This is a genomic window from Variovorax sp. Varisp53, assembly GCF_059491555.1.
The window spans coordinates 2,308,807-2,364,135 of record NZ_CP168512.1 but is presented as its reverse complement, the minus strand read 5'-3'; the positions used below and the strand labels follow the sequence as shown (position 1 = coordinate 2,364,135).

Sequence of the window (55,329 nt, the reverse complement as noted above, 5' to 3'; positions counted from 1 at the left end):
CGACATGGCGGCCATCGCGCCAGTGCTGTTCCCGGAAATGGTCAAGCGCGGCGCGAAGCCCGGCGACCTGGTGGCGCTGCTGTCGGCCACCGGCGCGCAGACCGAAACCATTCCGCCGTCGATCGTGCTGATCACCATCGGCTCGGTCACGGGCATCTCGATTGCCGCGCTGTTCACGGGCGGCCTGCTGCCGGCCGTGGTGCTGGGCGCCGCGCTGTGCGCTGTGGTGTGGTGGCGCTACCGGCGCGAAGACCTGAGCGGCGTGCAGCGCCACAGCAAGCGCGAAATCGGCAAGCTGCTGCTGGTCGCGCTGCCGGCCGTGCTGCTGCCCTTCGTGATCCGCGCCGCCGTGGTCGAGGGCGTGGCCACCGCCACGGAGGTGTCGACCATCGGCATCGTCTACTCGGCCATCGTCGGGCTGATGGTTTACCGGCAGTTCGACTGGAAGCGGCTCAAGCCGATGCTGATCGACACCGCGTCGCTCTCGGGCGCGATCATCTTCATCGTCGGCTGCGCCACGGCCATGGCCTGGGGCCTTACGCAGTCGGGCTTCTCGCAGGACCTGGCGCGCGTGATGGGCGCCCTGCCCGGCGGCGCCTACGGCTTCCTGGCCGTGTCGATCGTGGCCTTCATCGTGCTGGGCAGCGTGCTCGAAGGGATTCCGGCCATCGTGCTGTTCGGGCCGCTGCTGTTTCCCATTGCCAAGGCGGTGGGCCTGCACGAGGTGCACTACGCGATGGTCGTCATCTTCGCGATGGGCATCGGCCTGTTCGCGCCGCCTTTCGGCGTGGGCTACTACGGCGCCTGCGCGGTGAGCAAAGTCAATCCCGACGAGGGCATCAGGCACATCTGGGGCTACATCGGCGCGATGCTGGTCGGCCTGGTGATCGTCGCCGCGTTCCCGTGGTTCTCGACCGGGTTCCTGAAATTCTGAACGCAACAACACACACATCCACGGAGCCAACCGCAATGAGTCGATTCCTCGGCGAGATCCGCCAACTGGGCTATGTCGTGCACGACATCGAGGCCGCCATGGACTACTGGAGCACCACGCTGGGCGTGGGCCCCTGGTTCTACAACCCCAGGGTGCCTATCCGGAACTACCGCTACAACGGCGAGGCGCACGAGCCGCACAACTCGGTGGCGCTGGCCAATTCGGGCTACGTGCAGGTCGAACTGATCCAGACGCGCAACGACGTGCCCTCGATGTACCGCGACTTCCTCCAGGCTGGCCGCACCGGGCTGCAGCACGTGGCCTACTGGACCGCCGACTACGACGCCGACCTCGCGCGCCTCACCGCGCAGGGCTTCAGGCCCGTGATGAGCGGTGAGGTGGGCGAGCGCGGGCGCTTCATCTACTTCGACACCGAATACCATCCGGGCACCGTCATCGAGCTCTCCGAGGTGGCGGGGCCGAAGGGCAGGATGTTCGACCTGATCCGCAGCGCCTCCGAGGGCTGGGACGGCAGCGAACCGGTGCGGCCCTTTCCCGATCTGAGCAAGCTGTGAGCGCGATGACGCCCGAACGCATCCGCGCGCGCTATCTCATCGAGACGCCGCATGACCCGGCCGCCGTGGCCGAGGTGATGGCGGGCGAGCAATCGTGCGGCACCTTCACGCGCGTCGAGGGCGAGACCGATGCGCTGCGCGAACGCGCGCGCGCCACGGTCGAGGCGATCACCGAACTGGAACCGGCCGGCGTGCCTTCGCTGCCCAATGCCCTGCTCGAGCGCAAGGGCGCGAAAGGACCGTGGCGGCGCGCGCATGTCGACATCACGTTTCCGGTGGCGAACATCGGCGCCAACCTGCCGACGCTGGCTGCGACCGTGTCCGGCAACCTCTACGACCTGGGCGAGGTGACGGGCCTGCGGCTCCAATCGCTGCACGTGCCGGCCACGTACCGCGCGCAATTCGAGATGCCGCGCGTGGGCATCGCCGGCACACGCCGTGCGACCGGCGTGGCGAGCGGCGCTCTGGTCGGCACCATCATCAAGCCCAATGTGGGACTGTCCGCGAACGAGACCGCCGAGCTGGTCGCAAGGCTCTGCGCCGCGGGCGTCGACTTCATCAAGGACGACGAAGTCTGCGCCGACCCCGCGCACGCGCCGCTCGCCAAACGCGTGCCCGCCGTCATGGCCGTGGTGCGCGCGCACCAAGAGCGCACTGGCAAGCATGTGATGGTGGCCTTCAACATTACCGACGAAACCGATGCGATGAAGCGGCATGCCGACCTCGTCGAACGCGAAGGCGGCTCGTGCGTCATGGCCAGCCTGAACTGGTGCGGGCACTCGGGCATGCAGACGCTGCGCCGCCACACCGGCCTCGCGCTGCACGGCCACCGCAACGGCTACGGCGCGCTGTCGCGGCATCCCCTGCTGGGCATTTCATTCCAGGCCTACCAGACGCTCTGGCGACTGGCGGGCGTGGACCACATGCACGTGCACGGGTTGCAGGGCAAGTTCTCGCAGCCCGACGGCGAAGTCATCGAGTCGGCGCGCGACTGCTTCACGCCACTGGCCGATGCTGCGGACGACCGCGTGATGCCGGCGTTTTCCTCCGGCCAGTGGGCCGGCACCGTGCCCTCCACGTGGCAGGCCATCGGCAGCGACGACCTGCTCTTCATGGCCGGCGGCGGCATCCTTGCGCATCCCGGCGGCGCCGCCGCGGGCGTCATGAGCATCCGGGAAGCCTGGTCGGCCGCTCGCGCCGGCGTGCCGCTCGCGGATGCCGCCAGGGAGCAGCCCGAGCTGGCCGGCGCACTCGCCTTCTTCGGCAAGCCATGAGGCCGGCTCCGGCGGTCGTCTACTACGGCGACGATTTCACCGGCGCGACCGACACCCTCGGCACCGCGGCGCGCGCGGGGCTGCGCGCACTGCTGTTCCTGAAGACGCCGGATGAGGCCCGGCTCGCACGTGCGGGCGCCCTTGACGTGCTCGGCATCGCGGGCGCCGCACGCGCCATGACACCCGAGGAGATGCAGGCCGAGCTGCGACCGGTGGAGGCGCTGTTTCGCTCGCTCGGTGCGCGCGTGCTGCACTACAAGACCTGCTCGACCTTCGACAGCGCGCCGCACATCGGCTCCATCGGCGCGGCGGTGCGCTTGCTGCGCGCCGCCGTCGAGCAGCCGTGGACCGCGATTGTCGGCGGGCAGCCCAACCTCGGTCGCTACTGCCTCTTCGGCAACCTCTTCGCGGCAGCGGGCAACGGCGGCGAGGTCTTCCGCATCGACCGTCATCCGACGATGAGCCGGCACCCTGTGACGCCGATGGACGAGGCGGATCTGCGAATGCATCTTGCGAAGCAAGGGCTGGCGGATGTGCGCTGCATGCCGTTCACGGCGGCATCGCGCGGCAGCGACGCGCTCGACACGGCGCTGCGGCAGGCACTGCACTCGCCGCCCGCGGACGCCGTGCTCTTCGACGTGGTGGATGCGTCGCAACTTGGGGCCATCGGCGATGTGTTGTGGGCGCGTGCGCAAGAGTCGACCTTGCTCGCAGTGGGGCCGAGCAGCGTGGTGGACGCGCTGTCGACGGCCATGCCTCCTTCGCGCGAAGAACTGCAACGGCGACGCAACGGTGCACGGGTTGCGCAAATGAGCCTGACGCCGGCATCAAGCCCTGTGCTGGTGCTGGCGGGAAGCCTGTCGCCCGTGAGCGCGCGCCAGGTCGCGGCAGCCGTTTCGTTCGATACCGTATGGCTCGACGCCCCGATGCTGGCGCAGCGCGACGATGCCACCTTGACTGGTCACGCCGATGCGATCGCCGGAAGCCTCGCACGCGGGCGCAACGTGTTGGCCTGCACCCGCACGCCCGGCACCATGCCGTCAGGTGGCGGGCTGGACGCGCAAGCCCTCGCACGCGCCGGCGGGGACCTGCTGGCGAAGGTGCTTGCCGCAACGCCGCTGAAGCGCATCGGCATCGCGGGCGGCGACACCTCCAGCCACGCCGTGCAGGCGCTCGACGCGTGGGGCCTTTCCTACATCGCCGACATGGGCGCGGGCGCATCGCTGTGCAGAGTCCACAGCGACGACGCGAAGCTCGATGGAATGGAGATCATGCTGAAAGGCGGACAGATGGGGACGGACGATGTGCTCGAGCGGCTGGTGCACGGCGGCATTGCCTGAACCAGCCCCGGGACGCGCAAATTAACATTTAGGTGTTCATATTGGTTTGATCAAAGTTCTGCGAGCGTGGACGTCTGCGCCCACGCGTTGTCACCGGAGCCCTGCGCCGCAACAACCGTCGCCAACGACCTACAGACAAGTCCCCCCCGCCACGCCATGTTTCAAGCCATGACACACCCCATCGAACTCACCATCGTGGAGCCGCTGCCGGGCGCCTTTGTCTGGCAGTTGCTCGAAACCGACGACGCAGGTGCGCACCCGCGCGTGCTGCGCAAGGCTTACGACGCCGCGGAAAGTTATGAACTGGCGCTCTCGGCCGGCCAGCGCGCGCTGCAAAGCGAGATCCGGCACCGCGCGCCTGCCGGCCGCGGTTGAGTGGAACGCTACGCCTTCCAGCCTTGGGGCTCAGGCGTGCAATGCGAAGTCGTCGACCGTGAGCGTGATGGTGCCGTGCTGCCCCGCTTGGGCTTGGTAGCGGGCGATCGCCACGGGCTCGATGACATGGAAGTACCGCTTGCACGTTTCCAGCAGGCCATCGCCCATTTCGCGTGCGCCGAATTCGTCGTGCAGGGTTTCCTCTGAAATCTGCGCGACGACGCGCGGCCCGCCAGGGCCTTCGGGGTAGAAGGCAAATCGCACGCTCGCCGTGTCGAAGCAATAGATGCCTTCGAAGTTCATCTCTGGTGTCTCCTTGTGAAGCGGCGGCGATTGGACGCGTGCGCAGCGGCGATAAGGAGCGGAAATCAGCGCATCTCCGTGCAGGACATTTCCTACAAACAAGAGGGAGCGCGCTTGCATCCGGAAACGGTTCCGGCCTCTGTTGCGCAGCGTCGATGCAGCGAAGATCAGGCCTCCAATTTCCTCGCTCACGGAGCATCTGATTCGATGATGACCACCACGATCACGCGCCCTGCACTTCGATGCGCCGCTGCCTCCGCCCTCGCCGCCTCGCTCCTGCTGGGCGCCTGCACCGGCACCAGCGAGGCCCAGCGCCAGGCCACCGCCAGCACGCCGCCGCCCACCGATTGCACCGCTTGGGTCGGTGCCGACCGCAACGCCATGATGAGCGGCTACCTGCTGCCGCAAGGCCAGAAAAACAGCACAGGCACCAAGGTCTGTGTGCCGGTACTGGCGACGGCCAACCGCGCGCCCGCCGGCTATGCGGGCGGCGACTATCACATCGGCGAATTCACCGACGACAAGCTCAAGGCCCGCTGGCGCGCCTGCAAGGAAGACCCGGCCTGCTTCAAGCGCGTCGACGCGCAGATGCAGCGCTGGCTGCCGCCCAACAAGGAGCGCGCCACGCGCTCGACCGGCGTGGTCGACCCTTCCGGCAAGATCGATCCGGACGGCCAGGTCGACCTGAAGCAGATCCGCCGGCCCGCGTTCTTCGCCAAGGCGCCGTACCGCGAGGGCATCGCCGAGGCCGACGCCCGCACCTACGTCGTCGAATTCACCGCGCCGCGCGACACCTTCGAGCGCATCGACCTCAAGATGACCGGCGACATCAAGCTGCGCGGCTGGTACATCGAAGGCGCCGGCGTCGATGACGGCAAGGGCAGGAAGGTGCGCGCGCTGGCCATCATGGCGCCGGGCGGCGGCGGGCAGCTCACGGCCATCCAGCATCCGGACGAAGCTGCGTACCGCATCGACGAGAAGACCGGCAAGACCGTGCCCATCAGTTTTCCCAACGCGACCACCGAGACCATGGGCCAGCGCTGGTGGCGCGAGAACCTGTACGCGCTCAACCAGGCCGGGTTCGACGTGCTGGCCTACGACCGGCGCGGCGAAGGGCTGTCGGGCGGCTTCAGCGACACCAACACGCTGGAGCAAGGCGAGGACGTGTTCCGCGCGCTCGCCGCGCTGGACACCGGGCGCGGCCTGCGCATCCTCACGCCGAAGGGCGAGGTGCTCGAAGGCAACGCCACCCGGGGCCGGCTGCTGGCGGGCATGGCGTCGAGCGAGATTCCGCTGGTGCTCGGCGGCTATTCGCGCGGTTCGATGTCCACTGCGTGGGCCATGACCCGCAACTACGTGGCGCAGTGCAGCTTCGACATGCCCGAGCCCAACTGCACGCCGCCCAAGGGCCTGCGGAACATCCGCGGCGCGATATTGCTGTCGTCGTTCGCCAGCGGCGCGGGCTATGTGGGCGATTCGCCCGACCTGGCCGACCGCAACCTGTTCCTGGGCGGCATGGCGGCCGAGCACCACATCGTGTTCTATCCGAACTCGTCCACGCTCGCGGGCATGGACCGCTGGCCGGCCGCCTTCTTCGGCAAGGGCCTGTGGGACCGCGCGGAAACGCTCGAAGGCACGGTGGCCGCCTACAACCGCATCCGCGGCGTGAAGGAGATCGTGCTGGCGCGCGGGCCGCATTCGATCGAGACCTGGCCCGCCTCCGACCGGGCCTATCTGCGCGAGCGCATGGTGGTGTTCGCGAAGGCGGTGATCGTCGGCGGGCGCACTATCCCGGGCGCTCGGCCCTGGAAGGACTTCAAGTCGCTGGTCGCAACCACGCCCGATTCGTGGGAGCCGTCGTCGCGGCCCAAGGCGCCTTGAGCCGCCATCGCCCCCCGCTTGCCGGGGCGCCCGCCGCGGCCGGGTTGAAAACCTCCGGCACGCCGCCACCTCCTCTGGGATCCAGGCGACTGAAAGAGGTGCTCCATGGGCGCGCGCGACGAATTCATTCTTGACTCCTACTCGGCCACCGTCACACGGGTGGCGCACACCGCCAGCGCGGCGGTCGCGCACATCAAGGTCCGCAAGGCGGCTCAGCGCGGCAACGCAGCCTCCCACGGCAGCGGCTCGGGCTTCCTGTTCACGCCTGACGGCTTCTCGCTCACCAATGCCCACGTGGTCGAGGGCGCGAGCGAGTTGCGCGCGGCGTTCGCCGACGGCACCGAAAGCATCGCGCGCCTGGTCGGGCTGGACGCCTCGACCGACATCGCAGTGCTGCGCATCGAGTCGCACCCGGGGGCTTTCCTGCCGCTGGGCAGCTCGGCCACCCTGCAGCCCGGCCAACTGGCCGTGGCGGTCGGCAACCCGCTGGGCTTCGATTTCACCGTGACTGCCGGCATCGTGAGCGCGCTGGGGCGCAGCCAGCCGGCGCGCGGCGGCCGGATGATCGAGGACGTGATCCAGACCGACGTGGCCCTCAACCCCGGCAACTCGGGCGGCCCGCTGCTCGACAGCGCGGCGCAGGTGATCGGCGTGAACACGGCGGTGATCCCTTCGGCGCAAGGCCTGAGCTTCGCGGTGGCCATCGACACCGCGCGCTGGGTGGCCGGCGAGCTGATGCGCCATGGCGCGGTGCGCCGCGGCAAGCTGGGCGTGCAGTGCGCGGCTGTGGCGCTGCCCAGGCGCTGGGTGCGCGAGAACGAATGGCCCGTGGCCACCGGCGTGCGTGTGGTCGAGGTGGTGGCCGGCCTCGGCCGCGGCGCGCGATGGGCTGCGCAGCGGCGACATCCTCATCGGATGCGACGGAATACCGCTTGCCCAGCTGTCCGACCTGCTCAAGCGGCTGGCGGGCGAAGGGTACGGGCGGCCGCTGCTGCTCAAGCTGCTGCGGCCGGTGGCCGGCACGCTGACGCCGTTCTACATGACGGTATCGCCGGCAGGCTGAAATGAAGACCAGCCGACGCAACGACAATAGGCGCCTGCAGTGAAGCCCCCGTCCAGGAGAAAACCTTGTCCACCGTCACCATCACCCCTCAAGTCAAAGCCGGCAACGACGCCCCTTTCGTTCTCTTCGGCGGCGTCAACGTTCTCGAATCAAAGGACCTAGCCCTGCGCTCCGCCGAGGAGTACGTGCGCGTCACGCAGAAGCTGGGCATTCCCTACGTCTTCAAGGGCAGCTTCGACAAGGCCAACCGCTCCTCCATCCACTCCTATCGCGGCCCCGGCCTGGACGAGGGCCTGAAGATCCTGCAGGCCGTGAAAGACACCTTCGGCGTGCCCGTGCTGACCGACGTGCACGAGATCGCGCAGGCAGCGCCTGTCGCCGAAGTGGTCGACGTGCTGCAGCTGCCCGCCTTCCTCGCGCGCCAGACCGACCTCGTGGTGGCGCTGGCCAGGACCGGCCGCGTCATCAACATCAAGAAGCCGCAGTTCCTCAGCCCATCGCAGATGCTCAACATCGTCGAGAAATTCAAGGAGGCCGGCAACGACAAGCTCATCCTGTGCGACCGCGGCACCTGCTTCGGCTACGACAACCTCGTGGTAGACATGCTGGGCTTCGGCGTCATGAAGAAGGTCACGCAGAACCTGCCCGTCATCTTCGACGTGACCCATGCGCTGCAGCAGCGCGAAGCCGGCGCCGCCGCATCGGGCGGCCGCCGCGAACAGGTGGCCGACCTGGCGCGCGCCGGCATGGCGGTCGGCCTGGCCGGCCTTTTCCTCGAAGCCCACCCGGACCCGGCGCAGGCCAAGTGCGACGGCCCGAGCGCGCTGCCGCTGGACAAGCTCGAACCGTTCCTGGCGCAGATCAAGGCGCTGGACGATCTGGTCAAGTCGTTCGCGCCCCTGAATATCTGAAGAGCCCATCTTGTCATCCAAAGTCTCCCGCATTGCCCTGTCGGCTTCGGCCGCCGCCATCGGCGGCATCGCGGCGTACTGGACCCTCCTCGCGACGCGCCAGGGGCACATCCTGTTCAACGCCCGCAAGCTCCCCGTCGTCCACCTGTCGGACGACTTCTCCACCTACTCCCACACCGTGCCGGGCGGGATGGTCCGCGGGTATGTCTACCACCCCCAGGGTGAAGACTCGCTGCAGGACCTGTTCGTCTATTTCGCAGGCCGCGGCGAGGACGTGCGCGCCACCGCGCAGATGCTGCACTGGCTGCCCAAGGGCTTCGGCTTCGCCGCGATCAACTACCGCGGCGTAGCCGACTCGCAGGGCCATCCATCCGAGATTGCCTCGGTGGAGGACGCGGCCCAGTTCGCCAACCACCTGCGCCGCGCCTTTCCGCAGGCGCGCCTGCACGTCGTCGGCCGCAGCCTGGGAACTGGCGTTGCCATCCAGCTCGTGGCGCTGCAGGACTTCGAGAGCCTGCAGTTGGTGACGCCCTACGACTCGATGCTGGAGATTGCGAAGAAGCGGTTCCCGCTCGTGCCGCTGTCGCTGTTGCTGCGGCACCAGTTCAACTCGCTGGAGCACTCCAAGGAGGTCGCCGCGAAAACCCAGGTGCTGCTGGCGGAGCACGACGACGTTGTCGTGCCCGAGCGCTCGCAAAAGCTCATCGCCGCATGGCCCACGCCGATCAGCGTGCAGACGGTTCCGGGGTCGAACCATCACAGCATCATGGGGCTCGAAGCGACCTGGCTTCATCTCATCGACTTTGCGTTGACGGCGATTCTTCCGGAGCCGAAGGCGGCTTAGGGCCTGTAGGCCCGGCTTTCCTACACGTACTTCAAAAGAATCCTCGCGAGAGCTTCGGGGGCCAGCCGCGGAACATCGTGTGCGCAGTCGAGGCGATGCGTGGCCCATTCAGGGTCCAGCCGCAGGCGTTCGTACAGCTCGACGAACGGGCTTCCTTCCCATCCACACGCGGCGATGAAGGCTTTGCTTCGGACGTTGCGCCAGTTGCCGGTCAACTTGATCGCCTGCAGGAAGGTAGCGATCGGATGGGGACGGCATCGCCTGTCGAGATGGGCCGGCGGCGCGCAAGTCAATCCATCCGCAGCCGCGCCCGCTATGAAACGCTCCCGGTAGCTCGGCGTGGCGAGCGCCCAGACCGATGCACCGTTGTCCGGCACATAGGCATCGGCGTAAACGATGGCCTTGATGCGCGACGGCTCCTTGTCCGCCGCGCCGGTGATGACCATTCCCCCATACGAATGACCGACAAGAACGGCACTCGCATCGCGCCCGCGAACCGCTTGGACCACCTCGTCGATATGACTGTCGAGATTGGCGCCATCCGCGGGCTCGTCGCCCAGCCCCGAGAGAGTGAGCGCCTGGACTTCATGGCCTGCGCCTGACAGTGCATTGCCGACAGCTTCGAATGCCCAGGCTCCGTGCCAACCACCTGGCACCAAAACGAATCTTGTCATCCAGTTTGCCCTCTCGATTACGGCTGCCACGCAGGCATGGAGCCATCGGCCGCAGCATGTTCGCAGTGCACTCATTTTTGCTTGGGCGATCGCGTTCCCGCAAATTGGTGTCGATGGCCCTGGTCCGAACGGGACGAGAAGGAGCGCCACCGCCGTGCTGTCAGAATTGCCGCCCGCCCAGCTTCCGGACTTCTCGCCGCGACCTCCGCCCACCGGAGCGGCAACAAGGACAACCGCATGCACGTCGAATTGGTCCCCGAATCCCGGCACGAGTCATTGATAGATCTGCTCTGCGAGCTGCATGCCTTCTACAACGAAGGATCTGCAGTTTCCCGGGAGCTCGTGAGAGAACACCTCCTCGGAAACCTCCTGGCCACCGGGTCGTCCCAGCGCCTGGCCGTGGCTTCGAGCGAAGACGGCGCGGTGCTCGGCCTGGCAGCCATCGCACTGGTTTATTCGCTGGTCGATTTCACGCCCGACAAGCGCAAGCATTGCCAGATGAAAGAGCTCTATGTGCGGTCGTCGCATAGAAGCCGTGGAATCGGCAAGGCGCTCATGTCGTGGGTGGCCCGGTACGCGGTCGAGAACGGTTGCTGCCGCATCGACTGGCCCGTGAAGGCATCGAACGCCCGGGGAATCTCCTTCTACGAGAGCCTCGGTGCCGAGCTGGTTGCCGAAAGGCTCGCCTACAGGCTCTCCGAGCCCTCGTTGAGCCGGCTCGCCAATGCCGTCAAGTAGCACCGGCTTGCGCTGACACGTTCAATCCCGTACGCTGGCCTGGCGTCCACGCGCAGCACCCGAGCCCTTGCGGGCCGCCGGGCCGGCCTTGCGGACGTGAAGGAGTCCACGCCATGCCAAGCCGATCAAACGGCCCCACGGCCGAAATGGAAGCAGTGCGAACGCTGGCGCTCGTCGGTGCCGCGGCCGCCGGCAAGAGCTCCCTTGCCGAGGCCTTGCTGTACAAGGCTGGCGCCATCGCAGCGTGCGGCAGCATCGAGCGCGGCAGCACCGTCAGCGACTACGACCCGTTGGAGCGCCGCATGCTGCACTCGCTCAACGCATCGGTGATGCACCTCAAGCATGCCGGCACGCGCGTCCACTTCATCGACACGCCCGGCGGCCCCGACTTCCTTGGCCAGAGCCTGCCGGCGCTGGAGGCGGTCGAGACGGCGGCGGTGGTCATCAATGCCGCCACCGGCATCGAGCCGATGACGGTGCGCATGATGGAGTACGCGGCCTCGCGCCACCTCGCCCGCATGATCATCGTCAACAAGATCGACTCGCAGGGCGTCTCGCTGGCGCGCCTGCTGGCCGACATCCAGGCCACCTTCGGCCGCGAATGCCTGCCGCTGAACCTGCCCGACGGGGTCAGCAAGCAGGTGGTGGACTGCTTCTTCAACCGCTTCGGGCAGTCCGACTTCGGCCCCGTCGAAGCAGCGCACCGCGCGCTGGTGGAGCAGGTGGTCGAGGTCGATGCGGCCTTCGTCGAGCGCTACCTGGAAGAGGGCGACATGGATCCGGCCGAGCTGCATGCGCCGCTCGAACAGGCACTGCGCGAGGGCCACCTGATCCCGGTCTGCTTCGTCTCGGCCCGCAGCGGCGCGGGTGTGGCCGAATTGCTCGACGTGATCGTCAAGCTGCTTCCCGACCCGACCGAAGCCAACCCGCCGGACTTCCTGATCGGCGAAGGCGCGGATGCCAAGCCGATGCAGGCCCGCCCCGACCCGTCGCTGCATGTGCTGGCGCATGTGTTCAAGGTCATGGGCGACCCCTATGTCGGCAAGCTCGGCATCTTCCGCGTGCACCAGGGCACGGTCGCGAACGACAGCCTGCTCTACATCGGCGACGGCCGCAAGCCCTTCAAGGTGGGCCATCTGTTCATGCTGCAGGGCAAGGACCATGTGGAGGTGTCGCGCGCCCTGCCGGGCGACATCGTGGCGGTGGCGAAGATCGAGGAAATCCACTTCGACGCCGTGCTGCACGACGCGGCCGAGGACGACCACGTCCATCTCGCGCCGCTGGAGTTTCCGGTGCCGGTGCACGGACTCGCCGTGGAACCCGCGCGCCATGGCGACGAGCAGCGCACCTGGGAGATCCTCGGCAAGCTCGCGGCCGAAGACCCTTGCCTGCGCATCGAGCACGTGGCCGCCACCAACGAAACGATCCTCTACGGCCTCGGGGAGCTTCACCTGCGCACGGTGCTCGAGCGCCTGCGTGAGGTGTACCGCTTCGAGGTCCGGACACGGCCGCCGCGCATCGCCTATCGCGAGACGGTGGCCGCGCCGGCCATGGGCCATCACCGCCACAAGAAACAGACCGGCGGCTCCGGCCAGTTCGGCGAAGTCTTTCTGCGCATCGAGCCGCTGGCGCGCGGCGCCGGCTTCCAGTTCGATGACGAGGTCAGGGGCGGCGCGATACCGAGCCAGTTCATCCCCGCGGTCGAGAAAGGCGTGCGCGAGGTGCTGCAGGGCGGCGTGATCGCCGGCTACCCGGTGGTCGACGTGCGGGTGGTGGTGTACGACGGCAAGCACCACAGCGTCGACAGCAAGGACATCGCCTTCGCGACCGCGGGCCGCAAGGCCTTCATGGCGGCGGTCCGCGAGGCCAGGCCGGTCGTGCTGGAGCCGATCGTCCAGATCGAGATCGTCGTATCCGAGCACTCGGTGGGTGACATCACGAGCGACCTGTCGTCGCGGCGCGGCCTGGTCACGGGCACGTCGGCGATGGGAATCGGCAACGTGGTCGTTCGCGGGCAGGTGCCGATGGCGGAGCTGGCCAGCTACCAGTCGCGGCTCAATGCGATGACCAGCGGCCAGGGCCGCTACACCATCGCGCTGTCGCACTACGAAGCCGTGCCGCCGGCAACGCAACAGGCGCTGATGGGCCAGTTCCAGGTACGCGACGAGGCTTAGGCTTAGGCTTAGCCCAGAGCGTCGTTCACCTGCTCGCGGAACTCGCTCAGGCTGACTGCAGCGCCGATTTCCCGCGGCAGCGCATCGCGCACCGAGAACACGCCGAGCACCTTCGCTCCCGCCACCAGCGGCAGGTGGCGAAAGCCGCGCTCGAGCATGAGCACCACGGCATCGGACACCAGCGTTTCGGGCGGCACGCAGATCGGGTTGGGCGTCATGACTTCGCGCACCGCGGTGTGATCGGGATCGAGTCCTCGGGCCAGCACCCGGGTCATCAGGTCGCGCTCGGTCAGGATACCCAGCAGGGTGTCGGGCAGCTCCATGACGAGCACGCTGCCGCAATTGGCCCGGGTCATCACGCAGGCAGCGTCGCGCACGCTGGCTTGCGGGGCCAGGCTGACCACATGTGCGCGCGAGATGGATTGGAAAACGGTGCGCTCGGCCATGGTGCGCCCTCCGGAAGTAGCGTGAATGGTGCCGCCGGCTTTCGCTCAGCGCAAGGAGTCGTTGAGCCGCGCCAGCGCCTCGGCGCCGGGGCACAGCTGGGCCGGCCCGAGCGCGTTGAGCGGCCGGTCGCTGGTGTTGAGCGCCGTGTGCAGGTCGGTGGCCAGCGGATCGACATAAAGCAGTCCGGTGACCACTTCGCCCATCTCCTGGTGCCGTTGCATGTAGGCCATTGCGGCATAGCGGTCGCCGGGGTTGTAGTCGGAATGCAGGCTGCGCAGGCGCAGCAGCGTGCCGTCGTGCTGGCGCACGTCCACCACTTCGCCCGCCCCCATGTCGACGGTGATTTCCTCCCGCCCGCTGATGAAGTCGATGCGGCTCACCGCCTCGTTGTGCTCGCGCACGTAGTCGTAGCTCTTGGTGCTGCCGGGGTGGTTGTTGAAGGCCACGCAGGGGCTGATCACGTCGATGAAGGCAGACCCGCCGTGGCTGATCGCACCCTTGATCAGTGGCACAAGTTGCGCCTTGTTACCCGAAAAGCCCCGCCCCACGTAGCTGGCTCCCAGTTGCAGCGCCATGGCCACCAGGTCCACCGGGCTGTCGCTGTTGACGATGCCCTTCTTGCTCCTGGAACCCTGGTCGGCCGTGGCCGAAAACTGGCCCTTGGTCAGGCCGTAGACGCCGTTGTTCTCCACGATGTAGGCCATGCGCACGCCGCGCCGCATGGCGTGGGCGAACTGTCCCAGGCCGATGGACGCCGAATCCCCGTCGCCCGAGACGCCCAGGTACAGCAGGTCGCGGTTGGCCAGGTTGGCGCCGGTCAGCACGCTGGGCATGCGGCCATGGACGGTGTTGAAGCCGTGCGATGCACCGAGGAAATAGTCCGGCGTCTTGGAGCTGCAGCCGATACCCGAGAGCTTGGCCACGTGATGCGGTTCGATATCGAGCTCCCAGCAGGCCTCGATGATGGCGGCGGAAATCGAATCGTGGCCGCAGCCGGCGCACAGCGTGGAGATCTTGCCCTCGTAGTCGCGTCGCGTGTAGCCGACCTTGTTGGTGGTCAGCGTCGGATGGCGCAGCCGGGGCTTGGCGAGATAGGTCATGCAAGTTCCTTCGTGCCGGTGCTGCCGGATGCGTGCGTCTGCACGTGCGAGCTGATCGCCTGCACGATGAAGCGCGCGGTGATCGGCGTGCCGTCGAAATGCAGTACGCGCACGAGCCGGGCGGGGTCGACGTCCAGTTCGTTGACCAGCAGGCTGCGCATCTGCGCGTCGCGGTTCTGCTCGACCACGAACACCTTGTCGTGCTGCGCCAGGAACTGCACCACGCTGTCCGGAAAGGGAAAGGCGCGCAGCCGCAGTGCATCGAGGTGGATGCCGCGCTCTTCCAGCGCCTGCAGCGCCTCGTGCATCGACGGGCTGGTCGAGCCGAAATAGATCACGCCGAGCGCCGTCTTTTGGGCGGCAGGCCGCAGCACCGGCTGCGGCACCAGCGTGGCCGCGGTCGCGAACTTCTTCAGCAGCCGCTCCATGTTGTAGATGTAGTCGGGGCCGCGCTCCGAATACCGGGCATAGGCGTCGCGCGTCGTGCCGCGCGTGAAGTAGCTGCCCTTGGTCGGGTGCGTACCCGGCAGCGTGCGCCACGGGATGCCGTCGCCGTCCACGTCCTTGTAGCGGCCGAAGTCGCGGCCCGCCTCGAGTTCTTCCGCGCTCATGACCTTGCCGCGGTCGTAGGCCTTGCTGTCGTCCCAGGCGAAGGGCTCGCACAGGCGTTGGTTCATGCCGATGTCGAGGTCGGTCATCAGGAACACCGGCGTCTGCAGCCGATCGGCCAGGTCCAGCGCCGCCGCCGCTTGCTCGAAGCATTCGTGCGGGTCCTCGGGGAACAGCAGCACGTGCTTGGTGTCGCCGTGCGAGGCATAGGCGCAGGACAGGATGTCGGCCTGCTGCGTGCGCGTCGGCATGCCGGTGGAAGGGCCGCCGCGCTGCACGTTGATGAGCGTGATCGGGATCTCGGCGAAGTAGGCCAGCCCGATGAACTCGGCCATCAGCGAAATGCCCGGCCCCGAAGTCGCCGTGAAGGCCCGTGCGCCATTCCAGCCGGCGCCGACCACCATGCCGATCGAGGCCAGTTCGTCTTCCGCCTGCACGATGGCGAAGCGGTGCTGGCCGGTGGCCGGGTCCACGCGGAATTTCGTGCAGTACTTCTGGAAGGCCTCGGCCACCGAGGACGACGGCGTGATCGGATACCAGGCCGCGACCGTGGCGCCGCCATACACGCAGCCCAGCGCCGCGGCGCTGTTGCCGTCCACGAAGATCCGGTCGCCCACCCCGTCGGCGCGCCGCACCTGCAGCCCCACGGGCTCGCGCAGGTTCTCCCGCGCGAAGTCGCAGCCCAGGTGCAGTGCCTGCACGTTGGAGGCCAACAATTTTTCCTTGCCCTTGTACTGCTCGCCGAACAGCTTCTCGACCACTTCCGGCTCGATGCCGAGCAGGATCGCCAGCGCGCCCACATAGACGATGTTCTTGAACAGCTGGCGCTGGCGCGGGTCCTGGTAGACCGCGTTGCAGATCTCCGTCAGCGGCATGCCGATGACGCGGATGTCGTCGCGGAACTTCGACGGCGGCAGCGGCCGCGTGCTGTCGTAGAAAAGATAGCCGCCGGGCTCCAGTTCGGCCACGTCGGCGTCCCAGGTCTGCGGGTTCATCGCCACCATCATGTCGGTACCGCCACGCCGCCCAAGATGGCCCTGCTCGGTCACGCGCACCTCGTACCAGGTCGGCAGGCCCTGGATGTTGCTCGGGAAGATGTTGCGCGGGCTCACCGGCACGCCCATGCGCAGGATGGCCTTGGCGAACAGCTCGTTGGCCGAGGCCGAACCCGAACCATTGACGTTGGCGAACTTGATGACGAAGTCGTTGACCGCCTCTATCTGCTTCATGCTCATGCGGCCACCCCCTGCCCTGCCGGCGTCATCTTCAGCAGGAACTTCTGCATGTCCCACGCGCCGGTGGGACAGCGCTCGGCACACAGGCCGCAGTGCAGGCAGACATCTTCGTCCTTAACCATCACGCGGCCCGTCTTGAGCCCGCCGGAGACGTATAGGTCTTGCGCCAGGTTCAGTGCCGGCGCCTTGAGCCGGGGCCGCAGTTCGGCTTCATCGCCGTTGTCGATGAAGTTGATGCAGTCCATCGGGCAGATGTCCACGCAGGCATCGCATTCGATGCAGGCGGCCTCGGTGAACACGGTCTGCACATCGCAGTTCAGGCAGCGCTCGGCCTCCTTGAAGGCGGTGGCGGCGTCGAAGCCAAGCTCAACCTCCACGCGGATGCTCGCCAGCGCCATCTCGGCCTTGGCCCACGGCACCTTGTAGCGCAGGTCGTTGGAGGTGTCGTTGCCGTAGCTCCATTCGTGGATGCCCATCTTCTGCGACACCAGGTTGGTCATGGGCGCGGGCCGGACATACACCGGTTCGGCACGCAGCAGCTTGTCGATCGACACTGCCGCCTCATGCCCGTGGGCCACGGCCGTGATGATGTTCCTGGGCCCCAAGGCCGCATCGCCACCGAAGAACACGTTGGGTATCGTCGACTGGAAGCTGTTCTTCTCGAGCACCGGCAAGCCGGACTTGTCGAAGTCGATGCCGCTGTCGCGCTCGATCCACGGAAAGGCGTTTTCCTGGCCCACCGCGACCAGCACTTCGTCGCATTCGAAGTACGCGTCCGGCGCGCCCGTCGGCACCAGCGTACGGCGGCCCTGGGCGTCGTATTCGGCCCGGACGATTTCGAAACGCATGCCCAGCAGCTTGCCCTCCTCGTGCACGAAGGCCTTGGGCACATGGAAGTCGATGATCGGAATGCCTTCGTGCTGGGCGTCTTCCTTCTCCCAGGGCGAGGCCTTCATTTCGTCGAAGCCGCTGCGCACGATGACCTTCACGTCGGTGCCGCCCAGGCGGCGTGCCGACCGGCAGCAGTCCATCGCCGTGTTGCCGCCGCCCAGCACGATCACGCGCTTGCCGATGCTGCTGACGTGGCCGAAGGACACCGAGTTCAGCCAGTCGATGCCGATGTGGATGCTGGCCGCTGCCTCCCGGCGTCCGGGAACGTCCAGGTCGCGCCCGCGCGGTGCGCCGCAGCCGACGAAGATCGCGTCCCATCCCTGCGCCAGCAATGCCTTCATCGAATCGATGCGCTCGCCACTGCGGAATTCGACGCCCAGGTCGAGGATGTAACCCGTCTCTTCATCGATGACCGACTCCGGCAGGCGAAAGCGCGGTATCTGCGTGCGGATGAACCCGCCGGCCTTGGCCTCGCCGTCGAACACCGTCACTTCGTAGCCCAACGGCGCGAGGTCGCGCGCCACGGTGAGCGAGGCCGGCCCCGCAACGACGCAGGCGACCCGCTTGCCGTTCTTCGGTTCGGGCTTCGGCATGCGCGCGCGCACGTCTTCCTTCATGTCGGCCGCCACGCGCTTGAGGCGGCAGATCGCCACCGGCTCGGGTTCCTTCGTGTTGCCTTCTTCCACCCGCCCGCGCCGGCAAGCAGGTTCGCAGGGCCTGTCGCAGGTGCGCCCCAGGATGCCGGGAAAGACGTTGGACACCCAGTTGATCATGTAGGCGTCGCCGTAGCGGCGCTGCGCGACCATGCGGATGTATTCAGGGACGGGGGTGTGCGACGGACAGGCGTACTGGCAATCGACAACCTTGTGGAAGTAGGCCGGATCTGCAATGTTGGTGCGTTGCAATGCGTGTCTCCTGGCAAGCCTCCCTCGACCCCGGAGGGGCCGGCATGCGGCTTTGCCGCCAGTATGCGCCGCACTGGCGGGCGCACGGCCTTGGTGGAATCCCGCAGCGCTCCGGGCTATGCCTTGGTGGCCAATCCCCGCATCAATACCAGCAATGCGTGTTCGAGGTCTTGCTCGAAGTCGTAGCGCAGGCTCTCGAGGCCGGGTTGCTCGATCACCTGCGCCGAAACCTCCGCCGGGTTGCTCAGGGGCCATAGCCCGATGATCAGCGGCAGCGCGTGCCGGACCAGACCTTCGAAGGCCTGCACCGGCACGGTGGGCAGGCGAGCATGAAAATCCTGCGCCGTCTGTTGCCGCACTGCGAGCAGGTTGCGCTTGAATTCGACCATGCGTTCGAACGATACGTTGCGCTCGAGGATCGACGGCAGGATGCTGGTCAGCCGGCAGAGCAGCGGCCGAGCGGCAATGGATGAGGAGAAGGCGCGGGCGATGTGTTCGATGGTCGAACTCCTCTTGCCGCCACGAGCCAGTTCCACGCCGAGTTCGGCATGCCACCCCACGAATTCCTCGACGAGCACATCCATCAGCACCGCCTCGCTGCTTTCGAAGTACCGGTAGACGTTCGATTTGGTCATCTGCGCCTGGCGCGCGAGTTCGTTGATCCCCAGATCGAGGACGGTGGGGCTCTGGCGCAGCATCTCCCGGGCGGTGGCCAGCAGGTGACGGCGGCGCTCTTCCTTCTGCTCGGCAGAGCGGGCGCGCACGTAAGAGGTCGGTGAGTTCATGGGGTGATTCAACAATACCTTCATCAAAAGACCGCTGGTCTGCTATATTGCAGACCAATGGTCTCCAATCTTGCCAGAAAGCAACGATGCCGACCATCGCATCAGCTTCACTGTGATTTCAAAAGGCAAACATCATGGCTACCAACGACGACTCATGGGTTCTCATCACCGGCGCCTCCAGCGGTTTTGGCGAAGAGTTCGCAAGGCAATATGCGGCAAAGGGACACCCGCTGGTTCTGGTTGCACGCCGGCTCGACCGGCTCCAGGCATTGGCCGAGTCGCTGCACCGGAAATACGGCGTCAAAGTCGTGGTGGAGCAGGTCAACCTGTCGGACGTGGCCGCAGTCACCGGGTTGCACGCGCGCCTTCGCGACCGCGCAATCGCCGTCGATATCCTGATCAACAACGCCGGCCACGGCCTGCAGGGGCCGTTCCTCGATACGCAGATAGATGGCGCGCTGGACATGGTGCAGCTCGACATTGCGAGCCTTACCGCCATGACCAGGCTCTTCGGCCAGGACATGCGCGGGCGGGGCCGTGGAAAGATACTGCTCGTCGCCAGCTTGCTGGCGTACTACGGCGTTGAGAACATGGCGGTGTACGGCGCGGCCAAGGCCTACGTGCTGCGCCTTGGCGATGCGTTGCACCGCGAGTTCAAGCGTGACGGGGTGACCGTAACCTCGCTGTGCCCAGGCATGTCGGACACCGGATTCGCACAGGCCGCCAAGCAGAAGATCACGTTTGCGCTGAAGCTTCTGATGATGAAGCCGGAACCGGTCGTGCGGGCGGGGATTCGTGCGCTGCATGCGGGCCGTATGAGTGTTGTTCCAGGCTTCAACAACAAGGCTGCCGCAGCCATGGTGTGGACAACACCGAGATGGCTGCACCAGGCCATCTTTGCGCGCATCATGAACGGCTGACCGCTCGCGCTTGCAACAGCCTTGCGCCGGGACCTCTGCTATCCCTTCGCAACGATCACGTGCGCCTGTATCTTGCCGGCCACCGGGCCTTCGCCATGGCGGCTGGCGATCGCCTGCGTTGCGCGGTCCGTCGCGAGTTGAAGCAAGCTGGCGTCGCGCGCCTCGATTTCGTTGCGCAGCGGCGTTCCCTGGCAATAGGCGGTGGCGACCTCGCGTGCCGAGGGCGCGCGACTCACCTCCTCGCGCGTCTCGATCTCGATGTCGGTGAACCCTGCGCGGCTCACATCCTCGCGGATCAGTGCGACATCGTGATAGCCGTGCGGCGTGCGGGCAAGGAACCGTGGTGGGTCGTTCGGAAACATCGCGGCGACGGCGTTGGTGACGTCGTCGGCAAAGGCGTTCTCTTCGATGCGGTCCCAGACATTGAAGACGAAGCGCCCGCCAGGCCTCAGCACACGACGCGCCTCGGCGTAGCCGGCGACCCGGTTGGGGAAGAACATCGCGCCGAACTGGCAGCAAACGACATCGAACGAGGCATCTGCGAACGGCAGGCCGAGCGCATCCGCCTGCCGCCATTCGATGCGGTCGTCGGGCCCCTGGCGGGCGGCGGCATAGTCGAGCATGGGCTGGTTGAGGTCGGTCACCACATAGCGCGCGTCGGCGCGCAGTCTTGGCGCAAGCGCACGCGTGACCACGCCGCTGCCTGCGGCCGTTTCAAGCACCGAGCCGGGCGAGAAGGCAGCGACGCGCTGCGCCATGTCGGCGGCATAGGCCTCGAAGATCAGGGGGACCATCAGCGTGTCGTAGAACTTCGGGATCGAGCCCGCGAACACCTTGTCGCTCTCAGCCATGGGATCTCCTTGAAAGCTCCGAACGGCACCTTGATCTTCCGTTCCTGAGCGGGCCAGCCCTCCCCGACGATTCCGCCGCCTGGTGGGGCACCCGCGACGGTCCGCCATGGTGGCCGCGCCTGCCGGCCCCGTCAACGTCGTCGTCCTGCGGTCTCCCCCTCAAGGTAACCTGTCGTCATGGATTCCCTCATCGCCGCCTCCGCCCGCGCCCTTGCCGCCGGCGATGCACTCGGCGCCCTCAAGCGGATCGCCCTGCGCGACGATCCGCCGGCGCTGGCCCTGCGCGGCATCGCCATGGCGCAGCTCGGAGAACACCCCCGCGCGCGCGAGTTGCTGCGGCGCGCCGCGCGAGACTTCGGCGCCCATGAAGAGCTGTCGCGCGCCCGCTGCATCGTCGCCGAGGCCGAGGTCGCGCTGGCCATGCGCGACCTCGGCGGCTCCCCGCGCCCGCTGACGGCGGCGGCGGCCACGCTGGAGGCGCACGACGATCACGCCAACGCATTGCAGGCGCGGCTGATCGCGGCGCGCCGGCTCCTGCTGCTCGGCCGCCTCGACGAAGCCGCCGCCGCACTGGTGCACCTCGATGCGCGCGGCCTGCCGCCAGCGCTGGGGGCGGTGGCCGAACTGACCTCGGCCGAACTGGCGCTGCGCTCGCTGCGCATCGACCGGGCCCAGGCCGCACTCGCCCGCGCACACGAAGCGGCCGGCCGCGCGCGCGTGCCTGCGCTGCTGGCCGAGGTGGCGGAAGCGCGTGCGGCCTTCGAGCGACCCGCCGCGCGGCGCCTCTTCGCGGATGGCGAGCAGGCACTGCGCCTCGACGAAGTGGCCGCCCTCCTCGCCTCGAACGCGCTGGTGGTCGACGCCTGCCGCCGGGGCCTGGGCGCTGGCGACGCATGGCTGCCGCTGGCTCGCCGGCCGATCCTGTTCACGCTGGCACGCACGCTGGCAGAAGCGTGGCCTGCGGACGTCGACCGCGAAGCCTTGATCGCATCCGCCTTCCGCACCCACCGCCCCGACGAAACGCATCGCGCGCGGCTGCGGGTCGAGATCGGCCGCCTGCGCGCGCTCGCCACCACGCTGGCGGGCATCGAGGCCACGCCGCGCGGCTTCGTGCTCAGGCCGCATGGCGAGCGCACCGTCGCGCTGCTGGCGCCGCCCATCGACGGCGACCAGGCCTCGCTGGTGGCGCTGCTGTCCGACGGTGCAGCGTGGTCGACCTCGGCACTGGCCCTGGCGCTCGGGGCCAGCCAGCGCACGGTGCAGCGCGCCCTCGCCGAGCTGGAGGCCGAAGGACGGGTGCGCTCCATCGGCCAGACGCGGGCGCGCCGCTGGCTGTCGCCGCCGCTGGCGGGATTCACGACGATCTTGTTACTCCCCGCTGCGCTGCCGTTTGAATAAAGTTGTCTCCAGGCACCGATCCACGGCGCTACAGGAGCCAACAATGACCAGCAGGAAGAGCAAGGACACAACCCAACCCACGGTGCGGCCGGCCGAGATCGTGCGCGAGTATGGCCCCTTCGCCGGTGCCAGCAGCATCGCCGGCGTGACCCATGACGGCCAGCGCGTCTGGGCCGCCACCGGCACCAAGCTGGTGGCCTTCGACCCCGCCAGCGGCGAGACCACGCGCACGCTCGACACCGCCTGCGACGCCGGCACCGCCTTCGACGGCACGCACCTCTACCAGATCGCCGAGTCGCGCATCGACAAGATCGACCCCGCCACCGGCAAGGTACTGGCGTCGATCCCCACGCCCGGCCACGGCTACGACTCGGGGCTCACCTGGGCCGAGGGCAGCCTGTGGGTGGGGCAATACCGCGACCGCAAGATCCACCAGATCAACCCCGAGACCGGCGCCATCGTGCGCACCATCGAGTCGAACCGCTTCGTCACCGGCGTGACCTGGGTCGACGGCGAACTGTGGCACGCCACCTGGGAAGCCGAGGAAAGCGACATCCGCCGCATCGACCCGCAAAGCGGCGCCGTGCTCGAGCGGCTCGAGATGCCGCGCGGCGTCGGCGTGAGCGGGCTCGAATCCGACGGGGCCGACCTCTTCTATGCCGGCGGCGGCGAGAGCGGAAAGGTCCGCGCCGTTCGCCGTCCCCACAACCCTACGGAGCACTGACATGACCGGCCTCGCCACCACCACCAGGAACCCCGCCATCGAACCGGGCCTCGCGAACCATCCCGTCGTGTCCGGCGAACGATGGCTCGCCGAGCGCAAGGCATTGCTGGCGCGCGAAAAGGAGCTCACGCACCTGCGCGACCAGATCGCCCGCGAGCGCCGCGCACTGCCGTGGGAGCGCGTGCAGAAGAACTACCTCTTCGACACGCCCGCCGGCCAGCGCACGCTCGCCGGACTCTTCGAAGGCCGGCGCCAGCTGCTGGTGCAGCACTTCATGTTCGGTCCCGGATGGGAGCAGGGCTGCCAGAGCTGCTCCTTCATGGCGGACCATACCGACGGCATGAACGTGCACCTGGCGCACCGCGACATCACGCTGGTCGCCATCTCGCGCGCACCGCTGGCCGAGATCGCGCGCTTTCGCGAGCGCATGGGCTGGCAGTTCAACTGGGTGTCGTCGAACGGCAGCGACTTCAACCGGGACTTCCACGTCAGCTTCACGCCCGAGGACCGCGCTGGCGGCGAGGTCTACTACAACTACGGCATGCAGCCCGTCCCGCAGGAGGAAGCACCCGGCATCAGCGTGTTCTACAAGGACGACGCGGGCGAGGTGTTCCACACCTACTCGACCTTCGGCCGCGGCGTGGAAGTGATGATGGGCGCGTACAACCTGATGGACCTCGTGCCGGAGGGCCGCGGCGAGCGCGACGTGCCCTACAAGATGGAATGGGTGCGACACCACGATCTGTACGAACCGCAGCCCGATGCGAAGGCTGCCGGGTCGTGCTGCTCGGAGCACCGCTGAAGCGCGAGCGGCCCGGGCGCGTGGAGACGACATCATGGCAAGCCTCTGGCCATGGCTGGCGGTCGCGGGAGTCGGCGCCCTTCACGGGCTGAACCCCACCACCGGCTGGATGTTCGCCGCCGCCTGGGGCGTGCGGTCGCGCGACCGGAGGCAGGCGCTGCGAGCCCTGCTGCCGATCGCCATCGGGCACGCCGCATCGGTCGCGCTCGTCGCCGCCGCGGTGGCGCTTGGCCTGTCGATGGACGGCGTGATGCTGCAGGTGCTGGCGGGCGGGCTTCTTGTCGCCGTCGCGGTGCATCACCTGCGGCGCCGCAATGCAAGGCATGCGCGGGCAGCGACCGGGATTGCCGGGCTGGCACTCTGGTCTTTCATGATGTCCACCGCGCACGGCGCGGGGCTGATGCTGGTGCCGGCGCTGATCCCGCTGTGCATGAGCGGCGCCCCGGCGGCCCGCGAGATCACCGCGTCGGGCTCGCTGCTGCTGGCGCTCGCGGCCGTCGGCGTCCACACCGCGGCGATGCTCGCAGTCACCGGCATGATCGCCATCGGCGTTTGCCTCGGCTTCAACGCCGCACGTGCTATCTCCGCCCCTTCGGCAGGCGGAAATCCGGCGACCCCGCCACCACCTTGCCGATCTCATCCATGAGGGCCCGCGCGCCGGGCGAAGGGAACGCGCCCATGCGCTGCGTCAGGCCGATCTGGCGCCGGGTTTCCTCGAGCGGAAAATCGAGCACCACGAGGCTGCCGTCGCGGATCTCGTAGCGCAGCTGATGCGCAGAGATCGCGGTCAGCATGTCGCTTTCAAGCAGCAGCCCGCGCAGCACGGCGAGGTCGCCCGTTTCCACCGCCGGCAGCGGCGGCGCCTGCCGCGCATCGGAGAAGAAGCGCTCCAGCAGCTCGCGCGACGGCGAGCCATGGCGCGAGAGCGTCCAGCTCGCCTCGCGCAGCATCCTGAAGTCAATGCGCTTCGCCCGCGCGAGCGGATGGCCGGCACGCGCGATCACCGAGATGCGGTCTTCGAACAGCGGCTCCTGCTGCAGGTCTTTCGCTTCACCGGCGCTGCGCAGTGCGCCGAGGATGAAGTCGATGTCGCCGCTGCGCAGCGACGCGGCCAGCGCGTCGTACGGGCTCTCGACGGTGGAGACATGCAGTCGCGGATGGCGTGCGAACAATGACGCGATCGCCAGCGGCAGGATCTGCGTGCGCCCGAGCGGCAGCGCGCCCACCGTGATGCTGCCCTGCAGGGTGCCTTCGCTGGCCGCGATGTCGGGGCCGATGTGCCGCAGCTCCGACAGCACGCGCTTGAAATAGAAGGCCACGATCTCGCCCGCCGGCGTTGCCGACAGGCCGCGCGCATTCCTGTTGAACAGCGCGATGCCGAGCCCGCTTTCCAGGTCTTTCAGCGCGCTGCTGATGGCCGGCTGCGTGATGCCGAACTCGCGCGCGACAGCGGGCATGTTGCGCTTTTCCGCGAGGCTCGCGATCACGGCGAGCCGCCTGCCGTTCAGGATCGAGGTGAAGAGCGAATGCACGTCGGCGGTGCCATCGATGCCGCCGCGCGCCACCAGCTGCGTTCGCGCCTCCTCGAACTCGCGTTCGATACGAATCGCACGCACCAGCACCAGCTCGCCATAGGCGTTAAGCGCCATGCCCCGCGAGCGCCGGTCGAACAGCGGCCTGCCGAGCGCGGCCTCCAGGTCGAGGATCGAGCGCGTCACCGCCGACGCCACGCGAAACAGCGCTTCGGCAGCCGCGGCAATGCTCCCGGCCGAGGCCACGGCCGAGAACGCGCGCAGGTGGCGCAGGTTGATGCCGAGCGCCACGCTGTCGGTGTGCTCGATAACTTTGTGATGTGCGGGTTTTCGGTTCACGGGCGGTATTTCCCTCTCATTTGCGCATTTTCATATTCAAGGGTTAACCCTATTCAATAAAAAAGAATGATGGCAGAGCAACGCTAACTCACGCCACGCAGGGCCGCCGCGGCACAGACTTCTTCCATGCTTGAAGCACCCCCTGCATACCTTCCGGAGCGTTGCGAATGATCATCGACTGTCACGGCCACTACACGACCGCGCCCAAGGCCCTCGAAGCCTGGCGCAACCGGCAGATCGCCGGCATTGCCGCCCCATCGGCAATGCCCAAGGTCTCGGAGCTGAAGATCGGCGACGACGAGCTGCGCGAATCCATCGAGAGCAACCAGCTGCGGCTGATGAAGGAGCGCGGCAGCGACCTGACCATCTTCAGCCCGCGCGCGAGCTTCATGGCGCACCACATCGGCGACTTCGAGGTCTCATCCACCTGGGCCGCCATCTGCAACGAGCTGTGCTTTCGCGTGAGCCAGCTGTTCCCCGATCACTTCATCGGCGCGGCCATGCTGCCGCAGTCGCCGGGCGTCGACCCGGCCAGCTGCATCCCCGAGATCGAACGATGCGTGAACGAGTACGGCTTCGTCGGCATCAACCTCAACCCCGACCCGTCGGGCGGCCACTGGACGAGCCCGCCGCTGTCCGACCGGCACTGGTACCCGATCTACGAAAAGATGGTGGAGCTCGACATTCCCGCCATGGTGCACGTGAGCACGAGCTGCAACGCCTGCTTTCATACCACCGGCGCGCACTACCTGAACGCCGACACCACGGCCTTCATGCAGTGCCTTACCTCGGACCTGTTCAAGGATTTCCCGACGCTGCGCTTCGTGATCCCGCACGGCGGCGGCGCGGTGCCCTACCACTGGGGGCGCTTCCGCGGCCTGGCGCAGGAGATGAAGAAGCCGCTGCTGAAAGACCACCTGCTCAACAACATCTTCTTCGACACCTGCGTGTACCACCAACCGGGCATCGACCTGCTGGCGCGGGTGATTCCGGTCGACAACGTGCTCTTCGCGAGCGAAATGATCGGCGCGGTGCGCGGCATCGACCCCGAGACCGGCTTCTTCTACGACGACACGCGCCGCTACATCGACGCCACGCCGCTGCTCGACGACAAGGCCCGCCACCAGATCTACGAAGGCAACGCGCGCCGCGTGTACCCGCGCCTGGACCGCGCACTCAAGCAGAAAGGACTCTGAACATGTCTGCCACTCCCATCCTGCAGGAACTGGGCGTCGTCCATCGGCGCGTCGAGCGCGCCGATGCGGCCGCCGTCGAGAAGCTGTCGCGCTTCGGCGTGTCCACGGTGCACGAGGCGCTGGGCCGCCTGGGCCTGATGGCGCCGCGCATCCGCCCCATCCACCCCGAGGCCCGCATGTGCGGCACCGCCATCACCGTGCTGCTGCAGCCCGGCGACAACTGGATGCTGCACGTCGCGGCCGAGCAGATACAGCCCGGCGACGTGGTGGTCGCAGCCTGCACCGCGGACAGCACCGACGGCTTCTTCGGCGACCTGCTCGCGACCTCGTTCAAGGCGCGCGGCTGCAAGGGCCTGGTGATCGACGGCGGCGTGCGCGACGTGCGCGACCTCATCGCCATGGACTTCCCCGTGTTCAGCCGCGCCATCCATTCCAAGGGGACGATCAAGGCCACGCCGGGTTCGGTGAACGTGCCGGTGGTGTGCGCCGGCGCGCTGGTGCAGCCGGGCGACGTGGTGCTAGCCGACATCGACGGCGTGGTGGTCGTGCCCGCGCAGCTGGCCGCACGCGTGGCCGATGCCGCCGAGGCGCGCGAGGCCAACGAGGCCGGCAAGCGCGCGCGCTTCGCGGCCGGCGAGCTGGGCCTGGACATGTACGCCATGCGCGAGCCGCTCGCCAAGGCCGGCCTGCGCTACGTGGACTAGACCGGCCGCCCTGTTCGAAACAACGAGAGACAACAATGAACAATCCGGCTCAGGTCGACGTCAAGGCCTTCATCGACGCCCGCTCCATGAGCGCCATGCAGTGGCTGCTGCTGGTGCTTTGCTTCCTGGTGGTCGCGGCCGACGGCATGGACGTCGCGATCATGGGATTCCTCGCGCCTTCCATCCTGCAGGAATGGGGCGTGTCGCGCGCCGCCTTCGGCCTCGTGATGAGCGCCGCGCCCTTCGGGCTCGTGTTCGGCGCGCTGGTCGCCGGCCCCGCGTCGGACCGGCTGGGCCGCAAGACGGTGCTGACGGCCTCGGTCTTCCTGTTCGGCATCTTCACCGTCGCCACCACGTTCGCGCAGAACCTGCCGCAGATGGCGGCGCTTCGCTTCCTCACCGGCCTGGGCCTCGGCGCGGCAATGCCCAACACGACGACGCTGCTGTCGGAATACGTGCCGCAGCGTTCGCGCTCGCTGCTGATCGCCGTGATGTTCACCGGCTTCAACCTGGGTTCGGGCGTGGTGGGCTTCGCCGCGGCATGGCTCATTCCGCATTTCGGCTGGCGCTCGGTGCTGGTGCTGGGCGGCGCGCTGCCGCTGGTGCTGGTGCCGCTGCTGCTGGCCCTGCTGCCCGAGTCGGCCCGCTTCATGGTGGTCCGCAGGCAGCCAGCCGAGCGCATTGCCGCCGTGCTGGGCCGCATCTGCCGCACCGTGTTCCCGGCCGGGACTACCTTCGTCGCGGCCGAGCCGCCGGTGGCGGCGAAGAAGCCGATCGGCGTGCTGTTCTCGCGCGGCTACGGGCTGATGACGCTCGCCCTGTGGACGACCTACTTCATGGGGCTGCTGGTGATCTACCTGCTGACCGGATGGCTGCCCACGCTGATCAAGGACGCGGGTCTTCCCATCGAGACCGCCGCGACGGTGACCGCCATGTTCCAGATCGGCGGCACGGTGGGCGCCATCCTCGTGGGCTGGACCATGGATCGCACCGCGCCGACGCGCGTCATCGCCGCCGCCTATGCGGCGGGCGCAGTCTGCATCCTGTGCCTCGGCACCTCGGGCGCGCTGTCGGCATCGCTCGCGCTGCTGGTGGCGCTGGCCGGCTTCTTCATGAGCGGCGCGCAGACGGGGCTCAACGCCTTCGCGCCCGGCTGCTATCCCACGATGGCGCGCGCCACCGGCGTCAGCTGGATGCTGGGCATGGGACGCTTCGGCAGCATCGTCGGCTCGATGTTCGGCGGCGTGCTGCTGACGATGGGATGGGGCTTCGGCGCCATCGTCTCGCTGCTGGCCCTGCCGGCGCTGCTGGCTGCGGCCGCGGTGCTCAAGGCGCGGGCCGCGCAGGCCGACGACGGCTCCGCGGGCAGCCCCCAACCGGTTCGCACCTGAAGCCATGCCGAACTTTTTCCCCACCCCTTCCGTCATCGCGCCGCACTGAGCGCAGGAGCGAATTCATGGCCCAGATCATCGGCGCCGTCGCCTGTTCCCACACCCCCACCATCGGCTTCGCCTTCGACAAGAACAAGCAGCAGGACCCGGTCTGGGCGCCCATCTTCGAGGCCTTCGCGCCGGTGCAGCAATGGCTGGCCGAGAAGAAGCCCGACGTGCTCTTCTTCATCTACAACGACCACGTCAGCTCGTTCTTCTTCGACCACTACTCGGCCTTCTCGCTGGGTGTGGGCGAGCGGCACGAGGTGGCCGACGAAGGCGGCGGCGCACGCGACCTGCCGCCGCTGGCGGGCCACCCGGCACTGGCGCGGCACATCGGCCGCTCGCTGGTGGCCGACGAGTTCGACATGTCCTTCTTCCAGGACCGCGCGTTGGACCACGGCGTGTTCTCGCCGATGTCGTTGCTGGGCCCGCACAAGCCGGCATGGCCCGTGCCGGTGATCCCGCTGCAGGTGGGCGTGCTGCAGTCGCCCGTGCCGTCGGCGCGGCGCTGCTACAAGCTCGGCCAGGCGCTGCGGCGCGCGATCGAGAGCTACCCGGACGACATCAAGGTGGCGATCGTCGCCACCGGCGGCCTCTCGCACCAGGTGCACGGCGAGCGCGCGGGCTTCAACAACACTGCCTGGGACGCGCAGTTCCTCGACCTGATCGAGAACGACCCGGTGCGGCTGACCGAGATGACTCAGGCCGAACTGGCAACGCTCGGCGGCATGGAAGGCGCCGAAGTCATCATGTGGCTGGTGATGCGCGGCGCTCTGTCGTCGAACGTGCGCAAGACACACCAGAGCTACTACCTGCCCTCGATGACAGGCATCGCCACCGCCATCTACGAGAACCTCGCAAGCCCGCCCGTGGCCGGGGAAGTCGAACGGCACCGCCGCCGCATCGCGGAAGAACTGGCCGGCGTGGAAGCGCTACGTGGCACCTACCCGTTCACGCTCGAGACCAGCGTGCGCGCCTACCGCCTCAACAAGTTCCTGCACGGCATGACGCGCCCCGCGCACCGCGCCGCCTTTCTTGCCGACGAGGAGGCCGCGTTCGAGGCCGCCGACCTGACGGACAGGGAGCGCGACCTCGTGCGCCACCGCGACTGGCGCGGCCTGATCCAGTACGGCGTGATCTTCTTCATGCTGGAGAAGCTGGGCGCGGTGGTGGGCGTGTCGAACCTGCACATCTACGCCGCGATGCGCGGCCAGTCGCTGGAAGACTTCCAGCAGACCCGCAATGCGCCCGGCGCCCTGTATTCGGTGGCCGGCAAGGACGCCGCGCCGCAGGCATGGGACAGCGCCCCCGCACCGCAGCCGCGCTGAGCCGCTCCCTTTCGATTCCGGAGACAACGAACATGAAAACCTTGCTTTCCCGCCGCCTTGCCCTCGGCATGGCCGCACTGGCCGCGGCCGGCCAGTTCGGCATGGCCCGCGCGGCCGACGCCTTTCCGTCCAGGCCTGTGAAGATCCTCGTGGGCTACAGCGCCGGCGGCGCGGTGGACGCCATCGCGCGCTCGGTCGGCCAGCGGATGTCGGCCATCCTCGGCCAGCCGGTCATCGTCGAGAACAAGCCCGGCGCGGCCACGAACATCGCGGTCAAATCCGTCATCACGAGCCCGCCCGACGGCTACACCCTGCTGCTGGCCGCCAATGCGCTGGCGGTGAACCCCTCGCTGTTCCAGCCCGCGCCCTACGACCTGGAGCGCGAGCTGACGCCGGTGGCTTCGGTCGGCCGCGTGCCCGTGGTGTTCACGGTGCGCGAGGAGTCTGCGATCAAGACCCTGTCTGACCTCGTCGCGGCAGCCAAGGCAAAACCGGGCAGCGTGACGGTCGCCACGCCGGGCAACGGCTCGACGCCGCATCTCGCGATGGAACTTTTCCAGCACACGGCCGGTCTGCAACTGCGGCACGTGCCCTACAAGGGCGGCGCGCAGGCACTCACCGACGTGCTCGGTGGCCACGTGGAGGTGGTTGCGGTCAATGCGCTCGAAGCGCTGCCGCTGGCCAAGTCCGGCAAGCTGCGCGTGCTGGCGGTGATGAGCGCCGAACGCTCGGCCGTGCTGCCGGGCGTGCCGACCGTCGCCGAGTCGGGCTACCCGGGTTTCGAAGCCAGCGTCTGGTACGGCTTCGTCGGGCCGGCCGGGCTGCCCAAGCCCGTGGTCGAGAAGCTGCACGACGCGGTGCAGAAGGCCATCGACTCGCCCGAGGTGCGCAACCAGCTCGCCGCGGCGGGCGGCGCTCCTTTGCCGGGGCCGACGGCTCAGTTCGAGAAGCTGCTCAAGGCCGACGTAGCGCGCTACGGCAAGCTGATCCGCGAAGCCAACATCAAGCCCGATTGATCGCCGTGACCACCGCCATCACCCGTCGCCAGGCCTGCCTGGCTGCGGTCGCCAGCGCTCTGCTGCCAGCGAGCCGCACTGCCCTGGGCGACTGGCAGGCCTACGCGGACCGGCTCATCGGGCGCGAATGACCATGCCGGATTCCATCAAGGGCATCTGCTCCATGGCCACGAAAGGCCTGCTGCTGGAGCTTGCCGCGGCGTACACACGCGCGAGCAGCGTGCCGGTTTCCATCGAAGCGGTGGGCGGCATGGATGCCGCACGGCGCGTTTCGGCCGGCGAGCCTTTCGACGTGGTGGTTCTCGCCTCGGACGCCATCGACAAGCTGTGCGCGGCCGGCAAGCTGGACGCATCGCGCAAGACGGACGTGGTGCGCTCCGGCGTTGCCGTGGCCGTCGCCGCGAACGCGGCGCGGGTCGACATCTCCACGGAGGAAGCGGTGCGGCGTGCCGTGCTGGAGGCCGCCGTCATCGCCTGCTCGACCGGCCCCAGCGGCGTGGCGCTGGCCGCGCTGTTCGAGCGCTGGGGCATCGCCGACGCCATCAAGGGCCGGCTGGTGCAGGCGCCGCCCGGCGTGCCCGTGGGCTCGCTGATCGCGCGGGGAGAAGCCTCGCTGGGCTTCCAGCAGTTCAGCGAGCTGATCGGCGTCGAAGGCATCGCGCTGCTGGGGCCGCTGCCGCCGACGATCCAGATCACGACCGTGTTCAGCGCGGCACCGATGGCGAACGCCTCCAAGCCGGATGCCGCAGACGCGCTGCTCGCCTACCTCGCCTCGCCTGCCACTGAGGAAGCCAAGCGCCGGCACGGCATGGAGCCGACCTAGCTCGCAACCGGCGTGCGAGAGCCGCTGCCATTGACCTTTCCCGCCGTGACCAGCCCTGCGCTCTCGACAAAGCCGTGGATCAGCTTCAGCCGTGGTGAAGCCCTCGACCACAGGATGCCGAAGCGCCGCGTCTCGGAAGGCAGCGGCAGCGCGATCTTGGCGACGCGCTGCCCATCGAGCAACGGCGATGCGATGTCGGGCACGATCGACACGCCGAGGCCGCGGTCGACCATCATCGCGATAGCCAGCAGCGAACTGAGCTCGAAGCGCTCCTGCGGCACGATGCCTGCGGCGCGCAGGTAGCGGTCGGCCTGCTTGCCGCCGCCGAGATTGCGGTCGTAGCGGATGAGCGGCGAGGTGCGCAGCAGTTCGTGCGGGTCGCGCCGCGCGAGGCGGCTGGGCGCGAGCAGCACCAGCGGCTCCTCGCGCAGCAGCGCCCAGTCGAAGGTCTTCGCGAGCGCGAACGACGGATACAGGCACACGGCCGCATCGAGCTCGCCCTGCTGCATCGCCTTGTAGAGCGTGGCGGTGGTGCCCGACTGCAGGAACACCTTGACGCCCGGATGCGTCTTCACGAAGCGCGCAAGGATGTCCGGCAGCAGGCTGTGGATGGCCGTATTGATGGTGCCGATGACCAGCTCGCCGCTGGCCGCTTCGCTGCCGAGCATCGCCTTGATGTCGCTCACATCGCGCAGCAGCGTGCGAGCCCGCTGAACCAGCCGGTGCCCCGCCTCTGTCGGCTGCACCGTGCGGCCGGCGCGCGCGAGCAGCGGCGCGGCGAGTTCGCGCTCGAGCGCGCGAATCTGCTGCGCCACCGCGCCGGGCGTCAGGTCGAGCCGGCGTGCGGCCTCCGACATCGAGCCCGATTCCACCACCAGAAGAAAGCTTTGCAGGTAGGCCGTTTCCATGAAGATAGATTTTCTACGATGTGATCACAGGGAACGGCTGTTTTTCTCCTCTCATGAACTGCGGACACTGCATCCATGAGAAGCAAACTCTTCGTTCCCGGCACCCGCCCAGAGCTGTTCGCCAAAGCACTGACCAGTGCGGCGGATGCCATCTGCCTCGACCTGGAAGACGCGGTGTCCGAGCCGCGCAAGGACGAGGCGCGCGAAACCGTGCGCAAGTTCCTCGAAAGCGGCGAAGCGGCCGCGTCGCACAAGACGCTGATCGTTCGCATCAACGCCATGGACACGCCGCACTTCGAGCGCGACGTGGCAGCGGTGGCGCAGGCCGGCGTGCACCTGATCAACCTGCCCAAGCCGCAGAGCCCCGCACATGTGCGCACGGCGGCCGAGGCCATCGAGCGCGCGGAGCGGGCCAACGGTGCGCACGCGCCCATCGGCCTGCTGCTGAACATCGAGACACCCGCTGCCCTGCGCACGGCCGCCGAGCTCGCACTGGCGCATCAGCGCGTGGCGGGGCTCCAGCTGGGGCTGGGCGATCTGTTCGAGCCACTGGGCATCACGCGGCGCGAGCCCTCCGCGATCCGGCAGGCGATGTTCGCGGTGCGCATCGCGGCCGGCGAAGCGGGCCTGTATGCCTACGACAGCGCCTTCTCGGACATCCGCGACGCCGAGGGCTTTCGTGCCGAGGCGATGCTCGCGCGCGACCTCGGCTTTCTCGGCAAGACCTGCATCCACCCGAGCCAGATCGCCATCGCCAACGAAGTGTTCCGACCGACCGACGAAGAAATCGCGCACGCCCGCAAGGTGGTCGAGGCGGCGCGAGAGGCCGATGCCAAGGGCGCCGGCGCCTACGTGGTGGACGGAAAGATGATCGACATCCCCTTCGTGATCCGCGCGCGCGCCATCGTCGAGAGCGCACGCAGCCTGGGGCTGCTGACCAGTTGAGCCTGGGGCTGCTGACCAGTTGAGCCTGGGGCTGCTGCCCGGCTGAGCTTCCCTATTCGAAAAGAACCGGAGACAAGAAAATGCGTATCCCTTCATTCCTTCGTCCGCTCGCGGTGGCCTCGGCCGTCGCACTCGCCGGAACCGCGCTCGCACAGGCCACCTACCCCACCAAGGCCATCACGATCGTCGTGCCCTACCCCGCCGGCGGCTCGAACGACACCTTCGCGCGCCAGGTCGCCAAGGAGCTCGGCGATGCGCTCAAGCAACCCGTGATCATCGACAACCGCCCCGGCGCGAGCGGCAACACCGGCACCGGCCAGGTGGCCAAGGCGGCGCCGGACGGCTACACGCTCGTGGCCGTGTCCTCCAGCATGACGACCAACGCGGCCGTGCAGTCGAAGCTGCCCTTCGATCCGGTGAAGGGTCTCGCGCCCGTGGCCATGTTCGCCAAGGGCCCGTTCATCGTCGCGGTCAACAACGAGTTTCCCGCGAAGACGCCGGCCGAGCTGATCGGCGCCATCAAGGCGAAGCCGGGCCAGTACAACTACGCCTCGTCGGGCTCGGGCAGCGTAAACCAGTTCGGCACCGAGCTGCTCAAGGCCAAGGTGGGCGACCTGCAGATCGCGCACATCCCCTACAAGGGCATGGGCCCGGCCGTGACGGACCTGGTCGGCAACCAGACGCAGCTGCTGATTTCCAGCGGCCCCTCGCTGCTGCCGATGGTGCGCGCCGGCAAGCTGCGCGCCGTGGGCATCACCAGCCTGAAGCCCAGCCCCATTGCCCCCGATCTCACGCCGATGGCAACGGCCGTGCCCGGCTACGAGTTCGAACTCTGGTGGGGCCTGCTGGCACCGGCGGGCACGCCGACCGATGTGGTCGCGAAGCTGAACGGAGCCGTCAACCAGATCCTGGCAAGGCCTGAGATCACCGCCAACTTCCTGCGCGAAGGCGCGATCGCCACCCCGCTCACCCCGGCGCAGTTCGGCACCGTCATCGCCGAGGACGTGGAACGCTGGAAGAAGCTGGCGAAGCAGCAGAACATCACCGCCGATTGAGGAAAGAAAGAAGGAAAGAAAAGCCCATGAGCACCATCGTCCCCGACGACGCGTCCCTGCCTGTCCGCCAAGGCCCCGCCGGGCCATTGAGCGGCCTGCGCGTGCTCGACCTGAGCGCCTACATCGCAGGCCCCTACGGCTGCTCGCTGCTGGCCGACCAGGGCGCGGAGGTCATCAAGATCGAGCCGCCCACCGGCGACAACCTGCGCAAGTACCCGTCGTCGCTGGAGGCCGAGAGCCGCGCGTTCGTCGGCGTCAACCGCAGCAAGCTGGGCGTGGTGCTCGACCTCAAGAACCCGCAGGACCTTGCCGCGCTGATGGCGCTGGTGCGCACGGCCGACGTGCTGGTGCACAACTTCCGCCCCAGCGTGCCGCCGCGGCTGGGCATTGCCTACGACCAGCTGAAGGCCGTGAACCCGCGCCTCATCTACTGCGCCGTGACGGGCTACGGCGAGACGGGGCCGCTGCGCGAGAAGGCCGGCTACGACCAGGTGCTGCAGACCATGACCGGCATGTGCGCGCTGCAGGGCAAGCGCGGCGAGCCGCCCGAGATCATCTACGGCTCGGTGGTCGACTACTACGCGGCCGCGCTGGTCGCCGCAGGCGTGGCCTCGGCGCTGTACGAACGCGAGAAGAGCGGCGAAGGCCAGTTCGTCGGCGTGTCGCTGCTGCGCTCGGCGCTCACGATGCAGTCGGCGCGCATGGTGTGGGCCGAGGGCGAGCCGAAGGACGTGGGGCGCGACATGCGTTCGGGCGGCATCACAGGCATCCACCCGACCCGTGAAGGGCACATCTACATCTCGGCCAACACGCCGCATTTCTGGCAAGCGCTGTGCGCCAAGGTCGGGCTGCAGGAGCTGGCCGGCGACGAGCGCTACGACTCGGTGCGCAAGCGCGCGCAGCATTTCGCGGAGATCGTTCCGAAGCTTCGCGCCGCGCTGGCCGAACGCACCGCGCTCGAATGGGAAGAACTGTTCGGCGAGGACGTGCCCTGCGCCGCGGCCCGCACGGTGGAAGACATGTTCGACGACGAACAGGTGCTGGCCGAGGACATGGTCGCGAACTTCGCGCACCCTACGCTGGGCTCGTACCGCGGCTTCACCCGTCCCGTGAAGTTCGGCCGCACGCCCGGCCCCGAACCCTTCGCGGCGCCCACGCTGGGCCAGCACACGCAGCACGTGCTGGCCCCGAAAGAAGCCGCCGGCCGCGCGGGCGACTGAGCCATGCGCGCCGACCTGGTTGTGCCGCACAGCAGCGGCACACGCAAGCCCGCCGATGCGGCGCCCGAAGACGCCTGCGACGCGCACATGCACGTGTACGACCGCCGCTTCGCGCTGCACGGATCGCCCGACGCCATGCTCGACCATGCCACCGCCGACGACTATCGCCTGCTGCAGCGGCGCATCGGCACGCAGCGCACGGTGGTCGTGCAGCCGCGCGTGCACGGCACCGACAACAGCGTAACGCTGGCGGCCATCCGCGAACTGGGCGCGCAGCACACACGCGGCGTGGCGGTGGTGCGGCCCGACGCGAGCGACGCTGAACTCGAACGGCTGCACGCGGGCGGCATCCGCGGCATCCGCTTCACGCTGTACACGCCGACGAATGCAGCGACGGACTTCGGCATGGTCGAGCCGCTGGCGCACCGGGTGCATGCGCTCGGCTGGCATGTGCAGCTGCATTGGAGCGCCGGCCAGATCGCGGAACACGCGGCGCTGGTCGCGCGGTTGCCTTGCACCGTCGTCTTCGACCATCTCGCGCGCATTCCGCAGCCCGACGCGCAGGCGCATCCCGCGTTCGACGTGATGCACCGGCTGCTCGACAACGGCCGCACCTGGATCAAGCTGTCCGGCGCATACCTCGACTCGCGGGTCGGCGCGCAAGGCGGCTATGCCGACACCGTCGCGCTCGCGCGGGCGTGGGTGATGCAGGCGCCCGAACGCGTGGTGTGGGGCAGCGACTGGCCGCATCCCACCGAGCGCACCGCCAAGCCCGACGACGCGCAGCTGTTCGACCTGCTGAGCCAGTGGGTGCCCGACGAAGCGCAGCGCCGGCGCGTGCTGGTCGACAACCCGGCGCGGCTCTACGACTTTTCCTGAACCACAAGATCCGAGACATCGACATGAACAAGCGACTCCTGAAATCCGTCGCGGCGCTGGCCGCCTGCGCCGCTCCACTGCTGGGCTGGGCCGCCTGGCCCGACAAGCCGATCCGCATGGTGGTGCCGTATGCCGCGGGCGGCGGTGCCGACAACACCGCGCGCATCGTCGCGCAGCAGATGAGCACTGCGCTGGGCCAGCAGATCGTGATCGACAACAAGCCGGGCGCGGGCGGCGTGATCGGCGCCGACAACGTGGCCAAGGCGGCGGCCGACGGCTACACCGTGCTGTACGACGCATCGGCGTTCTCGGTGAACCCCTCGCTGCGCAAGCTGCCCTTCGACGCGGCGAAGGACTTCATTCCCGTGTCGCTGGTGGCCACGGCGCCGCAGATCCTCGTGGTGCCGGCGACCGCTCCCTACAAGACGGTGCCGGAGTTCATCGACTACGCACGCAAGAACCCGGGCAAGCTGAGCTTCGCGTCGGCGGGCGGCGGCACCGGTTCGCACCTCGCCGGTGAGGCATTGAACGAGCAGGCGAAGATCGGCCTGATGCACGTGCCCTACAAGGGCGGCGCGCCGGCACTGACCGACGTGATGGGCGAGCAGGTGTCGGCCTACTTCGGCAACGTGGCCTCGACGCTGGGCTACGTGAAGAGCGGCAAGCTGCGCGCGCTGGGCGTGAGCTCCATCAAGCGCCTGCCGGGGCTGCCCGACGTGCCGACGCTGGCCGAGTCGGGCCTGCCGGGCTACAACGTGGTCGAGTGGAACGGCGTGTTCCTGCCCAAGGGGACGCCGGCCGACATCGTGCAGAAGCTCGGCAAGGCGGTGCAGGCGGCGCTCGCCGATCCGGCCGTGCGGCAGAAGCTGCTGCAGCTGGGCCTGGAGCCCGCGGGCACCGCGCCCGAGGCGTTCGCGAAGTTCGTGCAGGACGAGACGGCCAGGGTGAGTGCGCTGGTCCGCTCGCGCAACATCAGGGTCGATTGACCACGCACGTCCGCGCGGGATGTGAAACGTAGTGTGTGGGGTTCGTCCCGCGGATACAGAGGCATACGCATTTCGCTCCGCGGCGGGGTGGCCCGGCGAAGAATCGGCTCCGTTCACAGACGAACGCCCGTCACTCTTCCGAAGGAACCGCCATGCGCTTTCGCTCTCCCGCCCTCTTCTTTGCCGTCGCCATCGCGGCCTCTGCGGCAGCCCTCACGCTGACCTTTGCCGCGCCCTCGCCGCTGGGCGGCGATATTCCGGCCGGCGAGGCCGTGCCCGCACCGGAGTTCCAGAACATCGACACCTGGCTCAACTCGCCGCCGCTGAAGCTGAGCGAGTTGCGCGGCAAGGTCGTGCTGGTCGACTTCTGGACATACACCTGCATCAACTGCCTCAACCACCTGCCCTACGTGAAGGAGTGGAACGAGAAGTACAAGGACAAGGGCCTGGTCGTCGTGGGCGTTCACACGCCGGAGTTCGCGTACGAGAAATCGACGAAGAACGTGAAGGACGCCATCGCGCGCCTGCAGATCAAGCATGCCGTGGCGCAGGACAACAGCTACGGCACCTGGAAGGCCTTCAGAAACCAATACTGGCCGGCCGTGTACCTGATCGACAAGCAGGGGAAGATCGTCTATTCGCACTTTGGCGAAGGCAGCTACGGCACTACCGAGAAGAAGATTCAGGCGCTGCTGGCTGAGCCTTCTGGGACTTGAGACGGCGCATTAGTTCGGGGTGCGATCACGACGACGGGGGACATTCGCGGAGGGGAGCACCCGGTGCCATTCGCACGCCCCCAAACATCAGCAACCGCAAAACAATACAGACAAGAGAAATGAACAAGCTCTGGTTCGCCCTCCTCTTCCTCGCAGGCGGCATCTCGCAAGAAATCCGCAACCCGGTGAACTGCCAATGCATCCCCGCCCGGCAGCCGCAGCTGCCTCGGCCGCACAGGCGTCAGTCGAGCGCCTCGACCGCCGACGAGAAGACGTAGCCCTCGCTGCGCACCGTCTTGATGTAGCGCGGCTCGCGTGCGTCGTCCCCCAGGCGCTGGCGCAGGCGGCTCACCAGCAGGTCGATGGAGCGCTCGAAGAGCTCCGCCTCGCGACCTTGAGTGAGGCTCAGCAGCTGGTCGCGGCTCAGCACCTTCTGGGGATGGTCGAGAAACACCATCAGCAGCCGGTACTCCGCGCCGCTGAGCGCCACCATCACGCCGCTGTCGTCGATCAGGTTGCGCGCGGTGGTGTCGACCTGCCAGTCGCCGAAGGCCAGCTTCGAGGCCGACTCGGTGGAGCGCATGTTCGGCGGCAGCATGCGCGTGCGGCGCAGCACCGAGCGGATGCGCGCCAGCAGCTCGCGCGCGGAGAACGGCTTGGCCAGGTAGTCGTCGGCGCCCATCTCCAGCCCGAGGATGCGGTCGGCCTCCTCGCTGCGCGCGGTGAGCATGAGGATGGGCGTGGCCTTGTACTTGCCCGTGCGCAGGTCGCGGCACAGCGTGAGGCCATCTTCGCCCGGCAGCATCAGGTCAAGAATGATCAGGTCGAAAGGCCCCGACTCCTCGAGCGCCGCGCGCATGTGCCGACCCGTGGGTACCGTCACCACCCGCAGGCCGTTCTTGACCAGGTAGGTGGAGAGCAGTTCGCGGATTTCCCGGTCGTCGTCGACGATGAGGATGTGATCGGAGGTCTTGGGAATGTTCATGGCAGTGCGGTGATGCGCCCACGGGGCGACGGGCAGGTGCAATGTAGCCCGTACAGGCGAAGGATCGGGCGGTTTTGTATACCCGTGTATCCGGCGGGCCGGGCGACCACACTATGTTGCTTGCACGGGCGCGACGGGTAATGTTGTATGTCGGTCCACGCGGCCCAACACACTGGAATACAAAGCGGCCCGCCTTGGAGCGGGACCGGGTCTATAAACCTGTCCATGCCTACTTCCGCCGCCAGCCTTCCCGCCGACATCGCGCCGGCCTCCTCCGCCCCCATGGGCCTGCGCCGGCTGCTGCCGCGCTCGCTGTTCTCGCGGGTGACGCTGATCATCGTCGTCGGGCTGGCCATTGCGCAACTGCTGACCTTCATGGCCATCGGCTACGAGCGCGGCATCGCGATGCGCGAGCTGATGATGATCGGCATCGAGCGCGACATCGCCAGCTCGGTCGCCATCCTCGACCGGCTGCCGGCCGACGAGCGCGAAGGCTGGTTGGCGCGGCTGGAGCGGCGCAACTACCGCTTCGTGCTCGGCGGCAGCGCGCAGGGCAAGGCGCCGGACACGCCGTCGTCGCAGCAGTTCGCGACCGCGATCGCCGACGCGATGCGCCCCTTCGAGATCGTGAAGTTCGGGCAGGTGAGCAACCCGCCGCAGGGCCTGCAGATCCAGGTGCGCCTGTCGGACGGCTCCTCGGTGGTGGTGCATGCACGGCGCGTGGACATGCCGGTGTCGAGCTGGGTGATGTGGCTGCTGTGGGTGCAGCTGCTGGTGCTGGCGGTGTGCGCCTGGTACGCGGTGCGGCTGGTCACGCGGCCGCTGGCGCAGCTGGCCGACGCGGCCGACGAGCTGGGACCCGACCTGAAGGGCCAGCAACTGGCCGAAGAGGGGCCGACCGAGGTGAAGCACGCGGCGCGCGCATTCAACGCGATGCAGAAGCGCATCGCCGGCTACATGGCCGAGCGGGTGGAAATACTCGCGGCCATCTCGCACGACCTGCAGACGCCCATCACCCGCATGCGGCTGCGCACCGACCTGATGGACGACGGCCACGACCGCGACAAGTTCCGCCAGGACCTCGACGCCATGCACACCCTGGTGCGCGAAGGCGTGACCTACGCGCGCACGCTGCACGGCGCCACCGAGCCGCCGCGCCGCATCGACGCCGACGCGCTGTTCGAGAGCATGGTGGCCGACTACGAGGACTCGGGCGAGCAGGTGCTGCTCGAAGGCCGCGTGGGCGAGCCCATGGTGACGCGGCCGAACGCGCTGCGGCGCATCCTGACGAACCTCATCGACAACGCGCTGAAGTTCGGCACCGACGTGCGCCTGCAGGTGCATGCAGACGCCGGCAACCGGCTGACGCTGGCCGTGGTCGACAACGGCCCCGGCATTCCGGCCGACCAGCTGGAGAACGTGCTCAAGCCCTTCTACCGCGTCGAGGGCTCGCGCAACCGCAACACCGGCGGCACCGGGCTGGGCCTCGCCATCGCACAGCAGTTGGCGACGGCGATGGGCGCGGAGCTCACATTGCGCAACCGGGACGAAGGCGGGCTGGAAGCCCGGCTGACCATGAATACCAACGCAGCCGCACCACCGGACTGAGCCGGCTGCGGCAGCCGCCGCAACACCACCGACCGCAGAAGAAAAAGAAAAGCGGCTCGCATGGCGAGACCGTGAAGGGCCGTGCTCGCTCCCGACTTCCCATTTCAGCCATTCATCGACAACATTCACCGACCGGAATCCGATCATGCTGCTCCTCATCGTTGCCTACCTCGGTGGCGTGCTCACCATCCTGAGCCCGTGCATCCTGCCCGTGCTCCCCTTCGTGTTCGCGCGCGCCGACCGGCCGTTCCGCTCGCACGGCCTGCCCATGCTGCTGGGGATGGCGCTGGCGTTCTCGGCCATTGCCACGCTCGCAGCCGTGGGCGGCGGCTGGGTCGTGGCGCTCAACCAGTACGGGCGCTATGCAGCGATTGCGATGCTCGCGGTGTTCGGCGTGACGCTGCTGTTTCCGTCGGTGGCCGACCGGTTGAGCCGGCCGCTGGTGGCACTCGGCTTGAGGCTGGCGGGGCCTGCACCGGAAACAAAGGCGTCGGTGTTTTCGCCGCTCCTGTTGGGGGTCGGCACGGGGCTGCTGTGGGCGCCTTGCGCGGGGCCGATCCTCGGGCTGATCCTGACGGGCGCGGCGCTCAACGGCGCAAGCATCGGCACCTCGTTGCTGCTGCTGGCCTACGCGGCCGGTGCATGTACCTCGCTGGCGGCCGCGCTGCTCTTCGGCGGGCGGCTGTTCTCGGCGATGAAGGGCTCGCTGCGCACCGGCGAATGGCTACGGCGTGCAGCCGGCGTGGCCGTGCTCGCGGGTGTAGGCGCCATCGCGCTGGGACTGGACACCGGGCTTCTCAGCCGCCTGTCGGTCGGCACCACTTCGGCCCTGGAGAAAGCACTTGTGGAGAAGATCGACATGCCAATGCCAGTCCCCGTGCCGTTATCGCAACCTCGCGCACCGGCGCTGCCCGACGAAGGCGGCCTTCCTTCGCTCGCGGGCGCCACCGAATGGCTGAACTCCGCCCCGCTGACCGCCGAGAGCTTGCGCGGCAAGGTGGTGCTGGTCGACTTCTGGACCTACTCGTGCATCAACTGCCTGCGCACCCTGCCCTACGTTCGTGCCTGGGCCGAGAAGTACAAGGACGCGGGGCTGGTGGTGGTCGGCGTGCATGCGCCGGAGTTCGCGTTCGAGAAGCTGCCCGCCAACGTGCGCCGCGCGACGAAGGAGCTAGGCATCAATTTCCCCGTGGCCATCGACAGCGACTACGCGATCTGGCGCGCCTTCGGCAACCAGTACTGGCCGGCGTTCTACGTCGTCGATGCGCAGGGGCGCATCCGGCATCACCAGTTCGGCGAGGGCCAGTATGCGAAGGCGGAGCAGGTCATCCAGCAGTTGCTGGCGGAAGCGGGGCGACCTGCCGTACCGGCCGACCTGGTCTCGCCGCATGGCCAAGGCACGCAGGCCGCGCCGGCCGAATCGCCGGCCCTGTCGGGCGAGACCTACCTGGGCTACGAGCGCGCGCACAACTTCGCTTCGCCCGGCGGCATCGCGAACGACCATGCGCACGTCTATTCCGCGGCTGCGCCATCACTGCGCACCAACCAATGGGCGCTGGCTGGCGAATGGACGGTGGAGAGCGAACGCGCGGTGCTGGCCCGCGCCAACGGGCGCATCACCTACCGCTTCCACGCACGCGACCTGCATCTCGTGCTTGGCCCGTCGGCGGATGGCAAGCCGGTGCGCTTCAGGGTGCTGATCGACGGCAAGCCTCCGCTCGCGGACCATGGCGCCGATACTGATGCGCAGGGCAACGGAACCATCGACGGGCAGCGGCTGTACCAGCTGGTCCGCCAGGCTGGGAACGACGGGGAGCGCCTGTTCGAGATCGAATTCCTCGATGCCGGCGCGCAGGCCTACGTGTTCACCTTCGGCTGAGTGCCTCGCGGCAGCGGGCACGTGCCCGTTTCACAGGTGCTGAGCCACCAGCACCACGGCTCCGGCGATAGAGATGACGCCGCCAACGAACTTCCTGAATGCCTTCATGGCGTCCTCCTTCAGTGAGGCTCCATGGTGCCGCGTGGCTGTGCGTTCGTGGGTTGGGAATTCTCATGTGCAGGATAGAAAAACCCAACCTGCAGGGCATTGCTCAGTCGCGCGGCATCTACGACCGCGCACTCGGCAAGGAAAGCCGCGCCCTCGCGAACTGGCTGGCGCGAAGCCTCACGCGCTCCACTGCGGCTTCCAGCGTGGGCTGCTGCATGAATACGAGCACTCCCCGCTTGAGCCCGCGAAGGCTCAGCTCGGCAACGCCGGCGTAGCGGCCGTCCGCGGTCCGCTGGATATCGATGCGGCTCGACCAGCCATCGGGCAGTTTGACGAGAAGCTGTAGTTGTTGTGTGACGCTCATGAGGGCGCCGAGGATAGGCGCCGCGGCGCTGCCCCCAAAGGAAATAGTTCTTGGTATTCGAGATTCTTCAAGGTTGGCATCGGATGAATCTCCGGCCCCCATCCTCGATGTCTCCCAGATTGGTCGCGATCATTGGCTTGCCCGCCCCTCCGGCGGGTCCTCCCTCCGACCCTGCGAAAACGGGGTCCTTCAGCTCGCCTTCGTGCGAGCTTTTTTTTTCCTCCGCCGTCGCCTCTGCAAACTGAGCAAGCCCAGTTCTGACAATCGTGAAATGCGCCCGTACCTGGAACAGGTCGCCATCAATGGCATGACCGAAGAGTCAACCGACGTGCGGCGAGGACGTTGACAGCCACATGCACGTGTTTTCGTGTGACCCTTGAGGTGCAATCATGAAAAGAGCCCTGATCCTGTTGGCTGCCGGAACTGTCTTCACCGCTTCGGTCTTTGCACAGCAGCCACCGGCTGCACCAGCAACGACGAGCCCCGCTCCCGCTGCAAAAATGGCACCGGCACCGGCACCGGCAGCAGCACCAGCCGCGGCGCCTGCGGCCGCAGCGCCCGCGGCCAAACCCGCAACGACCACCACGGCAGCAGCACCGGCCGCAGGCCAGGTCTGGGTCAACGGCAAGGTCTATCACTGCGCGAACGACAAGTACTTCGGCAAGACGAAGCACGGCTCGTACATGTCGGAGGCCGACGCGAAGGCCAAGGGCGCTCACGCAGCCCACGGCAAGACCTGCTGAACGTCGCAATGCCGGGGCGCGGGCCGCTTCATGCCCGTGCCCCGGCGAAAACCTACAGGCAGACAGCGGCCTGCTGATCCCTCCGCTTTCCCCCGCCCCCTTCGTTGTGGCTATCAGCCAAAACTGCTAGCATCAATTAACTTACCGGCCGACATGTAAAACAAACCCCAACCTCTGCGGCCGTGGCGCACCACAACAAGGCACCCTCATGCGACTCTTCAAACAGACCCTGTGTGCAGCCGCGATGGGCATCGTGTCGGCCGTGGCTTCGGCGGCAACGCCGCAACCGCTGCTCGATCGTGCGCTCGCCCTGTCCGATGCCACCGAGCCCAACGTCATCGCATGGCGCCGGCACATCCACCAGCATCCCGAGCTGGCCTACGAAGAGGTCGAGACGGCCAAGTACATCGCCGCGGTCCTGGCGAAGATTCCCGGCATCGAAGTGCAGACCGGCATCGCCGGCACCGGCATCAAGGCGGTGCTTCGCGGCGGCAAGCCCGGCCCGGTGGTCGCGCTGCGCGCCGACATGGACGCCCTTCCCGTCGAGGAGCGCAACGACCTGCCGTTCCGCTCGAAGGCCAAGGCCATGTGGCGTGGCCAGGAGGTGTCGGTAGCGCACGTCTGCGGCCACGACACCCACGTGGCGATGCTGCTGGGCGCGGCGCAGGCGTTCTCGGCCATGCGCGCCGAGTTGCCCGGCACGGTGGTGTTCCTGTTCCAGCCGGCCGAGGAGATCGGCCCCGGCGACCGCCCGAGCGGCGCGCTGGCCATGGTCAAGGCGGGCGTGCTCGACAACCCCAAGGTCGACGTCGTGCTGGGCCAGCACATCGGCTCGCAGGCGCCCAAGGGTTCGATCTCTTATCGCCCAGGCGCGATGCTGGCCAGCATCGACGTGTTCGACATCAAGCTCAGCGGTGCGGGCGGACACGGCGCCGCGCCATGGGCCGCCAATACGCCGATGCTGGCGGCCGCGGAGATCACGCTGGGCCTGCAGAACATCGTGAGCCATCGCACCAACCCGACCATCGACGGCGGCGCCACCGTGGTCACGGTGGGCATGCTGCAAAGCGGCAACCGTTTCAACATCCTGCCCGAGACCGCCGAGCTCTCCGGCACGGTGCGCGCGCTGTCGGCGCAGAACCAGAAGACGGCCCACGAGCAGATCCGCATGAAGGCCGAACACATCGCGGCCAGCTACGGCGTGAAGGCCGACGTGCGCATCGACACCGGCGGCGGCTATGGCGTGCTGGTCAACGACGTACCGTCCACCCTGGCGCTGGTCGATGGCCTGAAGGCTGCGGCCGGCAAGGACAAGGTCGCGGAAATCCTGCCGTCGATGGGCTCCGAGGACTTCGGTGCGTTCGGCGCAACCGGCATCCCGGTGGTCTTCTGGATCCTCAACGCCTCGCCCTATCCGGACCGCGCGGGTCCGACGAACCATTCGCCGCTGTTCACCATCGACGAGTCGGCCATGCGCATCGGCGTGCGCGCGCTGACCAGCGCAACCCTCGCCCAGATGACGCGTGCCAACGGCACGTCGCCTTGAAGACAGCCAACCGCTGATCCCCGGGTTTCCCCCGACCCACCCGCGTTGTGGCTGTCAGCCAAAACTGCTAGCATAAATTAACTTACCGGCCGGCATGTAAAAACAAGCATCGAGACCGGCGGCCGAGACCACAGAACCAGAGACGCGAGACAACGAATGAACGCCCTGATGCAAAACAACGCGCTGCTGATTTCCAGCCTGCTGGAACACGCGGCCCGCCATCATCCGGACGTTGAAATCGTCTCGCACCTCGACATGCGGACCTGCGTGCGAACCACCTGGCGCAAGGTGGCCCAGCGCGCGGCCAGGCTCGCCTCCGCCCTGCGGACGCTCGGCATCCAGCCCGGCGCGCGCGTCGCGACGCTGGCCTGGAACACGCACCGGCATCTCGAGCTCTACTACGCCGCCTCGGGCATGGGCGCGGTGCTGCACACCGTGAACCCGCGGCTCTTTCCCGAGCAGATCGGCTACATCGTCAACCACGCGGCCGACGAGCTGGTCTTCTTCGACCTGGGCTTTGCGCCGCTGCTCGAACAGGTCGCACCGCAGCTGAAATCGGTCAAGGGATTCGTCGCGATGTGTTCGCGCGCGGAGCTGCCTGCGCTGAACCTGCCCGGCCCCCTGCTGTGCTACGAAGACCTCGTGGCCGATGCCGAACCGCTCGCCGAATGGCCTGCGCTCGACGAGAACACCGCCTCGTCGCTGTGCTACACCTCCGGCACCACGGGCAACCCCAAGGGCGTGCTCTACAGCCACCGTTCGACGGTGCTGCACTCGTGGGCCGCCTGTGCCGCCGATGGCCTGCAGCTGTGCGCGCGCGACAGCGTGCTGCTCGCGGTGCCGATGTTCCATGTGAACGCCTGGGGCATTCCCTACGCCGCCGCGATGTGCGGCGCCAAGCTGGTGCTGCCGGGCCCGGACCTCGGCGGCGAGCGCCTCTTCAACCTGATGCGCGACGAGCGCTGCACCTTCTCGCTCGGCGTACCGACCGTGTGGCTGGGCTTCTTCCAGCACGCGGAGAAGCTCGATGCGGCTGCGCGCGCCGCCCTGTGCCTCGAGCGCGTCGTGGTCGGCGGCTCCGCCGCGCCGCGTGCCATCGTCGAGAAGTTCGAGCACCTGTTCGGCGCCTACGTGATCCAGGCCTGGGGCATGACCGAGACCAGCCCGCTGGCCACCATCTGCAACCTGCTGCCGCGCCACGACGGCATTCCCCTGGAAGAGCGCTTCGACGTGCAGACCCGCCAGGGACGCGCCATCTTCGGCGTGGAGATCGCGGTGTTCGATGCCGAAGGCCGCCGGCTGCCGGCCGACGACCACACGCCAGGGGAACTGAAGGTGCGCGGCCCCTGGGTCGTGTCGGCCTACTACGGCCAGGAGCCCGGCGCAGAACTCGATGCGAACGGCTGGTTCGCCACCGGCGACGTCGCGCTGATCGACAAGGACGGCTACGTGCAGATCACCGATCGCTCGAAGGACGTGATCAAGTCGGGCGGCGAATGGATCTCCTCCATCGACCTCGAGAACCTCGCGGTCGGCCACCCCAAGGTAAAGGAAGCCGCGGTGATCGGCGCGTACCACAGCAAGTGGCAGGAGCGCCCTTTGCTGATCGTGGTGCCGAACGAAGGCGCAGAGGTCACAGCCGCGGAAATCCTCGGCTTCATGCAGGACCGCGTGGCCCGCTGGTGGATGCCCGACGACGTGGTCTTCGTCGACGAACTGCCCCACACCGCCACCGGCAAGCTGTTGAAGACACGGCTGCGCGAGCAGTTCCAGGGCCACCGGCTGCCGACCGACGCGGCCGTTGCCGACTGAGGTTCGGACGCCCACCAACACCCGCCGGTGCTGCGGCCGAGTTCACGCGACAGCAACCCTGAAAACAATGGAGAGACAAGCATGCAACATCGATTCCGGCTCGCGGCCCCTGCGGCCATCCTTCTCGCCTGCGCCGTAGCTGCTGCGCAAGGCACCCCGAACACCATCAGCGACGACGTCGTTCGCATCGGCGTCATGGCCGACCAGACCGGCCCCTACTCGGGCAACGGCGGCCCCGGCTCTTCGCTGGCCGTGAAGATGGCGGTCGAGGACTTTGGCGGCAAGGTGCTCGGCAAGCCCGTCGAGGTGCTGGTGGCCGACGACCAGAACAAGCCCGACGTGGGCCTGAACATTGCGCGCAAATGGCTGGACACCGAGAAGGTCGACACCATCGTCGGCGGCTCGGCCTCGTCGATCGCGCTGGGCGTGTCCTCGCTGCTCAAGGAGCGCAAGAAGCCGTACCTGATTGCCGGCACGGTGAGCGCGGAGCTCACCAACAAGTCGTGCTCGCCGATGAACTTCCAGTTCCTCACGGACACCTATGCGCTGCCCAAGGCGGGCGTGCAAAGCCTGATGAAGCAAGGCGTGAAGAGCTTCTACTTCATCACCGTGGACTACGCCTTCGGCCAGGCCTTCCAGGACGACGCCACCAAGTTCATCCAGGCCGCCGGCGGCAAGGTGGTGGGCTCGGTCAAGCATCCGCTGGGCGCGACCGATTTCTCGTCGTACCTGCTGCAGGCACAGTCCAGCGGCGCGCAGGCCATCGTCATCCTCAACGCCGGGCTCGACCTGTCGAACGCGTTGAAGCAGGCGGCCGAGTACAAGCTCACACGCAACGGCCAGATGGTGTCGGTGTTCGGCATGACCATCAACAGCGTATCGGCCATGGGGCTGGACGTGGCCCAGGGCCTGCAGCTCACGGTGCCGTTCTACTGGGACCGCGACGACGCCTCGCGCGAATGGTCGAAGCGATTCATGGCTCGCAACAAGGGCGTGGTGCCAACCTACATCCACGCCGGCGCCTACAGCGCGACCATGCACTACCTGAACGCGGTCAAGGCCGCCGGCACCGACGACGGCGCCACGGTCGCGGCGAAGATGAAGGCCACGCCGATCAACGACTTCTTCTCGAAGGACGTCAAAATCCGCGAGGACGGCCAGGCGCTGCGCCCGGTGTACGCCGTGCAGGTGAAGAAGCCGGCCGAGTCGAAGGGAGCGAACGACTACTACACGGTGCGCGCCGAGATCCCGCCCGAGCAGACCTGGCGTCCGCTGGCCGAGAGCAGCTGCGACTTCATCAAGGGCAAGTGAGCGCTACGGTGGGCATGCAGATCGACATCCTCGAGCCGCGGCGCGACCTGCTCGGCGAATGCCCGCTGTGGGACGCGCGCAGCCAGTCGCTCTACTGGATCGACGGCCGCGCCCAGCTCGTGCGCCGCCACACGCCCGCCACCGGCGCCAGCGCCGAGTGGCACGCGCCGCAGCACATCGGCTCGATCGCGCTGTGCGAGAGCGGCCGCCTGCTGCTGGCGCTGGAACACGACTTCTGGCTGCTCGACCCCGACAGCGGCACGCTCGTGCCCATGGACGCGGGCGTGACGCACAGCGCAGAGCGCATGCGCCTGAACGACGGCCGCACCGACCGCGCCGGCCGCTTCGTCGTCGGCTCGATGACCCTGGGCCGCGCCGAGCCCGAAGGCGCGCTTTACCAATTGACGGCCGGCGGGTCGGTGAAGACGCTGGACACCGGCATCGCGGTGGCCAACGCCACCTGCTTCAGCCCGGACGGCCGCTGGCTCTACTTCGCGGACAGCCACACGCACCAGATCCGCCGCTACCCCTACGACACGGCCAGCGACGCAGCCGGCCCGAGCGAAGTGCTGGTCGATACCCGGGCGCTCGGCTCGGTGCCCGACGGCGCCACCGTGGATGCCGAAGGCCATCTGTGGGTGGCGCTGGTGCAGGCCGGCCAGCTCGTGCGCTTCACGCCCGAAGGCCGGCTCGAGCGCACCATCCAGCTGCCGGTGACCTACGTCTCCTGCCCCTGCTTCGGCGGCCCCGACCTCGACGTGATCTACCTCACGTCGATCAGCAACAGCGGCAACCTGCTGCGCAGCGACCATCCGGACGCGGGCGCGGTGTTCGCCATCCACGGCGCCGGCGTGCGCGGGCTCGAGGAGTCCCGCTTCGCCGACCGCCCTCCCCTCATCTGACAAGGCAGACAACATGACTCGACGTTTCGAAGGCAAGGTGGCGCTGGTCACCGGCGGTGCACGCGGCATCGGCCGCGCCATCTCGGAAGCCCTGGCGGCCGAAGGCGCCGTGGTGGGCGTGCTCGACCGGCAGGAAGACCTGGCGCGCGAAGCCGCCGAAGCCATCAAGGCGCAAGGCGGCCGTGCCGTGACCTTCGGTGGCGACGTGGCGCGCCGCGACACCTTCGCCCAGTCCATCCCGGCGCTGAAGCAGCAGTTCGGCCGCTTCGACATCCTGGTCAACAACGCGATCTGGGTGCGCTACGGCCCCATCGAGGCCATCACGCCCGAGATGCTCGAGCGCATGGTCGGCACCGGCTTCAACTCGGTGGCCTGGGGCATCCAGGTGGCGGCCGAGGCCATGGGCGAAGGCGGCAGCATCGTCAACATCGCCTCGTCGGCGGCCTATCTCGGCCTGCCCGAGGGCATGCTGTACTGCGGCGTAAAGGCCGGCGTGGTGGGCCTCACGCGCTCGGCGGCGGTCGACCTAGGGCCGCGCGGCATCCGCGTCAACGCGATCTGCCCGGGCTCGATCGAGACCGAAGGCGTGAAGATCAACCTGACACCCGAGAAGACTCAGGTCCGCCTGGCCAAGACGCCGATGAAGCGGCTCGGCGCGGTGGACGACGTGGCCAAGGCCGCCTGCTTCCTCGCCTCGTCCGACAGCAGCTTCATCACCGGCGAATCGCTGCTGGTCGACGGCGGCGTGACGCACGCCTTTCTCTGAACACCGGGCCCGCCCACGCCATGGACACCATCCTCGAAGCGCACCAGCTCAGCCGGCAGTTCAGCGGCTTCTTCGCCGTGAAGAACGTCGACCTGCGCGTGCGCCGGCATTCCGTGCATGCGCTGATCGGCCCTAACGGCGCGGGCAAGACCACCTGCTTCAACCTGCTGACCACCTTCCTGCGGCCGAGCACCGGGCGCGTGACCTTCAACGGCCGCGACATCTCGCGCAGCGACCCGGCCTCGGTGGCCATGGCCGGCCTGGTGCGCTCGTTCCAGATCTCGGCCGTGTTCGGCCAGATGACGGTGCTGGAGAACGTGCGCGTCGCGCTGCAGAAGAAGGCCGGCGGCAGCTTTGCCTTCTGGCGCAACGTGCGCGTGCTGCGCAGCCTGGACGCGCGGGCCATGGAGCTGCTGGAGCGCGTGGGCCTCACGCACTGGCGCGACACGATGGCCGGCGAGCTGCCCTACGGCCGCAAGCGCGCGCTGGAGCTCGCCACCACCATCGCGATGGACCCCGAGATGATCCTGCTCGACGAGCCCATGGCCGGCCTCGGCCACGAAGACATCGGCCCCGTGGTCGAACTGATCCGCGACGCGGCCAAGGGGCGCACCGTGCTGATGGTCGAGCACAACATGAAGGTCATCGAGGCGCTGTGCGACCGCGTGACCGTGCTGCAGGCCGGCCAGGTGCTGGCCGAAGGCAGCTACGACGAGGTGTCGCGCGACGCCCGCGTGATCGAAGCCTATGTGGGAGGCGCGCATGCCTGAGACCCTGGAAGCGGCGGCCACCACCGCCATGCTGCGCGTGGAAGGCCTGCGCGGCTGGTACGGCGAAACACTGGCACTGCAGGGCATCGACCTCGAAGTGCATGAGGGCGAAGTGGTCTGCCTGCTCGGACGCAACGGTGCCGGCAAGACCACCACGCTGCGCGCCATCATGGGCCTGCTCGGCCGGCGCGAAGGGCAGATCCGCATCGGCTCGACACCGTCCATCGGCCTGCAGCCCGAAGCCATCGCACGGCTCGGGCTGGCCTACTGCCCCGAGGAGCGCGGCATCTTCGCCAGCCTCACGACGCAAGAGAACCTGATGCTGCCACCGGTGCTGCGCCCGGGCGGCCTGAGCGTGGACGAGATCTACACGCTGTTCCCCAACCTGCTGCAGCGCCGCCACAGCCCCGGCACGCGGCTGTCGGGCGGCGAGCAGCAGATGCTGGCCATCGCGCGCATCCTGCGCACCGGCGCGCGGCTGCTGCTGCTCGACGAGCCGACGGAAGGCCTCGCGCCCGTGATCGTCGAGCGCATCGGCCAGACCATCGGCATGCTGCGCGAGCGCGGCTTCACCGTGCTGATGGTGGAGCAGAACTTCCGCTTCGCATCCACCCTGGCCGATCGCTTCTACGTGATCGAGGAAGGCCAGGTCGCGGCGCATTTCCGCCGCGACGAGCTGGACGCGCAGCGCAGCCGCATCGAGTCCCTGCTGGGGCTCTGAGCAACGCAATCAACGCAGGACACACCACAAGATGGACGGGTTACTCGGAATTCCCCCGGCGGCACTGATCGGGCAGCTGATGGTCGGCCTCATCAACGGCGCCTTCTACGCGCTGATGAGCCTGGGGCTGTCGATCATCTTCGGGCTGCTGCGCGTGGTGAACTTCGCGCACGGCGCGCAGTACATGCTGGGCGCCTTCGTCACCTGGGGGCTGCTGGAGTACCTGGGCATCGGCTACTGGGGCGCGATCGTCATCGCGCCGCTGGTGGTGGCGGCCTTCGGGCTGCTGTTCGAGCGCTGGATGCTGCGGCGCCTGTACACGCTGGACCATGTCTATGCATTGCTGCTGACCTTCGGCGTCGCCTTGCTCATGGAGGGCGCGTTCCGCCTGCAGTTCGGCGTGAGCGGGCAGCCCTACCCCAACCCGCTGTCGGGCGGCCTGGACGTGGGCGTCACCTTCCTGCCGATGTACCGCGTGTGGGTCATCGTGGCCGCGCTGGCGGTGTGCATGGGCACCTGGTTCTTCATCGAGAAGACGAAGCTCGGCGCCTACCTGCGCGCCGCCAACGAGAACGCGCCGCTGGTGCGCACCTTCGGCATCAACGTGCCGCGCATGCTGATGCTGACCTACGGCCTCGGCGTGGGCCTTGCCGGCCTCAGCGGCGTGATGGCCGCGCCCATCTACCAGGTGAGCCCGCTGATGGGCTCGAACCTGATCATCGTGGTGTTCGCTGTGGTGGTGATCGGCGGCATGGGTTCGATCCTCGGCTCCATCGTCACGGGCTTCGGCCTCGGTGCGATCGAAGGGCTCACCAAGATCTTCTATCCGGACGGCGCCGGCGTCGTCATCTTCGTCGTGATGATCCTGGTCCTCGCGGTCCGACCCCACGGCCTGTTCGGCCGCGCCTACTGAAGAAAGCCGACATGGACGCTCTCCACCGCCGCACGAACATCGCATTGCTGGCAGCCGCCCTGGCGGCGCTCGCCATCGCGCCATTCGCGGTCTATCCGATGTTCCTCATGAAGCTGATGTGCTTCGCGCTGCTCGCCGCCTCGGTCAACCTGCTGGTGGGCTACGTGGGCCTGCTGTCCTTCGGCCACGCCATGTTCTACGGCACCGCCGGCTACGTCACGGCGCACGCGGTCAAGGTCTGGGGCTGGGACGGCATGGCCGGCATCCTCGCGGGCGTGGCCACGGCGGCGCTCGTGGGGCTGGTCACGGGCCTGCTGGCCATTCGCCGCCAGGGCATCTACTTCTCCATGATCACGCTGGCCTTCGCGCAGCTGGTGTACTTCATTGCGCTGCGCATGCCCTTCACCGGCGGGGAAGACGGCATCCAGGAGATCCCGCGCCCGATGGTGCTGGGCCTGTTCTCGCTGCAGAACACCCTGGTGCTCTACTACTTCGTCGCGGCGCTGATCGTGTTCGGCTTCTGGCTGATCTACCGCGTGGTGCATTCGCCCTTCGGCCAGATCCTGCGCGCCATTCGCGACAACGAGCCGCGCGCCCAGTCGCTGGGCTACCGCGTCAACCGCTACAAGCTGCTGGCCTTCGTGCTGTCGGCCGGGCTGGCGGGGCTGGCCGGTTCGCTCAAGGTGCTGGTGTTCCAGCTCGCCTCGCTGACCGACGTGCACTGGGCCACCTCGGGCGAGGCGCTACTGATCTGCATCGTCGGCGGCATGCACACGCTGCTCGGCCCCGTCGTCGGCTCGATCGTCATCGTGTCGATGGAGAACTACCTCGCCTCGTTCGCCGAATGGGTGCTGATCATCCAGGGCGTCGTCTTCGTGCTGGTCGTCATGCTGTTCCGCAAGGGCATCGTCGGCCAGTTCCATTCGCATCTCGCCGCGCGCCGGCAGCGCCGCGCCGCGGCTTCCTGAGGAGCACGCCCATGGCAGCCCATGACCTTCCCTCCACCTGGCCGGCCACGCCCGGCCTGCTGTCCGGCCGGCTGGCGCTGGTGACCGGCGCTGCCAGCGGCATCGGCCGCGCCATCGCAACGGCCTATGCCCAGGCGGGCGCACGCGTCGTCGTGACCGACCTGAGCAGCGATCGCTGCGCCGAAACACTGGCGGCCGTGCACGCCGCCGGCGTCGAGGGCTGGGCCTACGCGCTCGATGTATCCGATGCCCAGGCCTGCCTCGCGCTGGCAGAGGCGGTGCACGACACCGCGGGCTACATCGACACGCTGGTCAACAACGCCGGCGTGATCATCCGCGAAGGCATCGACAGTCCGCGCGCGCAGGAGAACCTGCACCGCACGATGGACGTGAACCTGTTCGGCGTGTTCAACACCGTGCATGCGTGGCTGCCGGCCTTGCGGCGCACGCGGGGCTGCATCCTCAACGTGGCCTCGGGGGCCGCGTTCATCGCCCAGGGCGGCGCGCTGGGCTACTCGGCCTCCAAGGCCGCGGTGAAGATGTTCACGCAGACGCTGGCGCTCGACCTTGCGCCGGACGGCATCCGCGTCAACGCGCTCGCGCCGGGCGTGATCGAAACGCCGATGACCGAGGCCACGCGCGCCGATCCGGCGCGGCTGGGCCGCTTCATGCAGCGCATTCCGGCCGGCCGCCTCGGCCAGCCGCACGAGCTCGCGGGGCCTGCGGTGTTCCTGGCCTCCGGGCTCGCGAGCTTCGTCAACGGCGTCACCTTGCCGGTGGACGGCGGCACGCTGGCCGTGTAAGGCCCCGGGACCCGCAACAGCGGGTCCCCGTCCTGGCGTCAGGCCGCGAGTGCCTGCTGCACGCGTTCGAACACGAAGTCGCGATAACCGCCCTGCACCGCCGCGGCGCAATGCTCCCGGTACTTCAGGAAGCCGCCCGTGAAGAGCGTGAGCCCTTGCGGCTTGTCCTTCACGTTCGCGCCGACGTACCAGGTCTTGGCCTTGGTCAGCAGCGTGCGCTGCGAGAGCGCGTAGACGAGGTCCATCCAGGCTTGCTCGGCCTGCGCGGTCGGCTCGATGGTCGACAGGCCGTTCTCT

Annotated in this window: 56 protein-coding genes (2 of these 56 cut by a window edge); 43 read left to right on the top strand and 13 right to left on the bottom strand. The window is 68.0% G+C overall.

Going from position 1 to position 55,329, the window contains the following annotated elements; genetic code table 11:
- From ACEOAB_RS10985 to ACEOAB_RS10965, 5 genes are all read left to right on the top strand, one after another.
- Positions 1-934, top strand: partial view of a TRAP transporter large permease gene (locus ACEOAB_RS10985; RefSeq protein WP_413749810.1) — the end only. Its footprint begins 962 nt before the window's first position; 934 of the gene's 1,896 nt are visible here — the last part of the coding sequence; its start codon lies off the left edge, out of view; the stop codon is at positions 932-934.
- A 35-nt stretch (positions 935-969) separates the two neighbouring features.
- On the top strand, positions 970-1,509 hold the full coding sequence (locus ACEOAB_RS10980) for a VOC family protein (RefSeq protein WP_056599589.1): 540 nt from the start codon (positions 970-972) through the stop codon (positions 1,507-1,509).
- A gap of 5 nt (positions 1,510-1,514) precedes the next feature.
- Positions 1,515-2,783, top strand: coding sequence for a ribulose-bisphosphate carboxylase large subunit family protein (locus ACEOAB_RS10975; protein ID WP_413749811.1), 1,269 nt, complete (start codon positions 1,515-1,517; stop codon positions 2,781-2,783).
- The gene (locus ACEOAB_RS10970) at positions 2,780-4,123 is read left to right on the top strand and encodes a four-carbon acid sugar kinase family protein (RefSeq protein WP_413749812.1); all 1,344 of its coding nucleotides are present in this window, start codon (positions 2,780-2,782) and stop codon (positions 4,121-4,123) included. The genes ACEOAB_RS10975 and ACEOAB_RS10970 overlap by 4 nt, the downstream gene beginning before the upstream one ends.
- 168 nt (positions 4,124-4,291) lie before the next feature.
- Positions 4,292-4,498 (top strand): hypothetical protein, encoded by a 207-nt coding sequence (locus tag ACEOAB_RS10965; protein WP_413749813.1) that lies wholly within the window; start codon positions 4,292-4,294, stop codon positions 4,496-4,498.
- A 30-nt stretch (positions 4,499-4,528) separates the two neighbouring features.
- Here the strand turns inward: ACEOAB_RS10965 and ACEOAB_RS10960 are convergent, their stop codons facing one another.
- A complete protein-coding gene (locus ACEOAB_RS10960) occupies positions 4,529-4,993 on the bottom strand; it encodes a hypothetical protein (RefSeq protein WP_235508132.1) in 465 nt (154 codons plus the stop codon).
- A 15-nt stretch (positions 4,994-5,008) separates the two neighbouring features.
- Between ACEOAB_RS10960 and ACEOAB_RS10955 the strand changes: the two genes are divergently transcribed.
- The 4 genes from ACEOAB_RS10955 (at position 5,009) to ACEOAB_RS10940 (ending at position 9,500) form a co-directional block, all read left to right on the top strand.
- On the top strand, positions 5,009-6,682 hold the full coding sequence (locus ACEOAB_RS10955) for an alpha/beta fold hydrolase (protein WP_495653717.1): 1,674 nt from the start codon (positions 5,009-5,011) through the stop codon (positions 6,680-6,682).
- 105 nt (positions 6,683-6,787) lie between these two features.
- Positions 6,788-7,750: a S1C family serine protease gene (locus tag ACEOAB_RS10950; protein ID WP_495653716.1), complete on the top strand. Its 963-nt coding sequence runs from the start codon at positions 6,788-6,790 to the stop codon at positions 7,748-7,750.
- 60 nt (positions 7,751-7,810) lie between these two features.
- A complete protein-coding gene (gene kdsA / locus ACEOAB_RS10945; RefSeq protein ID WP_495653715.1) occupies positions 7,811-8,656 on the top strand; it encodes a 3-deoxy-8-phosphooctulonate synthase in 846 nt (281 codons plus the stop codon).
- Positions 8,657-8,666: 10 nt separating this feature from the next.
- Entirely contained in the window at positions 8,667-9,500 is an 834-nt protein-coding gene (locus tag ACEOAB_RS10940; protein WP_235508133.1) for an alpha/beta hydrolase, read from the top strand.
- 20 nt (positions 9,501-9,520) lie between these two features.
- On the opposite strand, the gene ACEOAB_RS10935 is transcribed toward ACEOAB_RS10940, so the two are convergent.
- A complete protein-coding gene (locus ACEOAB_RS10935) occupies positions 9,521-10,174 on the bottom strand; it encodes an alpha/beta fold hydrolase (RefSeq protein WP_056599610.1) in 654 nt (217 codons plus the stop codon).
- Between the two features lie 237 nt (positions 10,175-10,411).
- Here ACEOAB_RS10935 and ACEOAB_RS10930 point away from each other — a divergent pair, with 237 nt between their 5' ends.
- Positions 10,412-10,912, top strand: coding sequence for a GNAT family N-acetyltransferase (locus tag ACEOAB_RS10930; RefSeq protein ID WP_056599613.1), 501 nt, complete (start codon positions 10,412-10,414; stop codon positions 10,910-10,912).
- A 113-nt stretch (positions 10,913-11,025) separates the two neighbouring features.
- Positions 11,026-13,086: an elongation factor G gene (fusA, locus tag ACEOAB_RS10925; protein ID WP_413749931.1), complete on the top strand. Its 2,061-nt coding sequence runs from the start codon at positions 11,026-11,028 to the stop codon at positions 13,084-13,086.
- 8 nt (positions 13,087-13,094) lie between these two features.
- Here fusA and ACEOAB_RS10920 read toward each other — a convergent pair whose 3' ends face one another.
- The 5 genes from ACEOAB_RS10920 to ACEOAB_RS10900 all read right to left on the bottom strand — a co-directional run bounded on the left by ACEOAB_RS10920 (position 13,095) and on the right by ACEOAB_RS10900 (position 19,058).
- Positions 13,095-13,532 carry a CBS domain-containing protein gene (locus ACEOAB_RS10920; protein WP_413749930.1) on the bottom strand — a complete coding sequence of 146 codons (438 nt, stop codon included), beginning with the start codon at positions 13,530-13,532 and terminating at the stop codon, positions 13,095-13,097.
- A gap of 45 nt (positions 13,533-13,577) precedes the next feature.
- Positions 13,578-14,633 (bottom strand): 2-oxoacid:ferredoxin oxidoreductase subunit beta, encoded by a 1,056-nt coding sequence (locus ACEOAB_RS10915; protein ID WP_413749929.1) that lies wholly within the window; start codon positions 14,631-14,633, stop codon positions 13,578-13,580.
- Positions 14,630-16,471 (bottom strand): 2-oxoacid:acceptor oxidoreductase subunit alpha, encoded by a 1,842-nt coding sequence (locus tag ACEOAB_RS10910; protein WP_413749932.1) that lies wholly within the window; start codon positions 16,469-16,471, stop codon positions 14,630-14,632. The genes ACEOAB_RS10915 and ACEOAB_RS10910 overlap by 4 nt, the downstream gene beginning before the upstream one ends.
- Before the next feature lie 2 nt (positions 16,472-16,473).
- On the bottom strand, positions 16,474-18,273 hold the full coding sequence (locus tag ACEOAB_RS10905) for an FAD-dependent oxidoreductase (RefSeq protein ID WP_495653714.1): 1,800 nt from the start codon (positions 18,271-18,273) through the stop codon (positions 16,474-16,476).
- Positions 18,274-18,389: 116 nt separating this feature from the next.
- Complete coding sequence (locus ACEOAB_RS10900; RefSeq protein ID WP_413749927.1) at positions 18,390-19,058, bottom strand: TetR/AcrR family transcriptional regulator; 669 nt, start codon at positions 19,056-19,058, stop codon at positions 18,390-18,392.
- A gap of 134 nt (positions 19,059-19,192) precedes the next feature.
- Here ACEOAB_RS10900 and ACEOAB_RS10895 point away from each other — a divergent pair, with 134 nt between their 5' ends.
- Positions 19,193-19,978 (top strand): SDR family NAD(P)-dependent oxidoreductase, encoded by a 786-nt coding sequence (locus ACEOAB_RS10895; protein WP_413749926.1) that lies wholly within the window; start codon positions 19,193-19,195, stop codon positions 19,976-19,978.
- 38 nt (positions 19,979-20,016) lie between these two features.
- On the opposite strand, the gene ACEOAB_RS10890 is transcribed toward ACEOAB_RS10895, so the two are convergent.
- Complete coding sequence (locus ACEOAB_RS10890; RefSeq protein WP_413749925.1) at positions 20,017-20,829, bottom strand: class I SAM-dependent methyltransferase; 813 nt, start codon at positions 20,827-20,829, stop codon at positions 20,017-20,019.
- Between the two features lie 177 nt (positions 20,830-21,006).
- Between ACEOAB_RS10890 and ACEOAB_RS10885 the strand changes: the two genes are divergently transcribed.
- The 4 genes from ACEOAB_RS10885 to ACEOAB_RS10870 are packed head-to-tail and all read left to right on the top strand — an operon-like array spanning position 21,007 to position 24,399.
- Positions 21,007-22,227: a helix-turn-helix domain-containing protein gene (locus tag ACEOAB_RS10885; RefSeq protein WP_495653713.1), complete on the top strand. Its 1,221-nt coding sequence runs from the start codon at positions 21,007-21,009 to the stop codon at positions 22,225-22,227.
- Positions 22,228-22,270: 43 nt separating this feature from the next.
- On the top strand, positions 22,271-22,951 hold the full coding sequence (locus ACEOAB_RS10880) for a Vgb family protein (protein WP_056599644.1): 681 nt from the start codon (positions 22,271-22,273) through the stop codon (positions 22,949-22,951).
- A gap of 1 nt (position 22,952) precedes the next feature.
- A complete protein-coding gene (locus ACEOAB_RS10875; RefSeq protein WP_413750567.1) occupies positions 22,953-23,753 on the top strand; it encodes a DUF899 domain-containing protein in 801 nt (266 codons plus the stop codon).
- A gap of 34 nt (positions 23,754-23,787) precedes the next feature.
- Positions 23,788-24,399, top strand: coding sequence for a hypothetical protein (locus ACEOAB_RS10870; RefSeq protein WP_413750566.1), 612 nt, complete (start codon positions 23,788-23,790; stop codon positions 24,397-24,399).
- On the opposite strand, the gene ACEOAB_RS10865 is transcribed toward ACEOAB_RS10870, so the two are convergent.
- Entirely contained in the window at positions 24,332-25,624 is a 1,293-nt protein-coding gene (locus tag ACEOAB_RS10865; RefSeq protein WP_413750565.1) for a LysR family transcriptional regulator, read from the bottom strand. The two genes, ACEOAB_RS10870 and ACEOAB_RS10865, sit on opposite strands and share 68 nt — an antisense overlap.
- A 167-nt stretch (positions 25,625-25,791) precedes the next feature.
- On the opposite strand from ACEOAB_RS10865, the gene ACEOAB_RS10860 reads away from it, so the two are divergent.
- The 7 genes from ACEOAB_RS10860 (at position 25,792) to ACEOAB_RS10830 (ending at position 32,124) form a co-directional block, all read left to right on the top strand.
- Positions 25,792-26,820 (top strand): amidohydrolase family protein, encoded by a 1,029-nt coding sequence (locus ACEOAB_RS10860; RefSeq protein WP_413750564.1) that lies wholly within the window; start codon positions 25,792-25,794, stop codon positions 26,818-26,820.
- Positions 26,821-26,822: 2 nt separating this feature from the next.
- Positions 26,823-27,524 (top strand): 4-carboxy-4-hydroxy-2-oxoadipate aldolase/oxaloacetate decarboxylase, encoded by a 702-nt coding sequence (ligK, locus tag ACEOAB_RS10855; RefSeq protein WP_413750563.1) that lies wholly within the window; start codon positions 26,823-26,825, stop codon positions 27,522-27,524.
- 35 nt (positions 27,525-27,559) lie between these two features.
- Positions 27,560-28,915, top strand: a complete 1,356-nt coding sequence (locus ACEOAB_RS10850) for an MFS transporter (RefSeq protein ID WP_413750562.1) — start codon at positions 27,560-27,562, stop codon at positions 28,913-28,915.
- 65 nt (positions 28,916-28,980) lie between these two features.
- The gene (locus tag ACEOAB_RS10845; RefSeq protein WP_495653712.1) at positions 28,981-30,285 is read left to right on the top strand and encodes a gallate dioxygenase; all 1,305 of its coding nucleotides are present in this window, start codon (positions 28,981-28,983) and stop codon (positions 30,283-30,285) included.
- A gap of 32 nt (positions 30,286-30,317) precedes the next feature.
- Complete coding sequence (locus ACEOAB_RS10840; protein ID WP_413748849.1) at positions 30,318-31,301, top strand: Bug family tripartite tricarboxylate transporter substrate binding protein; 984 nt, start codon at positions 30,318-30,320, stop codon at positions 31,299-31,301.
- Positions 31,302-31,306: 5 nt separating this feature from the next.
- The gene (locus tag ACEOAB_RS10835; RefSeq protein WP_413748850.1) at positions 31,307-31,432 is read left to right on the top strand and encodes a hypothetical protein; all 126 of its coding nucleotides are present in this window, start codon (positions 31,307-31,309) and stop codon (positions 31,430-31,432) included.
- A 32-nt stretch (positions 31,433-31,464) separates the two neighbouring features.
- Positions 31,465-32,124 carry a substrate-binding domain-containing protein gene (locus ACEOAB_RS10830; protein ID WP_413748851.1) on the top strand — a complete coding sequence of 220 codons (660 nt, stop codon included), beginning with the start codon at positions 31,465-31,467 and terminating at the stop codon, positions 32,122-32,124.
- Here the strand turns inward: ACEOAB_RS10830 and ACEOAB_RS10825 are convergent.
- Positions 32,121-33,032, bottom strand: a complete 912-nt coding sequence (locus ACEOAB_RS10825; protein ID WP_413748852.1) for a LysR family transcriptional regulator — start codon at positions 33,030-33,032, stop codon at positions 32,121-32,123. The genes ACEOAB_RS10830 and ACEOAB_RS10825 overlap by 4 nt on opposite strands.
- Positions 33,033-33,107: 75 nt before the next feature.
- On the opposite strand from ACEOAB_RS10825, the gene ACEOAB_RS10820 reads away from it, so the two are divergent.
- The 7 genes from ACEOAB_RS10820 (at position 33,108) to ACEOAB_RS10790 (ending at position 39,111) form a co-directional block, all read left to right on the top strand.
- On the top strand, positions 33,108-33,977 hold the full coding sequence (locus ACEOAB_RS10820; RefSeq protein WP_413748853.1) for an HpcH/HpaI aldolase/citrate lyase family protein: 870 nt from the start codon (positions 33,108-33,110) through the stop codon (positions 33,975-33,977).
- Positions 33,978-34,057: 80 nt separating this feature from the next.
- Positions 34,058-35,032 (top strand): tripartite tricarboxylate transporter substrate binding protein, encoded by a 975-nt coding sequence (locus tag ACEOAB_RS10815; protein WP_413748854.1) that lies wholly within the window; start codon positions 34,058-34,060, stop codon positions 35,030-35,032.
- Between the two features lie 26 nt (positions 35,033-35,058).
- Positions 35,059-36,252 carry a CoA transferase gene (locus tag ACEOAB_RS10810; protein WP_413748855.1) on the top strand — a complete coding sequence of 398 codons (1,194 nt, stop codon included), beginning with the start codon at positions 35,059-35,061 and terminating at the stop codon, positions 36,250-36,252.
- 3 nt (positions 36,253-36,255) lie between these two features.
- Positions 36,256-37,131, top strand: a complete 876-nt coding sequence (locus tag ACEOAB_RS10805) for an amidohydrolase family protein (RefSeq protein ID WP_413748856.1) — start codon at positions 36,256-36,258, stop codon at positions 37,129-37,131.
- A 23-nt stretch (positions 37,132-37,154) separates the two neighbouring features.
- Positions 37,155-38,117 carry a tripartite tricarboxylate transporter substrate binding protein gene (locus ACEOAB_RS10800; RefSeq protein WP_413748857.1) on the top strand — a complete coding sequence of 321 codons (963 nt, stop codon included), beginning with the start codon at positions 37,155-37,157 and terminating at the stop codon, positions 38,115-38,117.
- 152 nt (positions 38,118-38,269) lie between these two features.
- On the top strand, positions 38,270-38,833 hold the full coding sequence (locus tag ACEOAB_RS10795; protein WP_413748858.1) for a thioredoxin family protein: 564 nt from the start codon (positions 38,270-38,272) through the stop codon (positions 38,831-38,833).
- 119 nt (positions 38,834-38,952) lie between these two features.
- On the top strand, positions 38,953-39,111 hold the full coding sequence (locus ACEOAB_RS10790) for a hypothetical protein (protein WP_413748859.1): 159 nt from the start codon (positions 38,953-38,955) through the stop codon (positions 39,109-39,111).
- Here the strand turns inward: ACEOAB_RS10790 and ACEOAB_RS10785 are convergent.
- A complete protein-coding gene (locus ACEOAB_RS10785) occupies positions 39,075-39,818 on the bottom strand; it encodes a response regulator (protein ID WP_413748860.1) in 744 nt (247 codons plus the stop codon). The two genes, ACEOAB_RS10790 and ACEOAB_RS10785, sit on opposite strands and share 37 nt — an antisense overlap.
- Positions 39,819-40,043: 225 nt before the next feature.
- Here ACEOAB_RS10785 and ACEOAB_RS10780 point away from each other — a divergent pair, with 225 nt between their 5' ends.
- Positions 40,044-41,426 carry an ATP-binding protein gene (locus ACEOAB_RS10780; RefSeq protein WP_495653711.1) on the top strand — a complete coding sequence of 461 codons (1,383 nt, stop codon included), beginning with the start codon at positions 40,044-40,046 and terminating at the stop codon, positions 41,424-41,426.
- Between the two features lie 145 nt (positions 41,427-41,571).
- Complete coding sequence (locus ACEOAB_RS10775; protein WP_413748862.1) at positions 41,572-43,305, top strand: cytochrome c biogenesis protein DipZ; 1,734 nt, start codon at positions 41,572-41,574, stop codon at positions 43,303-43,305.
- Positions 43,306-43,531: 226 nt separating this feature from the next.
- On the opposite strand, the gene ACEOAB_RS10770 is transcribed toward ACEOAB_RS10775, so the two are convergent.
- On the bottom strand, positions 43,532-43,777 hold the full coding sequence (locus tag ACEOAB_RS10770) for a hypothetical protein (protein WP_413748863.1): 246 nt from the start codon (positions 43,775-43,777) through the stop codon (positions 43,532-43,534).
- 389 nt (positions 43,778-44,166) lie between these two features.
- Between ACEOAB_RS10770 and ACEOAB_RS10765 the strand changes: the two genes are divergently transcribed.
- The 11 genes from ACEOAB_RS10765 (at position 44,167) to ACEOAB_RS10715 (ending at position 55,032) form a co-directional block, all read left to right on the top strand.
- The gene (locus tag ACEOAB_RS10765) at positions 44,167-44,520 is read left to right on the top strand and encodes a hypothetical protein (protein ID WP_413748864.1); all 354 of its coding nucleotides are present in this window, start codon (positions 44,167-44,169) and stop codon (positions 44,518-44,520) included.
- A 208-nt stretch (positions 44,521-44,728) separates the two neighbouring features.
- A complete protein-coding gene (locus ACEOAB_RS10760; protein ID WP_413748865.1) occupies positions 44,729-46,066 on the top strand; it encodes a M20 metallopeptidase family protein in 1,338 nt (445 codons plus the stop codon).
- Between the two features lie 156 nt (positions 46,067-46,222).
- Positions 46,223-47,878, top strand: a complete 1,656-nt coding sequence (locus tag ACEOAB_RS10755; RefSeq protein ID WP_413748866.1) for a long-chain-fatty-acid--CoA ligase — start codon at positions 46,223-46,225, stop codon at positions 47,876-47,878.
- An 81-nt stretch (positions 47,879-47,959) separates the two neighbouring features.
- Complete coding sequence (locus ACEOAB_RS10750) at positions 47,960-49,189, top strand: ABC transporter substrate-binding protein (protein WP_413748867.1); 1,230 nt, start codon at positions 47,960-47,962, stop codon at positions 49,187-49,189.
- Entirely contained in the window at positions 49,186-50,091 is a 906-nt protein-coding gene (locus ACEOAB_RS10745) for an SMP-30/gluconolactonase/LRE family protein (RefSeq protein WP_413748868.1), read from the top strand. Before ACEOAB_RS10750 ends, ACEOAB_RS10745 begins: the two co-directional genes overlap by 4 nt.
- Positions 50,092-50,104: 13 nt before the next feature.
- On the top strand, positions 50,105-50,857 hold the full coding sequence (locus tag ACEOAB_RS10740) for an SDR family NAD(P)-dependent oxidoreductase (RefSeq protein WP_413748869.1): 753 nt from the start codon (positions 50,105-50,107) through the stop codon (positions 50,855-50,857).
- A gap of 20 nt (positions 50,858-50,877) precedes the next feature.
- Positions 50,878-51,627, top strand: a complete 750-nt coding sequence (locus ACEOAB_RS10735; protein ID WP_056599694.1) for an ABC transporter ATP-binding protein — start codon at positions 50,878-50,880, stop codon at positions 51,625-51,627.
- Entirely contained in the window at positions 51,620-52,348 is a 729-nt protein-coding gene (locus tag ACEOAB_RS10730; protein WP_082572481.1) for an ABC transporter ATP-binding protein, read from the top strand. The genes ACEOAB_RS10735 and ACEOAB_RS10730 overlap by 8 nt, the downstream gene beginning before the upstream one ends.
- A 31-nt stretch (positions 52,349-52,379) precedes the next feature.
- On the top strand, positions 52,380-53,261 hold the full coding sequence (locus ACEOAB_RS10725; RefSeq protein WP_007833006.1) for a branched-chain amino acid ABC transporter permease: 882 nt from the start codon (positions 52,380-52,382) through the stop codon (positions 53,259-53,261).
- Positions 53,262-53,272: 11 nt separating this feature from the next.
- Complete coding sequence (locus ACEOAB_RS10720) at positions 53,273-54,229, top strand: branched-chain amino acid ABC transporter permease (protein WP_413748870.1); 957 nt, start codon at positions 53,273-53,275, stop codon at positions 54,227-54,229.
- 11 nt (positions 54,230-54,240) lie between these two features.
- Positions 54,241-55,032, top strand: a complete 792-nt coding sequence (locus tag ACEOAB_RS10715) for an SDR family NAD(P)-dependent oxidoreductase (RefSeq protein WP_413748871.1) — start codon at positions 54,241-54,243, stop codon at positions 55,030-55,032.
- A 38-nt stretch (positions 55,033-55,070) separates the two neighbouring features.
- Here the strand turns inward: ACEOAB_RS10715 and ACEOAB_RS10710 are convergent, their stop codons facing one another.
- Positions 55,071-55,329, bottom strand: the end of a protein-coding gene (locus tag ACEOAB_RS10710; protein WP_413751049.1) for a flavin-containing monooxygenase. It continues 1,415 nt past the right edge of the window; 259 of the gene's 1,674 nt are visible here — the last part of the coding sequence; its start codon lies off the right edge, out of view — the gene reads right to left on this strand; it ends in the stop codon at positions 55,071-55,073.

What these genes read in the sequence shown, in the direction of transcription:
- ACEOAB_RS10980 (WP_056599589.1), top strand. Translation starts at nt 970, where the DNA reads ATGAGTCGATTCCTCGGCGAGATCCGCCAACTGGGCTATGTCGTGCAC.
- ACEOAB_RS10975 (WP_413749811.1), top strand. Translation starts at nt 1,515, where the DNA reads ATGACGCCCGAACGCATCCGCGCGCGCTATCTCATCGAGACGCCGCAT.
- ACEOAB_RS10970 (WP_413749812.1), top strand. Translation starts at nt 2,780, where the DNA reads ATGAGGCCGGCTCCGGCGGTCGTCTACTACGGCGACGATTTCACCGGC.
- ACEOAB_RS10965 (WP_413749813.1), top strand. Translation starts at nt 4,292, where the DNA reads ATGACACACCCCATCGAACTCACCATCGTGGAGCCGCTGCCGGGCGCC.
- ACEOAB_RS10955 (WP_495653717.1), top strand. Translation starts at nt 5,009, where the DNA reads ATGATGACCACCACGATCACGCGCCCTGCACTTCGATGCGCCGCTGCC.
- ACEOAB_RS10950 (WP_495653716.1), top strand. Translation starts at nt 6,788, where the DNA reads ATGGGCGCGCGCGACGAATTCATTCTTGACTCCTACTCGGCCACCGTC.
- ACEOAB_RS10935 (WP_056599610.1), bottom strand. Translation starts at nt 10,174, where the DNA reads ATGACAAGATTCGTTTTGGTGCCAGGTGGTTGGCACGGAGCCTGGGCA.
- ACEOAB_RS10930 (WP_056599613.1), top strand. Translation starts at nt 10,412, where the DNA reads ATGCACGTCGAATTGGTCCCCGAATCCCGGCACGAGTCATTGATAGAT.
- fusA (WP_413749931.1), top strand. Translation starts at nt 11,026, where the DNA reads ATGCCAAGCCGATCAAACGGCCCCACGGCCGAAATGGAAGCAGTGCGA.
- ACEOAB_RS10920 (WP_413749930.1), bottom strand. Translation starts at nt 13,532, where the DNA reads ATGGCCGAGCGCACCGTTTTCCAATCCATCTCGCGCGCACATGTGGTC.
- ACEOAB_RS10915 (WP_413749929.1), bottom strand. Translation starts at nt 14,633, where the DNA reads ATGACCTATCTCGCCAAGCCCCGGCTGCGCCATCCGACGCTGACCACC.
- ACEOAB_RS10910 (WP_413749932.1), bottom strand. Translation starts at nt 16,471, where the DNA reads ATGAAGCAGATAGAGGCGGTCAACGACTTCGTCATCAAGTTCGCCAAC.
- ACEOAB_RS10900 (WP_413749927.1), bottom strand. Translation starts at nt 19,058, where the DNA reads ATGAACTCACCGACCTCTTACGTGCGCGCCCGCTCTGCCGAGCAGAAG.
- ACEOAB_RS10895 (WP_413749926.1), top strand. Translation starts at nt 19,193, where the DNA reads ATGGCTACCAACGACGACTCATGGGTTCTCATCACCGGCGCCTCCAGC.
- ACEOAB_RS10890 (WP_413749925.1), bottom strand. Translation starts at nt 20,829, where the DNA reads ATGGCTGAGAGCGACAAGGTGTTCGCGGGCTCGATCCCGAAGTTCTAC.
- ACEOAB_RS10885 (WP_495653713.1), top strand. Translation starts at nt 21,007, where the DNA reads ATGGATTCCCTCATCGCCGCCTCCGCCCGCGCCCTTGCCGCCGGCGAT.
- ACEOAB_RS10880 (WP_056599644.1), top strand. Translation starts at nt 22,271, where the DNA reads ATGACCAGCAGGAAGAGCAAGGACACAACCCAACCCACGGTGCGGCCG.
- ACEOAB_RS10875 (WP_413750567.1), top strand. Translation starts at nt 22,953, where the DNA reads ATGACCGGCCTCGCCACCACCACCAGGAACCCCGCCATCGAACCGGGC.
- ACEOAB_RS10870 (WP_413750566.1), top strand. Translation starts at nt 23,788, where the DNA reads ATGGCAAGCCTCTGGCCATGGCTGGCGGTCGCGGGAGTCGGCGCCCTT.
- ACEOAB_RS10860 (WP_413750564.1), top strand. Translation starts at nt 25,792, where the DNA reads ATGATCATCGACTGTCACGGCCACTACACGACCGCGCCCAAGGCCCTC.
- ligK (WP_413750563.1), top strand. Translation starts at nt 26,823, where the DNA reads ATGTCTGCCACTCCCATCCTGCAGGAACTGGGCGTCGTCCATCGGCGC.
- ACEOAB_RS10850 (WP_413750562.1), top strand. Translation starts at nt 27,560, where the DNA reads ATGAACAATCCGGCTCAGGTCGACGTCAAGGCCTTCATCGACGCCCGC.
- ACEOAB_RS10845 (WP_495653712.1), top strand. Translation starts at nt 28,981, where the DNA reads ATGGCCCAGATCATCGGCGCCGTCGCCTGTTCCCACACCCCCACCATC.
- ACEOAB_RS10840 (WP_413748849.1), top strand. Translation starts at nt 30,318, where the DNA reads ATGAAAACCTTGCTTTCCCGCCGCCTTGCCCTCGGCATGGCCGCACTG.
- ACEOAB_RS10830 (WP_413748851.1), top strand. Translation starts at nt 31,465, where the DNA reads ATGGCCACGAAAGGCCTGCTGCTGGAGCTTGCCGCGGCGTACACACGC.
- ACEOAB_RS10825 (WP_413748852.1), bottom strand. Translation starts at nt 33,032, where the DNA reads ATGGAAACGGCCTACCTGCAAAGCTTTCTTCTGGTGGTGGAATCGGGC.
- ACEOAB_RS10820 (WP_413748853.1), top strand. Translation starts at nt 33,108, where the DNA reads ATGAGAAGCAAACTCTTCGTTCCCGGCACCCGCCCAGAGCTGTTCGCC.
- ACEOAB_RS10815 (WP_413748854.1), top strand. Translation starts at nt 34,058, where the DNA reads ATGCGTATCCCTTCATTCCTTCGTCCGCTCGCGGTGGCCTCGGCCGTC.
- ACEOAB_RS10810 (WP_413748855.1), top strand. Translation starts at nt 35,059, where the DNA reads ATGAGCACCATCGTCCCCGACGACGCGTCCCTGCCTGTCCGCCAAGGC.
- ACEOAB_RS10805 (WP_413748856.1), top strand. Translation starts at nt 36,256, where the DNA reads ATGCGCGCCGACCTGGTTGTGCCGCACAGCAGCGGCACACGCAAGCCC.
- ACEOAB_RS10800 (WP_413748857.1), top strand. Translation starts at nt 37,155, where the DNA reads ATGAACAAGCGACTCCTGAAATCCGTCGCGGCGCTGGCCGCCTGCGCC.
- ACEOAB_RS10795 (WP_413748858.1), top strand. Translation starts at nt 38,270, where the DNA reads ATGCGCTTTCGCTCTCCCGCCCTCTTCTTTGCCGTCGCCATCGCGGCC.
- ACEOAB_RS10790 (WP_413748859.1), top strand. Translation starts at nt 38,953, where the DNA reads ATGAACAAGCTCTGGTTCGCCCTCCTCTTCCTCGCAGGCGGCATCTCG.
- ACEOAB_RS10785 (WP_413748860.1), bottom strand. Translation starts at nt 39,818, where the DNA reads ATGAACATTCCCAAGACCTCCGATCACATCCTCATCGTCGACGACGAC.
- ACEOAB_RS10780 (WP_495653711.1), top strand. Translation starts at nt 40,044, where the DNA reads ATGCCTACTTCCGCCGCCAGCCTTCCCGCCGACATCGCGCCGGCCTCC.
- ACEOAB_RS10775 (WP_413748862.1), top strand. Translation starts at nt 41,572, where the DNA reads ATGCTGCTCCTCATCGTTGCCTACCTCGGTGGCGTGCTCACCATCCTG.
- ACEOAB_RS10770 (WP_413748863.1), bottom strand. Translation starts at nt 43,777, where the DNA reads ATGAGCGTCACACAACAACTACAGCTTCTCGTCAAACTGCCCGATGGC.
- ACEOAB_RS10765 (WP_413748864.1), top strand. Translation starts at nt 44,167, where the DNA reads ATGAAAAGAGCCCTGATCCTGTTGGCTGCCGGAACTGTCTTCACCGCT.
- ACEOAB_RS10760 (WP_413748865.1), top strand. Translation starts at nt 44,729, where the DNA reads ATGCGACTCTTCAAACAGACCCTGTGTGCAGCCGCGATGGGCATCGTG.
- ACEOAB_RS10755 (WP_413748866.1), top strand. Translation starts at nt 46,223, where the DNA reads ATGAACGCCCTGATGCAAAACAACGCGCTGCTGATTTCCAGCCTGCTG.
- ACEOAB_RS10750 (WP_413748867.1), top strand. Translation starts at nt 47,960, where the DNA reads ATGCAACATCGATTCCGGCTCGCGGCCCCTGCGGCCATCCTTCTCGCC.
- ACEOAB_RS10740 (WP_413748869.1), top strand. Translation starts at nt 50,105, where the DNA reads ATGACTCGACGTTTCGAAGGCAAGGTGGCGCTGGTCACCGGCGGTGCA.
- ACEOAB_RS10735 (WP_056599694.1), top strand. Translation starts at nt 50,878, where the DNA reads ATGGACACCATCCTCGAAGCGCACCAGCTCAGCCGGCAGTTCAGCGGC.
- ACEOAB_RS10730 (WP_082572481.1), top strand. Translation starts at nt 51,620, where the DNA reads ATGCCTGAGACCCTGGAAGCGGCGGCCACCACCGCCATGCTGCGCGTG.
- ACEOAB_RS10725 (WP_007833006.1), top strand. Translation starts at nt 52,380, where the DNA reads ATGGACGGGTTACTCGGAATTCCCCCGGCGGCACTGATCGGGCAGCTG.
- ACEOAB_RS10720 (WP_413748870.1), top strand. Translation starts at nt 53,273, where the DNA reads ATGGACGCTCTCCACCGCCGCACGAACATCGCATTGCTGGCAGCCGCC.
- ACEOAB_RS10715 (WP_413748871.1), top strand. Translation starts at nt 54,241, where the DNA reads ATGGCAGCCCATGACCTTCCCTCCACCTGGCCGGCCACGCCCGGCCTG.